The 57671-nt window shown below is 45.4% G+C and carries 49 protein-coding genes and 6 tRNA genes; 14 read left to right on the top strand and 41 right to left on the bottom strand.

Going from position 1 to position 57671, the window contains the following annotated elements; genetic code table 11:
- The first annotated feature begins 362 nt into the window (after positions 1 to 362).
- Positions 363 to 1253, top strand: a complete 891-nt coding sequence (rarD, locus tag BMZ28_RS15550) for an EamA family transporter RarD (RefSeq protein WP_047782361.1) — start codon at positions 363 to 365, stop codon at positions 1251 to 1253.
- Here the strand turns inward: rarD and BMZ28_RS15545 are convergent.
- The 9 genes from BMZ28_RS15545 to lptM form a co-directional block, all read right to left on the bottom strand.
- Positions 1245 to 2312, bottom strand: a complete 1068-nt coding sequence (locus BMZ28_RS15545; RefSeq protein ID WP_074824610.1) for an AbrB family transcriptional regulator — start codon at positions 2310 to 2312, stop codon at positions 1245 to 1247. The genes rarD and BMZ28_RS15545 overlap by 9 nt on opposite strands.
- A gap of 147 nt (positions 2313 to 2459) precedes the next feature.
- A complete protein-coding gene (gene corA, locus BMZ28_RS15540; protein ID WP_047782363.1) occupies positions 2460 to 3410 on the bottom strand; it encodes a magnesium/cobalt transporter CorA in 951 nt (316 codons plus the stop codon).
- 519 nt (positions 3411 to 3929) lie between these two features.
- Positions 3930 to 6092: a DNA helicase II gene (gene uvrD, locus BMZ28_RS15535; RefSeq protein ID WP_047782364.1), complete on the bottom strand. Its 2163-nt coding sequence runs from the start codon at positions 6090 to 6092 to the stop codon at positions 3930 to 3932.
- Positions 6093 to 6135: 43 nt separating this feature from the next.
- Positions 6136 to 6852 (bottom strand): 5-amino-6-(5-phospho-D-ribitylamino)uracil phosphatase YigB, encoded by a 717-nt coding sequence (gene yigB / locus BMZ28_RS15530; protein ID WP_074824607.1) that lies wholly within the window; start codon positions 6850 to 6852, stop codon positions 6136 to 6138.
- A complete protein-coding gene (gene xerC, locus BMZ28_RS15525; RefSeq protein ID WP_074824603.1) occupies positions 6852 to 7778 on the bottom strand; it encodes a tyrosine recombinase XerC in 927 nt (308 codons plus the stop codon). Before xerC ends, yigB begins: the two co-directional genes overlap by 1 nt.
- Positions 7775 to 8494, bottom strand: a complete 720-nt coding sequence (locus tag BMZ28_RS15520) for a DUF484 domain-containing protein (RefSeq protein ID WP_074824600.1) — start codon at positions 8492 to 8494, stop codon at positions 7775 to 7777. The genes xerC and BMZ28_RS15520 overlap by 4 nt, the downstream gene beginning before the upstream one ends.
- Entirely contained in the window at positions 8491 to 9315 is an 825-nt protein-coding gene (dapF, locus tag BMZ28_RS15515; RefSeq protein ID WP_074824595.1) for a diaminopimelate epimerase, read from the bottom strand. Before dapF ends, BMZ28_RS15520 begins: the two co-directional genes overlap by 4 nt.
- A 116-nt stretch (positions 9316 to 9431) precedes the next feature.
- Positions 9432 to 10682: a diaminopimelate decarboxylase gene (lysA, locus tag BMZ28_RS15510; protein WP_047782369.1), complete on the bottom strand. Its 1251-nt coding sequence runs from the start codon at positions 10680 to 10682 to the stop codon at positions 9432 to 9434.
- A 113-nt stretch (positions 10683 to 10795) separates the two neighbouring features.
- On the bottom strand, positions 10796 to 10984 hold the full coding sequence (gene lptM, locus BMZ28_RS15505; protein ID WP_074824592.1) for an LPS translocon maturation chaperone LptM: 189 nt from the start codon (positions 10982 to 10984) through the stop codon (positions 10796 to 10798).
- A gap of 78 nt (positions 10985 to 11062) precedes the next feature.
- On the opposite strand from lptM, the gene cyaY reads away from it, so the two are divergent.
- The gene (cyaY, locus tag BMZ28_RS15500; RefSeq protein WP_047782370.1) at positions 11063 to 11386 is read left to right on the top strand and encodes an iron donor protein CyaY; all 324 of its coding nucleotides are present in this window, start codon (positions 11063 to 11065) and stop codon (positions 11384 to 11386) included.
- 56 nt (positions 11387 to 11442) lie between these two features.
- Here the strand turns inward: cyaY and BMZ28_RS15495 are convergent, their stop codons facing one another.
- The gene (locus tag BMZ28_RS15495; RefSeq protein ID WP_074824589.1) at positions 11443 to 13998 is read right to left on the bottom strand and encodes a class I adenylate cyclase; all 2556 of its coding nucleotides are present in this window, start codon (positions 13996 to 13998) and stop codon (positions 11443 to 11445) included.
- A 351-nt stretch (positions 13999 to 14349) separates the two neighbouring features.
- Here BMZ28_RS15495 and hemC point away from each other — a divergent pair, with 351 nt between their 5' ends.
- The 5 genes from hemC to BMZ28_RS15470 all read left to right on the top strand — a co-directional run bounded on the left by hemC (position 14350) and on the right by BMZ28_RS15470 (position 19392).
- Positions 14350 to 15291 carry a hydroxymethylbilane synthase gene (gene hemC / locus BMZ28_RS15490; protein WP_074824586.1) on the top strand — a complete coding sequence of 314 codons (942 nt, stop codon included), beginning with the start codon at positions 14350 to 14352 and terminating at the stop codon, positions 15289 to 15291.
- Positions 15288 to 16031, top strand: a complete 744-nt coding sequence (gene hemD, locus BMZ28_RS15485) for a uroporphyrinogen-III synthase (protein WP_074824583.1) — start codon at positions 15288 to 15290, stop codon at positions 16029 to 16031. Before hemC ends, hemD begins: the two co-directional genes overlap by 4 nt.
- 17 nt (positions 16032 to 16048) lie before the next feature.
- Positions 16049 to 17242, top strand: a complete 1194-nt coding sequence (gene hemX, locus BMZ28_RS15480; protein WP_047782374.1) for a uroporphyrinogen-III C-methyltransferase — start codon at positions 16049 to 16051, stop codon at positions 17240 to 17242.
- 2 nt (positions 17243 to 17244) lie between these two features.
- Complete coding sequence (gene hemY / locus BMZ28_RS15475; protein ID WP_074824577.1) at positions 17245 to 18426, top strand: protoheme IX biogenesis protein HemY; 1182 nt, start codon at positions 17245 to 17247, stop codon at positions 18424 to 18426.
- Between the two features lie 585 nt (positions 18427 to 19011).
- On the top strand, positions 19012 to 19392 hold the full coding sequence (locus BMZ28_RS15470; protein ID WP_074824574.1) for a DUF1294 domain-containing protein: 381 nt from the start codon (positions 19012 to 19014) through the stop codon (positions 19390 to 19392).
- A gap of 360 nt (positions 19393 to 19752) precedes the next feature.
- On the opposite strand, the gene BMZ28_RS15465 is transcribed toward BMZ28_RS15470, so the two are convergent.
- The 4 genes from BMZ28_RS15465 to BMZ28_RS15450 form a co-directional block, all read right to left on the bottom strand.
- A tRNA-Pro gene (locus tag BMZ28_RS15465) sits at positions 19753 to 19829 on the bottom strand.
- Positions 19830 to 19869: 40 nt separating this feature from the next.
- Positions 19870 to 19955: transfer RNA gene (locus BMZ28_RS15460), tRNA-Leu, on the bottom strand.
- Between the two features lie 33 nt (positions 19956 to 19988).
- A tRNA-His gene (locus BMZ28_RS15455) sits at positions 19989 to 20064 on the bottom strand.
- Between the two features lie 65 nt (positions 20065 to 20129).
- Positions 20130 to 20206 (bottom strand) — tRNA-Arg (locus BMZ28_RS15450).
- A gap of 362 nt (positions 20207 to 20568) precedes the next feature.
- On the opposite strand from BMZ28_RS15450, the gene sstT reads away from it, so the two are divergent.
- Positions 20569 to 21831 carry a serine/threonine transporter SstT gene (gene sstT, locus BMZ28_RS15445; RefSeq protein WP_047782377.1) on the top strand — a complete coding sequence of 421 codons (1263 nt, stop codon included), beginning with the start codon at positions 20569 to 20571 and terminating at the stop codon, positions 21829 to 21831.
- Between the two features lie 353 nt (positions 21832 to 22184).
- On the opposite strand, the gene wecG is transcribed toward sstT, so the two are convergent.
- From wecG to trxA, 14 genes are all read right to left on the bottom strand, one after another.
- Complete coding sequence (gene wecG / locus BMZ28_RS15440; protein ID WP_074824572.1) at positions 22185 to 22913, bottom strand: lipopolysaccharide N-acetylmannosaminouronosyltransferase; 729 nt, start codon at positions 22911 to 22913, stop codon at positions 22185 to 22187.
- A 9-nt stretch (positions 22914 to 22922) separates the two neighbouring features.
- Positions 22923 to 24293, bottom strand: coding sequence for an ECA oligosaccharide polymerase (wzyE, locus tag BMZ28_RS15435; RefSeq protein WP_047782379.1), 1371 nt, complete (start codon positions 24291 to 24293; stop codon positions 22923 to 22925).
- Positions 24293 to 25381: a TDP-N-acetylfucosamine:lipid II N-acetylfucosaminyltransferase gene (locus BMZ28_RS15430; protein WP_074824569.1), complete on the bottom strand. Its 1089-nt coding sequence runs from the start codon at positions 25379 to 25381 to the stop codon at positions 24293 to 24295. Before BMZ28_RS15430 ends, wzyE begins: the two co-directional genes overlap by 1 nt.
- Entirely contained in the window at positions 25378 to 26628 is a 1251-nt protein-coding gene (wzxE, locus tag BMZ28_RS15425; RefSeq protein WP_074824566.1) for a lipid III flippase WzxE, read from the bottom strand. The genes BMZ28_RS15430 and wzxE overlap by 4 nt, the downstream gene beginning before the upstream one ends.
- Position 26629: 1 nt before the next feature.
- Complete coding sequence (gene rffA / locus BMZ28_RS15420) at positions 26630 to 27760, bottom strand: dTDP-4-amino-4,6-dideoxygalactose transaminase (RefSeq protein ID WP_047782382.1); 1131 nt, start codon at positions 27758 to 27760, stop codon at positions 26630 to 26632.
- A gap of 10 nt (positions 27761 to 27770) precedes the next feature.
- A complete protein-coding gene (gene rffC, locus BMZ28_RS15415; RefSeq protein ID WP_074824564.1) occupies positions 27771 to 28484 on the bottom strand; it encodes a dTDP-4-amino-4,6-dideoxy-D-galactose acyltransferase in 714 nt (237 codons plus the stop codon).
- The gene (rfbA, locus tag BMZ28_RS15410) at positions 28462 to 29343 is read right to left on the bottom strand and encodes a glucose-1-phosphate thymidylyltransferase RfbA (RefSeq protein ID WP_047782384.1); all 882 of its coding nucleotides are present in this window, start codon (positions 29341 to 29343) and stop codon (positions 28462 to 28464) included. Before rfbA ends, rffC begins: the two co-directional genes overlap by 23 nt.
- Positions 29344 to 29456: 113 nt before the next feature.
- Positions 29457 to 30536 carry a dTDP-glucose 4,6-dehydratase gene (gene rffG / locus BMZ28_RS15405; RefSeq protein ID WP_074824559.1) on the bottom strand — a complete coding sequence of 360 codons (1080 nt, stop codon included), beginning with the start codon at positions 30534 to 30536 and terminating at the stop codon, positions 29457 to 29459.
- Positions 30527 to 31789 (bottom strand): UDP-N-acetyl-D-mannosamine dehydrogenase, encoded by a 1263-nt coding sequence (wecC, locus tag BMZ28_RS15400; RefSeq protein ID WP_047782386.1) that lies wholly within the window; start codon positions 31787 to 31789, stop codon positions 30527 to 30529. Before wecC ends, rffG begins: the two co-directional genes overlap by 10 nt.
- A 12-nt stretch (positions 31790 to 31801) precedes the next feature.
- Entirely contained in the window at positions 31802 to 32917 is a 1116-nt protein-coding gene (wecB, locus tag BMZ28_RS15395) for a non-hydrolyzing UDP-N-acetylglucosamine 2-epimerase (RefSeq protein ID WP_074824556.1), read from the bottom strand.
- A 67-nt stretch (positions 32918 to 32984) separates the two neighbouring features.
- Positions 32985 to 34025, bottom strand: coding sequence for an ECA polysaccharide chain length modulation protein (gene wzzE, locus BMZ28_RS15390; RefSeq protein ID WP_047782388.1), 1041 nt, complete (start codon positions 34023 to 34025; stop codon positions 32985 to 32987).
- A 21-nt stretch (positions 34026 to 34046) separates the two neighbouring features.
- On the bottom strand, positions 34047 to 35144 hold the full coding sequence (wecA, locus tag BMZ28_RS15385; protein WP_047782389.1) for a UDP-N-acetylglucosamine--undecaprenyl-phosphate N-acetylglucosaminephosphotransferase: 1098 nt from the start codon (positions 35142 to 35144) through the stop codon (positions 34047 to 34049).
- Positions 35145 to 35215: 71 nt separating this feature from the next.
- Positions 35216 to 36475 (bottom strand): transcription termination factor Rho, encoded by a 1260-nt coding sequence (gene rho, locus BMZ28_RS15380; protein ID WP_047782390.1) that lies wholly within the window; start codon positions 36473 to 36475, stop codon positions 35216 to 35218.
- 498 nt (positions 36476 to 36973) lie between these two features.
- A complete protein-coding gene (gene trxA / locus BMZ28_RS15375; protein ID WP_047782391.1) occupies positions 36974 to 37300 on the bottom strand; it encodes a thioredoxin TrxA in 327 nt (108 codons plus the stop codon).
- Positions 37301 to 37446: 146 nt separating this feature from the next.
- Here trxA and rhlB point away from each other — a divergent pair, with 146 nt between their 5' ends.
- The 3 genes from rhlB (at position 37447) to BMZ28_RS15360 (ending at position 41529) form a co-directional block, all read left to right on the top strand.
- Positions 37447 to 38730, top strand: a complete 1284-nt coding sequence (gene rhlB / locus BMZ28_RS15370; RefSeq protein WP_047782392.1) for an ATP-dependent RNA helicase RhlB — start codon at positions 37447 to 37449, stop codon at positions 38728 to 38730.
- Between the two features lie 36 nt (positions 38731 to 38766).
- Entirely contained in the window at positions 38767 to 40266 is a 1500-nt protein-coding gene (gppA, locus tag BMZ28_RS15365; RefSeq protein ID WP_074824554.1) for a guanosine-5'-triphosphate,3'-diphosphate diphosphatase, read from the top strand.
- Positions 40267 to 40368: 102 nt separating this feature from the next.
- Positions 40369 to 41529, top strand: coding sequence for a DUF3829 domain-containing protein (locus tag BMZ28_RS15360; protein WP_047782394.1), 1161 nt, complete (start codon positions 40369 to 40371; stop codon positions 41527 to 41529).
- Between the two features lie 87 nt (positions 41530 to 41616).
- Here BMZ28_RS15360 and rep read toward each other — a convergent pair whose 3' ends face one another.
- From rep to ilvC, 3 genes are all read right to left on the bottom strand, one after another.
- Complete coding sequence (gene rep / locus BMZ28_RS15355; RefSeq protein ID WP_074824553.1) at positions 41617 to 43644, bottom strand: DNA helicase Rep; 2028 nt, start codon at positions 43642 to 43644, stop codon at positions 41617 to 41619.
- A 140-nt stretch (positions 43645 to 43784) separates the two neighbouring features.
- A complete protein-coding gene (locus BMZ28_RS15350; RefSeq protein ID WP_047782396.1) occupies positions 43785 to 44147 on the bottom strand; it encodes a DUF805 domain-containing protein in 363 nt (120 codons plus the stop codon).
- A gap of 183 nt (positions 44148 to 44330) precedes the next feature.
- Positions 44331 to 45809 carry a ketol-acid reductoisomerase gene (gene ilvC / locus BMZ28_RS15345; RefSeq protein ID WP_047782397.1) on the bottom strand — a complete coding sequence of 493 codons (1479 nt, stop codon included), beginning with the start codon at positions 45807 to 45809 and terminating at the stop codon, positions 44331 to 44333.
- A gap of 165 nt (positions 45810 to 45974) precedes the next feature.
- Here ilvC and ilvY point away from each other — a divergent pair, with 165 nt between their 5' ends.
- Complete coding sequence (gene ilvY / locus BMZ28_RS15340) at positions 45975 to 46856, top strand: HTH-type transcriptional activator IlvY (RefSeq protein WP_074824551.1); 882 nt, start codon at positions 45975 to 45977, stop codon at positions 46854 to 46856.
- Between the two features lie 13 nt (positions 46857 to 46869).
- On the opposite strand, the gene BMZ28_RS15335 is transcribed toward ilvY, so the two are convergent.
- The 7 genes from BMZ28_RS15335 to ilvL form a co-directional block, all read right to left on the bottom strand.
- Positions 46870 to 47562 carry a DUF2461 domain-containing protein gene (locus BMZ28_RS15335; protein ID WP_074824547.1) on the bottom strand — a complete coding sequence of 231 codons (693 nt, stop codon included), beginning with the start codon at positions 47560 to 47562 and terminating at the stop codon, positions 46870 to 46872.
- A gap of 82 nt (positions 47563 to 47644) precedes the next feature.
- Positions 47645 to 49189, bottom strand: coding sequence for a threonine ammonia-lyase, biosynthetic (gene ilvA, locus BMZ28_RS15330; protein ID WP_047782400.1), 1545 nt, complete (start codon positions 49187 to 49189; stop codon positions 47645 to 47647).
- A gap of 5 nt (positions 49190 to 49194) precedes the next feature.
- Positions 49195 to 51045, bottom strand: coding sequence for a dihydroxy-acid dehydratase (ilvD, locus tag BMZ28_RS15325; RefSeq protein WP_074824544.1), 1851 nt, complete (start codon positions 51043 to 51045; stop codon positions 49195 to 49197).
- Positions 51046 to 51126: 81 nt separating this feature from the next.
- A complete protein-coding gene (locus BMZ28_RS15320) occupies positions 51127 to 52056 on the bottom strand; it encodes a branched-chain amino acid transaminase (RefSeq protein ID WP_047782402.1) in 930 nt (309 codons plus the stop codon).
- A gap of 20 nt (positions 52057 to 52076) precedes the next feature.
- Positions 52077 to 52334 (bottom strand): acetolactate synthase 2 small subunit, encoded by a 258-nt coding sequence (gene ilvM / locus BMZ28_RS15315; protein ID WP_047782403.1) that lies wholly within the window; start codon positions 52332 to 52334, stop codon positions 52077 to 52079.
- Positions 52331 to 53980, bottom strand: coding sequence for an acetolactate synthase 2 catalytic subunit (ilvG, locus tag BMZ28_RS15310; protein ID WP_074824638.1), 1650 nt, complete (start codon positions 53978 to 53980; stop codon positions 52331 to 52333). The genes ilvM and ilvG overlap by 4 nt, the downstream gene beginning before the upstream one ends.
- Before the next feature lie 149 nt (positions 53981 to 54129).
- Entirely contained in the window at positions 54130 to 54228 is a 99-nt protein-coding gene (ilvL, locus tag BMZ28_RS15305) for an ilv operon leader peptide (protein ID WP_071845532.1), read from the bottom strand.
- A gap of 328 nt (positions 54229 to 54556) precedes the next feature.
- Here ilvL and BMZ28_RS15300 point away from each other — a divergent pair, with 328 nt between their 5' ends.
- Positions 54557 to 56083, top strand: coding sequence for a YifB family Mg chelatase-like AAA ATPase (locus tag BMZ28_RS15300; RefSeq protein ID WP_047782404.1), 1527 nt, complete (start codon positions 54557 to 54559; stop codon positions 56081 to 56083).
- Positions 56084 to 56109: 26 nt separating this feature from the next.
- Here the strand turns inward: BMZ28_RS15300 and BMZ28_RS15295 are convergent, their stop codons facing one another.
- Entirely contained in the window at positions 56110 to 56448 is a 339-nt protein-coding gene (locus tag BMZ28_RS15295) for a MaoP family protein (protein ID WP_047782405.1), read from the bottom strand.
- Positions 56449 to 56564: 116 nt separating this feature from the next.
- On the opposite strand from BMZ28_RS15295, the gene hdfR reads away from it, so the two are divergent.
- Positions 56565 to 57395, top strand: a complete 831-nt coding sequence (gene hdfR, locus BMZ28_RS15290; RefSeq protein WP_074824541.1) for an HTH-type transcriptional regulator HdfR — start codon at positions 56565 to 56567, stop codon at positions 57393 to 57395.
- Between the two features lie 99 nt (positions 57396 to 57494).
- Here the strand turns inward: hdfR and BMZ28_RS15285 are convergent.
- Positions 57495 to 57570: transfer RNA gene (locus BMZ28_RS15285), tRNA-Trp, on the bottom strand.
- Positions 57571 to 57577: 7 nt separating this feature from the next.
- A tRNA-Asp gene (locus tag BMZ28_RS15280) sits at positions 57578 to 57654 on the bottom strand.
- Between the last annotated feature and the right edge of the window lie 17 nt (positions 57655 to 57671).

The raw sequence follows: 57671 nt of genomic DNA, 5'->3' as shown, positions 1-57671 counted from the left end.
CCCCTGTTACTGGTAATGGGGGGTATTTTAGGCTGATTCGCGGCGTTTGTCGTCCCTAATGGAAAGTAAAAAAATAAAAAGCAACGTACGCCGCAATATTCAGACAAAAAATATCACCGCCATACTTAAAAAGAGGGAACTAACCTGCAATTAACATGCTTATACATAAAGGATTTTAATCAACAAGTGATAAGCAGCATCGCCATACTGCGCTCAACAGATATCAGACGATATTTATAAAAATTTTCGCCATATCTCTACTCATTTATCCTATAACTCACCCAAATTTCAGTCATAAAAAAATAGGAAAAATAGGGTACACTAGCAAATTCTACTCTCTGTATATGCAAACAAGGTATTTCATGGAATCGCAACAAACTCGCCAAGGCATACTATTCGCTTTAGCCGCTTATTTTATTTGGGGAATCGCCCCCGTTTACTTTAAGTTGATTGAGAATGTTCCCGCCAATGAAATACTCACCCACCGTATTATCTGGTCATTTTTCTTTATGTTGCTGCTTATCACTTTCGGACGACAGTGGGGATCAGTTCAGCAGCTATGGTTAAACCATAAAAAGAAAATATTAATGCTGGCCATCAGCGCTGTGGTGATTGGCTGCAACTGGCTAACCTATATTTGGGCGGTGAATAACCATCATATGCTGGAGGCCAGTATGGGATACTTTATTAATCCGCTGGTCAGTATGCTGCTGGGTATGATATTTCTTAAAGAGCGATTTCGACGCATGCAGTGGGTCGCCGTAGCGCTGGCTTTTACCGGCGTTGCCATTCAGCTTTGGCAATTTGGCTCAATTCCCTATATCAGTCTGATATTGGCTTTTTCCTTTGGTTTTTATGCATTGATTCGGAAAAAAATTGCCGTGGACTCGCAAACCGGTATGTTGTTTGAAACGCTGTGGTTGCTTCCCGTCGCCATTATCTATTTGTTCTTTATTGCCGATACGCCAACCAGTCACTTAAGCCAAAATACCTGGTCACTGAATACATTGCTGGTTTCTGCTGGGGTGATAACCACCATTCCACTGTTGTTCTTTACCGCAGCAGCCACCAAATTACGCCTGTCGACGCTAGGGTTCTTTCAGTATATGGCACCAACAATGGTGTTCTTTCTGGCGATTGTTTTTTACGGTGAAACCATTGGCGCGGAAAAACTAATTACCTTCGGCTTTATTTGGGCGGCTCTGGCCATATTCGTACTGGATGCGTTGTACCATCAAAGAAGATTACGCTAATGGATCGGGCCGTCTCTGCGCGTGGCGGGAAATAAACTTCGCCATCGCCGGGCCGGTCATCAAAATACTAAACAAGCGTAGCGTCTGCATCGCCATCACAAAAGACATATCAGCCCCACTACCGGCAGCAATAATCGCCACGGTATCCAGCCCACCTGGGCTAGTCGCCAGATAAGCGGTCAAGAAATCCATATCCAATACTTTGGTCAACGCCAGCGCCATCAGGGCACATAACGACATCAGCCCTAATATTGATATGACGATTTGCGGCAGCGTTCTCAACGCCAGCAAAAAAACCGCGCGGTTAAAGCGCAACCCTACGCTCCAACCAATAAAAGCGTAAGCCATTGCCAGTAACCATTCCGGTAACTGTATCGTTAAAACATCACCGGCATGCAACCCCGCCCCAATAAGCATCGGAAACAGCATCGTTCCGGAAGGAAAACGCAACCGACGTCCCAACCACCCGGCGATTCCTGCCAATGCCAGCGTCGCAGCGAAGTCCCAGCTTAAAGGAGGAAACCAAACTAACTCCTGCACAATCTCCTGAGCGTTTCCCCCCATTGAGATACGCACCACCAACGCCGCAGAACCCGCCACAAACAACACTCTCAGGTATTGCATAAAGGCAACCAGACGCACGTCAGCGCCGTAATCCTCAGACATGGCGACCATAGCCGCAGCGCCACCCGGTGATGAACCCCACGCGCCGGTGGTGCCCGGTAAATGGCTAAAACGTACTAACAGCCAGCCAGACAAGCCGCTGGCGAACAACGTTGCCAACAAAATAAATAAAACAATCGGCCAATTAGCAGCGAGGGAGACCAGAATAGAGGAGGAAAGGTTTTGAGCAATCATGCAGCCAATAATGGCTTGGGAAGAGATAAAAAATCGATTATCGATACGCACCGTTGCGCCACAGAGGCTCATTGTCACCGCGACCACCATTGGCCCAAGCAGCATCGCGGCCGGTATATGAAACCGCAGCATAACCAATGATAGTGATAACGAAAGGACAAACAGAATAACCCATTGAAAAACGGACGAGCGCTTTGCCACGGTTACAAATCCCAATAACTAACGAACACGACGGTTATAACGTCAGCGGTATTACCAAAATAAAATTACCGCCGATCAATATCAAGCTGTTTTATACAAACCAACTTTAATACTCATCGTACGGTAATTCTTTGACAAAACAGGGTATCAGAGCCAATTACGACTTTTAAAATAAAGATAAGGTGCAAGTGCCGCAGCAACCATTAAGCCAATCGCCGCCGGATAACCAAATGACCAGTCCAGCTCTGGCATAAACTTAAAGTTCATCCCGTAGCTTGAAGCCACTAACGTTGGTGGCAGGAACACCACCGATACCACCGAGAATATTTTAATAATGCGGCTTTGTTCGATATTAATAAAGCCCATTGCCGCCTGCATCAAGAAGTTAACTTTCTGGAACAGAGATTCATTATGCGGCAGCAGCGATTCGATATCTCGCAACACTTCACGCGCCTGATCAAGCTGATTTCCCGGTAACCGCGCTTTACGCACCAGGAAGTTTAGCGCCCGCTGGCTATCCATCAGACACAAGCGAACTTTCCAACCGGTATCTTCAAGTTCAGCCAAGGTAGAGAGCGCTTCATCGTAACCCTCACCCGGATGGCCTTCCATAATCACCCGACTCAGAGACTCCAGATCGCTGTAAATATTTTCGATTTCATCCGCCAGCTGTTCAATTTTCGTTTCAAACAGATCGAGTAATAGCTCATAAGCATTACCGTCAACCATCGCCCGATTACGGGCGCGCATACGGTAAAGACGAAATGCCGGCAGATCCCGCTCACGCAAAGTAAACAGGCGACCATCGCGGATGGTAAATGCCACCGTGGCGTTACCGCCGCGATCTTCAGCATCTTCATAGTAAAAGAAGGAGTGGATATGCAGACCGTCTTCGTCTTCAAAGAAACGTGCCGATGCTTCGATATCGTCCAGTTCTGGCCGCGTAGCCAGAGACTGGCCAAGCTCATTCTGAACCCGTTCCCGTTCTTCATCCTCGGGTTCCACCAGATCGACCCATACGGAATCGGTCAGCTTGTCACCTTCGTCCAGTTCTAAACGGGATAAATAGCACTTATTTAATTGAAATGCGCTTAACATCGCGTCATCCCTCTTTTGCAGTGGTGAAATGGACTACGCACATTGAACAATCTGAAGTGACGGCAATAACCGAGTCAATCAGACCTAGACTACATCTAGCTCACTAGCGACGGGATAATATTAGAGGTCGCTGACAACCACGAAGGCTATCAGCAAAAAGGGATAGCCTTAGAAGTTGAACTTAATTAAAAAATCATTGAGCCAGTATCGACTGGGAATGTCCAAAGCTGTTGCCCCTATAGGAAAATAGTGCGCGCATGTTACGCCTTCCGGAAAAACTCTGTCAACTACCGAACAACTTTTCTTGTACATTCATGCACCAAACTCAGTATATATCATAACCAGATAATATAATTTATCCATCAACTAATTAATTTATAAAGAATTTGCAGTGTAAATCACTGATACACATTAAATAGAATAAAAATAGGTGTGATTACGCTGAAGCTCGGGTATGAAAAAATCGAGAGAGGAAAGAAAACAGCGTTCGGCGCCGTACCACGACGCCGAACGCCAAAACTACAGCACTTCCAGTCGGGCGTATGACGCCACCAGCCACTTAATGCCTTCACCCTGAAAAGCAATTTGCAGACGAGCATGTTCACCGCTGCCTTCCAGATTAATAATTGTGCCTTCACCAAATTTAGGATGGTTAACCCGCTGCCCTAGCTTATAGCCACTATCATTCTGGCTGATTGGTGTGCCCATTCTGCTATGGCTAACCGGACGCGACACACTGGCACGCAGACGGACTTCTTCAATACAGTCTTCCGGCAGTTCACCAACAAAGCGCGATGGGCGGTGATAAACCTCTTTCCCGTACAGACGGCGAGTTTCCGCGTAAGTCAGCGTTAGCTTCTGCATTGCCCGGGTTACCCCAACATAGGCCAGACGGCGTTCCTCTTCCAGTCGGCCGCCTTCATCCAGCGACATCTGACTTGGGAACATCCCCTCTTCCATACCGACAATAAACACCTGTAGAAACTCCAGCCCTTTAGCCGAGTGTAATGTCATGAGCTGAACCGCATCCTGATAGGCATCCGCCTGACCTTCTCCTGCTTCCAGCGCAGCATGGGAGAGGAATGCCTGTAACGGCGACAGATCCATATCTTCGTCCTGAAAACTGAACTGACGGGTTGCCGTTACCAGTTCCTCCAGGTTTTCGACCCGAGTTTGGCCTTTCTCGCCCTTCTCCTGCTCATACATCTGACGCAGACCAGAATCTCGAATCACTCGATCGGTCTGAACATGCAGAGGCAGTTCACCAGTTTCATTAGTTAACGCTTCAATCAGTTCAATAAATCGCTGAATTGCCCCGGCAGCCCGGCCCGCAAACACTTTCTCCTGCAATAATGCAACCGAAGCCTGCCATAGGGTAACCTGACGATCGCGAGCCGCATGACGGATAACGTCAAGAGACCGATCGCCAATGCCGCGGGTTGGCGTATTTACTACGCGCTCAAAAGCCGCATCATCATTGGGATTGGAGATTAAACGTAAATACGCCAGCGAATCTTTGATTTCCTGTCGCTCGAAGAAGCGCATACCGCCATAAATACGATAAGGCGTCGAAGCCTGCAATAACGCTTCTTCCAGCACCCGCGACTGTGCGTTGCTACGGTAGAGGATCGCGCAATCATTTAAAGCACCGCCGCCATCCTGAAAAGTCTTAATTCGATTAACCACAAAACGGGCTTCATCCAACTCATTAAACGCACAGTACAAAGAAATAGGTTCGCCCTGCTCACCGTCAGTCCAGAGTTCTTTCCCTAATCGACCGTCATTATTGGCTATTAGCGCGTTAGCCGCCTTCAGTATATTACTGGTTGAACGGTAGTTCTGTTCCAAACGGACGGTAACAGCACCGGGAAAATCATCCAGAAAACGCTGAATATTCTCTACCTGAGCACCGCGCCAGCCATAAATTGACTGATCGTCATCACCTACGATCATCACTTTGGAAGTGTCTCCGGCTAACATGCGGATCCAGGCATATTGGATGCGGTTAGTATCCTGGAATTCGTCCACCAGAATATTGGTGAAACGCTCCCGATAATGGTTGAGTATCTGAGGTTTATGCAGCCACAGTTCATGGGCTCGCAGCAGTAATTCGGCAAAGTCTACCAAACCGGCACGATCGCAGGCTTCCTGATAGGCCTGATAAATGCGTAACCAAGTACCTTCCGTCGGGTTGCCGTAAGTATCAATGTGCTGAGGTCGCAGGCCATCGTCTTTTTTATTGTTGATATACCACATGGCCTGACGAGGAACCCACTGTTTCTCGTCCAGATTCAGCGCCCGAACGATACGCTTAAGCAAGCGGTGCTGATCTTCACTGTCCAGAATCTGAAAATCCTGCGGTAGATTGGCATCAAGATGATGAGCCCGCAGCAAGCGATGAGCCAGACCATGGAACGTCCCAATCCACATTCCCCCTTGGCTGGTACCAATCAGCTGTTCAATACGATGACGCATCTCCGCAGCGGCCTTATTGGTAAACGTCACCGCCATAATGGAATAAGGAGAACAGTGCTCAACCGATAGCAGCCAGGCAATACGATGTACTAATACTCGAGTTTTCCCACTGCCCGCACCGGCAAGCACCAGCATATTGGTACGGGAAGCCGCAACGGCTTCGCGCTGTTTGTCATTTAAACTGTCTAGCAGGTAGGAAACGTCCATTATTAGGCCATATACTGGTAATTTATACAGATGAATGGATAGATTATATCAACCGACACAATGAATCCAACCGAGAAATTTCAATATGCGGTAATAAACAGCCGGTGGATTCATGCATCAGGTTACGATTTCGGTCATTAATCCAGCATGCCTGAAGGCCGTGGCGAATCGCACCGGCCACATCGGTGATTAAATCATCCCCAACGTGAAGTAAATATTCTGGTGCCAGCTTTAGCTGACGAGCGGCGTTTAAATACATATCACCAAAAGGCTTAGCGCGACCATCCGGACCGGCCCGCAGCACTAATTGGAAATAGTCTCCCAGACCAAACAGCGCAGGGTTAGCATTGCCGTTAGTGACTGCCACCAACGGATAACGCGTTGCCAATAGGCTTAAGGTGGTATGGGTAGAGGGCGGTACTTCAATGCGGCTACGCCAGTAACTGAAGTGATCCATCGTCAACGCCGCGCCGTCAGCCGCATCGCTATCGCTGTAACCGTAAAGCCGTAAAGTAACCTCAAAGGAACGTCGCCGCCATTCGCTAACGTCATGATAAATATCCGGTTCCTGCTCCAGTAGCTGTGCACGGATTTTGCTAAATCCTGCACGATCCATATCGGCCAGTTGGGGAAACTGCTGCCGCAGAAAGTTAATCACTTCTACTTCAGTACGTTCAATAACCGGACGGTTGTCGTAAAGCGTATCATCAAGATCGAAGGTTAAGGCCTTAATCGGCCCCAAAGGCCGGTAAAAATGCATCAGGGCTTCCCTCTTTTAGCTCGCGGATGAGCAGCATCGTAAACCTTAGTTAAGTGCTGAAAATCCAAATGGGTATAGATTTGAGTAGTTGTCAGGTTCGCATGTCCCAACAATTCTTGTACTGCGCGCAGGTCACCGCTGGATTCCAGCATATGAGTAGCAAATGAGTGTCTGAGTTTATGTGGGTGAACGTGACTACTTATGCCCTGCTTAACGCCCCATTCCGCAAAGCGCTTTTCAACATTACGGGCGGAGATGCGGTTGCCATGTTTAGAAACAAACAGCGCATCATCGTCGGGAGCATAAAATTCACGCATCGGCAGCCAACGGTTTAGCCAGGTAACCGCCATTCGTCCAATCGGCAGCTTGCGTTCTTTACTGCCTTTACCCACCACTCGAATTTCACCCGCATCCAGATTAACCTGACGGCAGTCCAGTCCAATCAACTCTGACAGTCGCAGTCCGGCACCATACATCAACTCCAGCATGGTGCGATCGCGCACCGCTAATGGGTCATTAAGGTCAATATCCAGCAAATGATTAACTTCATCAACATCCATATTCTTGGGTAAGTGCCGGCCTTTACGCGGGGTAGAAATACCTTTAGCCGGATTAGCGCCGATTATCCCCTGACCAACTAGCCAGTCTAAAAAGCTACGCAGGGCTGATAGCCTGAGCGCCAGGCTGGCTGACTCCAAACCTGAACGCTTACTCCGTGTTACCAGCATACGCACACCTGCCGCATCCAACTTAGTCCAATCGGTGAGACCAATATTCACCAGTAGGTCAATAAGTGCCGCCAACTGTCGCTGATAGCTTTTTAATGTGTAGGGGCTAAGCTGGCGTTCAACCCTGAGATAACGCAGAAAGTTATCGACGGGCTGTTGTAAAGAGGGGCAGGTTAATGGTTCAGTTCGTTCACTCATGTCGGCTCTATCCAACGGGACAGCAAGCCGGGCAAAAAAAGACTCAACTGATCGAGAATCAGTGTTCCCATACCTTGCTGATAGTGCTGAGGATCGCGGCTGGTAAATATCACCATTCCCTGAGAGCCCCACTTACCCAACAAAGACAGCGCGACAGAGCCCACCATTTTAGCTTCTGGCATTAACAGTAGGATTTCCGGGCCATTAAGCTGCCCCAGATATTGATTGCGATTGCCGAGCCGCTGAATTCTCATGGGCTCAAATGCCTGCTGAGAAATCGCCAAATGAGTAAAGTCGGAAGGAGCGCCCAATTTCCATTTATCACTGAACAAACGGATAGTCGCATCCGCCAGACCGAGTGAACGCGCCCAATACTGTAGGCGATAGAGCAAGTTTTGCAGGCTGTCTGCCTGTACTAATTCACTCTGTAAATTGATCAGACGAGTAAACAAAATTTCATTAGCACTCGCCTGCTCCATCAACAGCGTAATCTCTTCTTCCAACTGCTGAATATGATTGCGTTGGCGGCTTAGTTGCCATTCAACTAAGGAAACGCTATCTCTGACTGGATGCGGCACCCGCATTTGCTCTACTTGCAAAGCATTGCGGATAAAAAAATCTGGATTATTCAGCAAAAACTGGCTGACCTGCTCATCACTAAGGCAAACCGACTCCGTTCCTGATGCTGTTCCATCTTCTTTTATTCCATTACTCATAAGTGAATAAACCCATCATAAACATGCGTTGCAGGACCAACCATATAAAGCGGATGTCCGGGACCTTTCCAGGCAATCTGTAGGCTGCCCCCAGGAAGTTCAACATTCACTTTATCATCTAACAGCCCTTGGATCATTCCCACCGCCGCCGCTGCACAAGCGCCACTACCGCAGGCTTGCGTCTCTCCGGCACCCCGTTCATACACTCTTAAACGAATGCTGCCGCGATGAAGAACCTGCATAAAACCAATATTTGCGCGTTCAGGAAAACGGTCATGGTTTTCCAACAGTGGGCCAAGCTGCTCGACATTAGCCAGATCCACATTCTCCACCTGCAATACGCAGTGTGGATTCCCCATCGAAACAACACCACCGAATACCGTATGCTCTGCTGCCCGGAGAATATAAGTTTTTTCCATTTTAGCCGCACGGAATGGAATACGAGAGGGCTCAAAGTCAGGCTCCCCCATATTAACGGTTACCAGTTCATCTTCACTGACCGATAACGTCATACGGCCATTTTGGGTGCTAACCCGAATATCCCGTTTATTGGTGAGTCCTTTCAAGCGAACAAAACGAGCAAAACAGCGAGCGCCATTACCGCACTGGGCGACTTCGCCTCCGTCGGGATTAAAAATTCGGTAATGAAAATCCAAATCAGGATCGTAAGGCGCCTCAACAACCAATAACTGGTCAAAGCCGACGCCATAATGGCGATCGGCCAGACGGCGGATTAGCTCTGGTGAAAAATAAACGTTTTGCGTCACTGCATCGACAACCATAAAATCGTTGCCTAAGCCATGCATTTTGGAGAATTGCATTTCATACCCCACTTGCGACAACGTTATATCTCACCGATTGTCGCCGATTAAATTCTCGTCTTGCCGGGCCTGCTATCCTTTAGCGCGAAACCAGAAAACGTACTTCTATTTATATATTATTTCACCAAATGCTCACCGCGCCATAAATCTTCAAAGCGTTCGCGCTCGCGCACAAGGTATGCTTGATCGCCATCAACCATAACTTCAGCCGCACGACAGCGGGTGTTGTAGTTTGAACTCATACTGAAACCATAAGCGCCCGCGCTGCGTACCGCCAGTAAGTCTCCCTGATTTAAACTCAACTCACGCTTTTTACCCAAGAAATCACCGGTCTCACAAACTGGACCCACGACATCATAAACCTGACGCTGTCCAGCCCCGTTTTCAATAACCGGAATAATCTTCATCCAAGCCTCATAGAGAGATGGACGAATCAGGTCATTCATTCCGGCGTCCACAATGGCAAAATGATGATCGTCCTGATCTTTCAGATATTCTACTTGAGTCACCATAATGCCAGCATTCGCTGCAATGGCGCGACCAGGTTCAAAACACAGTTCCAGATTTTCACGCCCTTTCAACTTCTCTAGCAGTGCAGTCGCGTACTCCATAGGTTCAGGCGGCGTTTCATCGTCATAGCGTACGCCTAACCCTCCCCCCAGATCCAGATGGTGAATAGTAATACCATCTTCAGCCAGCTGGTCTAATAGCACTAACATGCGATCGGCAGCATCAAGGAAAGGAGAAAGCTCAGTTAATTGTGAACCGATATGACAGTCTACGCCTTGTATATTGATATTTTCCATAGTACTCGCCAAGCGGTAAGCTTCACGAGCCATCTGATAGCTAATACCAAACTTGTTTTCTTTCAGACCGGTGGAAATATACGGGTGAGTTTTGGCATCAACGTCTGGGTTAATCCGCAGAGAAATCGGCGCCTTAAGCCCCATATCACCAGCCACACTATTCAAGCGGTGTAATTCGGGGATCGATTCCACGTTAAAACAGCGAATCCCTACTTCCAGCGCCCGGCGCATTTCCCCTTCGGTTTTTGCCACCCCAGAGAAAATAACTTTCGCGGGATCGCCACCGGCAGCCAGTACTCGCTCCAGCTCGCCCTGAGAAACGATATCGAAACCGGAACCTAAACGAGCCAGAATATTTAAAAAAGCCAGATTACTATTTGCTTTAGTAGCATAACAAATTAGATGTGGGTGGTTAGACAAAGCATTGTCAAATGCATGCCAGTGCCGCTCAATCGTGGCTCTGGAATAAATATAAAGCGGTGTTCCGAAGCGCGCTGCTAATTCAGCTACCGGCATATTTTCAGCGTATAACTGCCCATCTTTGTAATTAAAGTAATCCATAATGCTTTGCCTAATCTGTTTTATACTACGGGTATTACCCGAAATGCTTGTCTGTCGCCCTGTCCGTTAACAACTCCACAAGAATTAACCCATTGCTGATACTTGTTCAGCACTTATTTTGCAGAGGCGTTACCAACCTGAGTGTTATTTTCAGTTTGTTCAGGTTTCGGTTGCTCCGCTTTTAACGGAGATTCTTTTTTAGGCGGCTCATCGGATGGCATATATAACGGCCCCTTTAGACCACATCCGGCAAGCCAAAAGGTTGTTAGTACTACTAATGAGCAACGAAAAAGTGTATTCATTGAAATAAGCCTGTGATTCATTTTGTTTAGCCCTCTATAATCGCAGCTAGATCACGAAAAGCAATAGGAATTCTGAATATGAATGATACTGAGTTTCACCAATTGGCTGAGAAGCTAATGCACAACATCGATGAAGCGATTGATAATATTGACAGCGATGCCGACATTGATTGTGAAATCAATGGCGGGGTTATGTCACTTTCCTTTGATAATGGAAGTAAGATTATCATTAATAAACAAGAGCCTATGCATCAAGTATGGCTGGCAACCAAAAGTGGCGGATACCATTTTGACTATCGTGACGGTCAGTGGTTTTGCGATCGCAGCGGTCAGGAATTTTTCGCCGTACTGTCGGAAGCCTGTACTGAGCAATCTGGAGAAAATGTATTTTTACGCAATTAATCCTGCCACCATTCAGTATGATGACTGCCTGATAACTCAATGAGGTATTGGGCAGATTAAAACGTGTGACTGAGGATGATGTCTTTCTTGGTAACCGGTACCGTTGGCGCACTCAACGGAGAAATTGAGTTACTATTGAAAGGAACAATGCGTGATTCGCCATTTTCCTGCACAATTTGAGAGAATTGCGGCAGGTTAAAGTTGACTGAACCGGAGCCATAAGTAAACCGTTCATGGGAAGAGGCATAGAACCGGCTGACGTCACATACCAACTCTTCAATACATCCCTGACAGTTCAAATACACTTCAACCCGATTTAACTCATCAAGAATATAAATATTGAAGCCTTTCTCCGTATCTTCAAAGAAAAACTGAATAATCCCTTCACTGGCAGAACCATCAATAATTTCAGGTAGATGTTCTTCGCCGGTTTTTAGCTGAATCGGAATACCGTTCAGCTTATTGTTGGAGATAGCACCGTAAAATTCCACTGCATTCTCCAGCTTTTGCACCGATACGCTTAAACGTTCAAAAAACAAACCCCAGGTTTGGCCCGATAACCTTAACGCCTTAAAGCGGTTTGGCTCCTGGCGATTGCTGGATAAACGTAGACTAATACATTCAGAAACCAGCTGCTGTAGGCGAGTCTGAATCAAACCTCTGAGATGCTGGCTGTAGCAGAAAACTTCAACTGATTCTGGCTGTTCGGCATCCTGATGCATTTTACCCAAAATCGTTTTCAGCGCTTCAATCACCGCCTGACTGCCGCTAAAGTGAAGAGTACGAACTTCATTCCATGAGTTACGATACAATAAATCTACACTACCAATCAGGCACTGTTCCTGTTTGCCAAAGCTAAACACATCTAACTTCCCCAGATCGAACGGCTGCGCGTCCTGAAACAGTGATTCAGTCGGATCGTTCTCAAGGTTAACGATTAGCGCTAAATGGCGAATCTCACAGGGGCTATACAACGCCTTAGGCGTGGATGCCGGCACTCTTAATGGGAAATGACGGGCAATATCAGCCACAAAAGCCTGTAGCTTCTCGGTATGACAATATTGGCTATTCTTAACATGTAGTTGGGTCTCTGGCGTTAGCAGGCCGTTAAAGTAGCTCCAGGCCACTAACTTACTTAGATAGCGGTTATATTCCAGAGGTTGGTGACCGATGATTGCATCCACCGTCGGCGCCTGATTATAAAGATACCAGCCCGCCCGATTCGCACGATCGATAGGCACCTGAATAAACGTCAGGTTTTTCTCTGATAAGTCAGGGGATATTTGGGGGTTAACCAAGGTCACTTTACCCGGAAGCGCCTCAAAAGCCGCATACAACTTACGGGTCAGCACACCAATGTCCTGTGGACTTGCGCTCACGCTTAAATTGTTACGGCGGGCAAAGCGAATAAGATTGCGATAGCTTTGCATCAGGGCATCCAGCAGTTCGTTGTTGGCTTCTCGAACCCGCTCTATTTTCCAGTTTTCCCGATTATCCAATATCTCAAGGCATTCGGAACCCCAGCCCCAGTCGTTGGTCAGCTGATTCAAAATTTCCCGCCGCCAGTTACCCTGGACAGGAATCACTGCAACGGGTTCAGACAAACGCTCACACACTTTCAAATAGAAACAACGGCGAACCAGATCCAGACGAACATCATCACCAATCGCCTGCAAATAGGTAGTCACCCGCTCCAGCATCATGTAGTAAGCATCCAGACTAAACGAGTCCAGCTCACCATTGTGCAATCTTCTTTTTATTTCCAGCGCCAGCAATTGAGACTGTGGGTATTCCCATGAATAAGTCTCCAGCAACAGCGTTTTCAATACCGCTTTATAAGGTGAATCAATACTTTTATACAGCTGCCATAAACTGGCACCAAAATACTCTTCGGCGGACAATGCGCCAAGACCACCAAGGTCAATCCACTCATCGCGCTTAAGTGAACCATCGGCAAACAGTTCTGAAACGTACTCTTCGTAGTCCATTTCACGATCGGCGGGAACCACATTCCATAATATCGGCTTACCGGCTAACCGCACCGCACTGCGATAAAACTCATCCAATAACAGGATATGTAATGTTGAACCGCAGTCTTCGCTGTCCAATTTACCACTCAGATTTTGACGGAAGCGATTTTCATCAATCAGGAAAAAGTTAACTTCAATCCCTAAAGAAGCCGCCCACTGCTCAAGCAGTAAACATTTCGCCTGCAAAATAGTTAGTTCATTACTATTTAGCCATGACTGGTGGCAAATCCAGATATCCAAATCGGAAGATTGGCTTTGGCCCACAGAAGAAGTACTGCCCATACTGTAGACGCCAGTAATGGGTAACGCCTGGGTTGAATGGGGAGCCAGAGGAATATCATTCATCCGACAGAAATCTGTCAGATACAGCGCTTGAGCTTCGTTAGGAATATAAGCACAGATACCATGTGGCACGATGCCATCCTGATAGCCAGGCATTTTCGGGTGATGATAATGCAGAAAAATAGGCAGCAGCGTATATACCTGCTGAAAAGCAGACCCCATATTCGCCATAGCACGATCGATACGCAATTGATTTAACGCATCCAACCGCTGTTTTAATAAAGTTATATTAGGGTGCAAGACGGTTTGCCTGATTAATTCCTACGCTGATTAAAGGAACCACATTCTGGTTGCTCATCAAATAGCAAAAACAATCGATCACTGATTGCCAAAAACGTGATCAATTTAACACCTTGTGAGGAAGGCGTAAAGATATTGGCACCTTGCCACATCAATTCCTACGCTATTTTTTGCATAGTTCAATACAACATTAGAGGTAAATTTCATGCCTTCGTGCTGAATAATAAATAGTTTCAGCAAAACTCCCTGATTTCAAAGCGTATGCAAATAGTGATAATTATTTAGGTGCGCTGACACTCCTGACACCAACTGATAGAATAACGCCATAAAATAACAAGGTAACGATAAAGCATGTCTAATAATATTCTCCGCATAGCAACCCGTCAGAGCCCTTTAGCGTTATGGCAGGCACACTACGTCCGGGATCGTTTACTCGCCTGCCATCCTGGTCTTACCGTTGAATTAATCACCATGGTCACCCGTGGCGATATCATTTTGGATACACCGCTGGCTAAGGTTGGCGGCAAAGGGTTATTTGTTAAAGAACTGGAAGTCGCCATATTGGAAGGTCGTGCCGACATCGCCGTTCACTCCATGAAAGACGTTCCTGTTGCTTTTCCTGAAGGGTTGGGCTTAGTCACGATCTGTGAGCGTGAAGATCCACGCGATGCGTTTGTTTCCAACCATTTCAACTCACTGGATGACTTACCTGCAGGCAGCGTAGTTGGAACCTCCAGCCTGCGTCGTCAATGCCAATTACGTGCTCGTCGTCCAGACTTAAAGATAATCGACCTGCGCGGCAACGTAGGTACGCGTCTGAGTAAGCTGGATAATGGCGATTACGATGCCATCATTCTGGCAGCGGCTGGCCTGAAACGCCTGAAGATGGAAGATCGTATCAGCAGCTATATGACGCCAGAAGAATCTCTGCCGGCAGTCGGTCAGGGAGCCGTCGGTATTGAATGCCGCCTGAACGATGAAGTGACCCGTAAACTGCTGGCACCGCTGAATCATGCGATAACGGAAGTACGCGTTATGGCCGAGCGAGCAATGAATGAGCGTCTGGAAGGTGGTTGTCAGGTACCTATCGGCAGTTATGCTGAGCTGGATGGAGACATTCTTTGGCTGAGAGCATTGGTGGGCGATCCTGACGGCAGTAAAGTTATTCGCGGTGAACGTCGCGGACCAGCACTGGATGCCGAAAAAATGGGTATTGCTCTGGCTGAAGAGCTGCTGAGTCAGGGTGCAGATGAAATCCTACAGCGCGTTTATCAGGATAACGCCACGAAATGAGTATATTGATAACTCGCCCTTCACCTATGGGTGAGGCGTTAGTTAAACAACTCATAGAACAAGGGCGAGAGGCTTATCACACGCCGCTGATCACCTTTAGCCCAGGTCGCGAACTGGATAAATTACCTGATTATCTGGCCAATCTCCGTGAAGATGACATTATCATTGCCGCTTCTCAGCATGCGGTGCACTACGCACAGGATTTACTGAAGCATAAACAGCAAAGTTGGCCTGAAAATTGTCGATATTTTGCCATTGGCTATAAAACAGCAACTGAATTACAGCAAGCCACACGCTTCACGGTTCATTGGCCTGAAGGTCGCGAAATCAGTGAGCAACTGCTAGAGTTACCTCAATTACAGCAGGTGGCAGGAAAGAACATCCTGATATTACGCGGGAATGGCGGTCGTCAGCTTTTGGCTGAAACCCTGCAAAAACGCGGGGCGAGCGTAACTTTTTGCGAGTGTTATCAACGTAATCCAATCGCTTATCATGGCGACGATCTTTGTCGATATTGGCAACAGATAAGTATTAACATACTGGTAATTACCAGTGGAGAAATGTTACAACAACTGTACGAACTTGTTCCTACAGGTTATCGTAACTGGTTACTCAATTGCCATTTACTGATCGTCAGTGAACGGCTTGCCGACCAAGCCAAAAATTTAGGCTGGACGCAATGTCACATTGCAGATAATGCAGATAATGATGCGCTGCTTCGCGCACTACAACAAATTTAACTATGGGATGTGCCAAGATGACGGATTCAACGACCCCATCAGCACCAGTTGAGCATAAGAAAGTGTCAACTGAAAAAGAAACGAGCACCAAAACACCTCCAGCTAAGCAGGGTAGCCGCTCAGGTGTTGCATTAGGCGCGATTGCTATAGCGTTGGTTATTGCGCTCGGCGGTGGACTCTACTATCACGGGCATCAACAGGCCATATCCCAACGAGCAACTATTCAGCAATTACAGGCTCAAATCGATGCTCTGAAATCAGGACAATCGCAAGAAGACAGCCGTCTGGTGACTGCACAAAATGAACTGACTCAACAATTAAAAGATACCGAGCAGAAATTAGCCACTCAGACCGGCCAACTCACTGCCCAGTCTTCAGTTCTGCAAGAATTACAAAACAAAGTCAGCGCAATTGCCGCCAGTGATGCCAAAATATGGCATTTATCGGAAGCGGATTTTCTGGTCAAAATGGCAGCCCGTAAATTATGGATTGATCAAGATATCGCCACCGCGGCTAATATGCTGAAAAGCGCGGATAAGTCGCTGGCAGAGATGAATGATCCTAGCCTGAATGAAATACGTCAGGCAATTATTCAGGATATCAACGCCATTTCTAACGTTAGTCAGATTGATTTTGATGGTATTGCTTTAACGCTGAACGAACTATCCGATCAGATTATGAACCTGCCATCTGCCAGCACCGACTGGGATAATACCCCACTGGAGCAAGGTGCAACTCAGGTTAGTGAGAATATTAAAGACTGGCGCCAAAATCTGAAGCACAGTTGGAATAACTTCATGTCCGAATTTATTACCATTCGTGCCCGTAATGTGCCGGATAACGAGCTGACCAGCCCGCTATTAACTCCGGATCAGGACACCTATTTAAGAGAAAACCTACGCTTAAAGCTGCTGATTGCCGCCCGCGCAGTTTCTCGTCATCAGGGTGAAATTTATAAGCAATCCCTGGAAAGCGTATCGACTTGGGTTCGCGCCTATTTTGAGCCAGATCATCCATCTACCAAAGCATTTTTGAGCCAGCTTGATGAGCTTAGCCAACAATCAGTGAATTTGGATTTACCTAAAGAATTAAAGAGCCTAAGGCTACTGGATACGGCAACCAGAAATCGTACCCGCGATATTTCCCCTGCCGCTCCGGCACCAGAGCCAGCAGCAGCAACTCCTGCTCCAGCCAGTAATCAGGAGGGTTAAGCATGTTGCGACTACTCTTTTTACTGTTAATACTGGTTGCAGGCATAGCGTTGGGCCCCATGTTGGCCGGACATCAGGGCTCGGTACTGATTCAAACCGATAACTACGATATTAAAATGAGCGTCACCGGTCTGGCTATTCTCATTGCGATACTGTTTATTGCTCTGTTTTGTCTGGAATGGGTTTTACGCCGCGTATTCCACACCAGTTCACGCACTAAAGGCTGGTTTATTGGCCGTAAAAGCACTCGGGCCCGTAAACAAACTCGTGCAGCGATGTTAAAACTCACTGAAGGTGACTTTAATCAAGTAGAGAAGTTGCTGACGCGCAACGCCGATCATGCAGAACAGCCAGTGGTTAACTATCTGTTAGCGGCAGAGGCTGCTCAGCAAAACGGTGATACCAAACGAATTAATGATTACCTGACCCGCGCAGCAGAACTGGCCGATACTGACCAGTTACCGGTCGATATCACCCGCGTACGCATTCAGCTGGCGCAGGGGGAATACCATGCCGCACGCCATGGTGTCGATCAGCTCTTAAACGATGCCCCACGCCATCCTGAAGTTCTGCGTCTTGCTCAACAGGCCTATCTGAAAACCGGTGGCTACGCTTCCCTATTGGAGATTATTCCCTCCATTGAGAAAGCCAAGCTTTACGATGAAGATACGTTGGAAACATTACGCCTTGATGCTTATATCGGTTTAATGAACCAAGCGATATCTGAAGGGGGCAGCGAAGGTCTAAAACAGTGGTGGAAAGATCAGCCTCGTAAAGTCCGCAATAACCGAACCTTACAGGTTGAACTTGCCTCGCACTTTATTGATTGCGATGACAATGAACAAGCCCAAAAAATCATTCTGGACGGTCTGAAACATCAATATGATGAAAAACTGGTACTGTTAATTCAGAAGCTGCACACGGGTAACCCTGAGCCATTAGAGAAAGAGCTCAGAATGCAGATTAAAGAACATGGTGCCACACCATTATTAAACAGCACGCTGGGGCGGTTACTAATCCAGCATGGCGAATGGCAGCAGGCTAATCAAGCGTTGAAACAGGCTATTGAACAACAGCCAAATGCTAAAGATTTCGCCTTACTGGCTGATACCTTCGATAAGCTTAATCATCCCCAAGAAGCCGCTCAAATGCGTCGACAGGGGCTAGCGTTAACGGTTAAATAAAACACCAGAGCGGGCTATTCAGCCCGCTTTTACTTTTCTGCCTTCCTCTAAAATTTCCCCATCAATCTGATAAAAATCACAGTGTTGCTGAATTTCAGGCAAAAAAAACACTTGCCTATTTAGGCAAGTGTGAGAAAAAAATCAGGTCAAAGGACAACATGGCGGTGTCTCACTCAACGTTATGTCTAATGTTTGATGACAATGTCATCATAAGGCTAGACGATAGACACCATTACTCGGCTCTGCATCATTCGATAGGCTTATGAAGCGATCCTTAAATCGACTATCATAAAAAGGTGAATGAGCATCTACAAACTAGATATTGCATGGTTCGTGCCAGTTTTCTCATTATTTATAATTTTCCCTGAAAAAATCATATAACAAATTGATTAATAATGATTAATTCTTTATCTTCATCCAAGAAGAAATTATGGTGTTTGTCATACCATACTATCGGAAGAATAAATAAGTCGTCTCCGTTTAGAGACAGCGTATAACCATTATATATTTTTCATTTATAATCAATACGTTAAATGTCTTTAACCGGCGACAATTCAAAATAAAAAGCATAAGGATCAACGACACATGAGTAAACCGACTCACCCATCCTTCGATAAAGGAATAATGCTTTTTGTTGCTGTCTTTGCCCTTGTTATCGCGGTAAGTTTCTGGCTTGGCAAAATTCCTGTCACCCTGCTCTTTTTATATATCCTTTCCAGCCTGCTGGCTTTTATCTTTTATCTCAGAGATAAAATAGCTGCAAAAAACGATGAATGGCGGGTAAAAGAAAGCACGCTACTATGGCTTGGGCTTATTGGTGGATGGCCGGGGGCGCTGATAGCTCAGCAAATATATCGTCATAAAACCAGTAAAACCAAATTCCAACTGCTGTTCTGGCCAACGGTGATTATCAATTGTCTGGCGTTGGCCTGGTGGATAATACAGCAGCCGATGGCGGGATATTAAAGTAGGTTTTCTTGAATTGGTCGGTGGGAGAGGATTCACTCGTATCATCCTGATACTCGCCCTACGGGCGTCACTACGTGACGTGCAAATCCGTTCCCAACGGATTTGTCGACCTCCTTCCGGAGCTTCTCATCCTCTGTAAACTACAGACGTAAAAAAACCTGCTATTAAAGCAGGTTTTCTTGAAATTGGTCGGCGAGAGAGGATTCACTCGTATCATCCTGATACTCGCCCTACGGGCGTCACTACGTGACGTGCAAATCCGTTCCCAACGGATTTGTCGACCTCCTTCCGGAGCTTCTCATCCTCTATAAACGACAGGCGTAAAAAAACCTGCTATTAAAGCAGGTTTCTTAAATTTGGTCGGCGAGAGAGGATTCGAACCTCCGACCCACTGGTCCCAAACCAGTTGCGCTACCAAGCTGCGCTACTCGCCGATTCTGTTACTTCTTTTTCATAAGAATCTAAACATTCGTGTGGTGCGAAGAGAGGGACTTGAACCCTCACGTCCGAAGGACACTAACACCTGAAGCTAGCGCGTCTACCAATTCCGCCACCTTCGCAATAACACAAAAATATCTAACTCTAACAAATAATGGGGTGGCTAATGGGACTTGAACCCACGACAACTGGAATCACAATCCAGGGCTCTACCAACTGAGCTATAGCCACCATAAATTCTTGCTCAACCCGGTATCCAAACCTCGGATATCATCTCAGCCCTGTGCACTGTTTTATGGTGCGCCCGACAGGATTCGAACCTGAGACCTCTGCCTCCGGAGGGCAGCGCTCTATCCAGCTGAGCTACGGGCGCGCAGTGCGCCGTTGCGGTGAGGATAGTACGGATTTCAGAACCATCTGTCTAGCCCTTTTTTCAGGAATTTTATTAATTGCTCACTTCATCAACGATCCGGCCATTTTTTTATCATAAAACAAAGCCAAACCTTCCTTTTTAGATAATTAATTTATCATTATGACTAATTTTACTTCCAGAAAGCGTCAACCTCTTTTAAAGTCTGCCCTAGCGGGTAAAAAAGACCATCCGCATAACTTATAAAAGCAAACACACATTTCCCGTCAGACAATATCACCCTTATGCGGTGCTGAAATGTTATTGACTATAAAATCTGTCGGGAAGTATAGGTTTAGGAAATATATCTTAGGGATCCATCCATAGTGAGTACTTTAAACAAACCATTACGCTTTCTTCGCGGCAGCCTCGTTACCCAAATTCTAATCGGACTACTGGCAGGTATAGCTTTATCGCTGCTATCTCCCTCCACTGCTCAGTCAGTTGGTCTTTTAGGTAGCCTGTTTGTCGGTGCCCTGAAATCCGTAGCCCCCATTCTGGTTTTTATATTAGTGGCGTCCTCCATTGCTAATCATAAGCAAGGACAAAAAACCAATATGAAACCCATTGTCGTTTTATATCTGATTGGTACCTTTTCCGCCGCCCTGATCGCGGTACTGGGCAGCTTTCTGTTTCCATCTACGCTAATTCTGGCCAATACTGAGGCCTCTATCACACCTCCAGGCAGCGTAGTAGAAGTTCTGCATGCAGTCCTGTTCAAAATGGTTGATAACCCGATTAGAGCCCTGCTAGAAGCAAACTATATCGGCTTACTGGTTTGGGGAATCGCTTTAGGCGTCGCACTACGCCATGCCTCCGATTCAACAAAACTGGTGGTCAGCGACCTCTCATACGGCATCACCTTTATTGTCCGTCTGGTTATTCGTTTTGCGCCAATCGGGATTTTTGGTTTGGTTTCAGCGACGCTGTCCGATCCAGATACCGGCTTCTCCGCGTTTCGCGGCTATGCTCATCTGCTAGCTGTACTTATTGGCTGTATGGCAGTGGTTGCCCTGGTGCTAAACCCGCTGATTACTTTTGTCATTACCCGTCAAAATCCTTACCCACTGGTACTAACCTGTCTGCGCGATAGTGGTATTCCGGCATTTTTTACCCGTAGCTCCGCCGCTAATATTCCAGTGAATATGACGTTATGTAAGAAACTGAAGCTAAAAGAAGAAACCTATTCCGTTGCCGTACCACTGGGCACGGCAATTAATATGGCCGGTGCAGCAGTGACTATCACTGTGTTAACCCTGGCAGCAGTTAACACATTGGGCATTGAGGTTGATATTCCAACGGCGCTGTTATTAAGCATCATCGCTTCAATATGTGCCTGTGGCGCATCGGGCGTTGCCGGTGGTTCTCTACTGCTTATCCCAGTCGCCTGTAGCATGTTTGGTATTCCAAACGAAATTGCTATGCAGGTTGTCGCCGTTGGCTTCATTATTGGCGTACTTCAAGACTCTGTAGAAACAGCGATTAACTCATCCACCGATGTGGTATTTATCGCCGCCGTGTGCATAGCTGAAGAACGCAAAGAAGCTGATGCAGCATCCGTGAACTCGGTTGAAGTGAAAGAAAGCTGATTTATTCTGGCAATTCAAATCTGCCGCTCTCTATTCAGTGAGAGCGGCAGGTCTTTCATCTAAACTCCAGCAAATATTCCGCCAAACTTTTATGACCCCAATATCCAAAAAATTAATGACAAACTCCTCATATTCTCAACCTGAGGGAGAGGGTTCTGTTGGGGTCGTAGCAGCTTTAGCTGCCGGAGTGCCCCTAAGAAGCCTAGGCCCGAAGCACTCTGTAGCCGAAATATACACTTAACCGGTCGCTCGTGATGATCATATTTCTCAACATAAGTTACGACCGGAATATTCACTACATCTGATTTAAAAAAAAGGCCCTATGGCCTTTTTTATTATATTTAATAGCAAAATTACAAACGATTGGTGTAGTGATAAACCACATACTTAAGTAGCTTAAACTGACGACGCCAGCGCGTTGGTTGCGACAGCAAACGATAGAGCCACTCCAACCCCATATTCTGCCAGACTTTCGGTGCGCGTTTTACATGGCCAGTAAATACGTCATATGTACCGCCAACGCCCATATATAAAGCATCCGGGTACACTTTGCGGCAGTCTCGCATCCACATCTCTTGTTTTGGCGAGCCCATCGCTACGGTTACAAATTTAGCGCCACTGGCCCAAATTCGCTCAAACAGGGCATCACGATCTTCTGGCTTAAAATACCCATCCTGACTACCAACGATATTCACATTCCATTGGCTTTTTAGCTTCTGTTCGGTTTCTGCCAGTATTTCTGGCTTACCGCCAACCAGAAAAACCGGTATCCCTTTTTGCCCCGCACGCTCCATCAACGCTTCCCAGAGATCGGCGCCGGCAATACGTTGCAGGTTTGCATCCGGGTACTTACGACGGATAGAGCGAACAATACTAATGCCATCGGCGTATTTATATTCTGCAGCATCAATTAACTCACGTAAGGCCTTATCCTGCTCGGCTGTCATGACTTTCTCTGCATTTATCGCCACCAGCGTGCCATTTTTCATATCGCCATCGCTAAACAGATAATCGACAAACTGGGACATATCGCGAAAGCCCGATATAGCAATACCGCGAATACTATACTTAGTGATATTCACACCCTTCTCCTAAACGACTTTCGCCTTATCAATCTTCACCTGTCTGGCATTAACCGATTTACTGACCCGCTGACGAATCATTCCACAGGTATCAAAAGCCCAATACAGCAATTTAGCCAAGATCAAACATAGCCCAAAAATTAATGCAAAAAATACCACCCGTGAGACAAATGAATCCACTCCCTCACGTGTTAAAACAATAATATTAAATACCGCGCCGAAGCAGAAAGCCTGCATGATGGCGCCTTTATAACGGTTTGACTCAGCTTTTCCCTTCTCGTAGACCCAATCAAACCATTTAATAATTAAACCGACTAAAACAGCACCTAAAGGAATAAACCACACGCCGCCCATCACAATCAGTGAGCCAATTAACGTTGGCGATATTGCTAACCCGGAATGATAATCCAGCACTTCCCAAGTAAAATAGTTCGCGGTATTCACCACTAGATTCGGTCTGTCCGGCCATACCCAGCTCGGAATAAACACATAAAAATCACGAACAATCGGTGCTAATCCCTGAAACTCAATCTTGTCGTAATTTTGCAGTAACAGCGCCAAATTCTCCCATGGAGAGAAGGTATCGCGCGTTAAATAAAGGAAAGTATAGAACGCTTCTGCACCGGATACATTCATGCCATAGCGTTTTAACGCCAACCAGAACATACCGACCACACCGGCTACGCCGGCCATAACCAGCATCCATAGGGTAATATGCCCTCGAGCTATGCCAATAAACAAAAATAAAGAGAAGGCTATCAGGATATTGGCTCGGGTGCCTCCCACAACAACATAGGTCAAAACACCAAATGCCACGGTACTGATTAAAAACAGGAACCAACTACGAGTGTTTTCTTTCAGGAAATAAACAATCAGCATCGCTGGAATAAAGAAATAGAAGAAACGCTTTAATGCCACCCCTGAAACATCGCTGGAAAAAATCTGGCTGTATTTTTCTAATTTAAACAGTAAGAAACCGTTTTGCAGGAAGAAAATCCCGACGGTTGAAATTGCCACTAAGGCCAACAATATCCAAGTCAGGTTAGTCTCTACCCGGTTCATGGTGAATAATGCCGGACGAGGTGTTGCGTTAGCTTTTATCAGTCGGGTTTTATAGCAAATATAGTAAATGGCATAAAAACAGGTAGCGGACAGTAGTGCATTAAGTAATGAATCAACTTCAACCACCTGTACATCAAACTGAAAAACCAACAAACAGGTCAACGGAAAACCGAAGTAAAAAGTTAATAAATAAAGCAAAGAAAACAAAACGTTAAAATTGAAACGTACTCGCCGAAACTCTTTATAAGTTAGGGTCAAAATGAATACCAGCGAAATCAGGTAAACAACAAATAAGCCAGCAAACTGTGTGGGTTCCATTATTTACCCTCCCCAGCGGCAATACGCAAAGCCTGCTTCCAACCATCAATATAGTTTGGATTAAAGAAAGCGATCTGACTTTTATTCATAGCAGCCAGCTTTGTTTGTGTCTCGCGTACAACGTCTGTATCCACTTTATCTCCGTAGAACAGGAAAGGAACCTGCTGTTCCTCAAGATCGTGCCAAAATGGGTTTTTACGACTGACAACAAAAGGCACCCCGCTTTGAATCAGTAAACAAAGGGTACCAATACCCTGCTGACGGTTAAAAATGAAATAACCTAAATCGCAGCCGGAAAGAATGGTTAAATACTCATCAAAAGGAATCTGCTCGGTTAATAGAGTAACCTGACCCTGTGGAAATAACGCCTCGGCTTTAGCGCGGATTTCAGCAATATAAACCTGATTATTCGCTGGATAGCCTAGCGGAATAATGATGTTGATATTGTCGGTGCCAAACTTCTCGTAAATTTCCTGCAACGCTTCAATGTGCCGATTAGTACGGTCACCAGAATTCCCCAACAAAATAGTCAACGTTTGCCGAGGGTACCTATCGCTGGTTTCAGGACGATAATTCGCATCCATCCGGGTTGGAAAATAAAGCAGAGTGCATGGGACATTCGCATGCCGCTGTTGATAATGAATCAGATCGCCGCGGGTAGCAAAAACATGCCCCACTTTTCCCTGAGCAAAACGACGTAAGCGGTAAAAAAGGCGAAACTTCCAGTTGGTTGAATCCTCGTACAGATCCGCCCCCCAAACGTGCCAGCTAACGCGCTTGGTATCCATTTGATTAAACAACAGCGCCAGCCACAGCTTAGTATTGAATTGACCATGGAATAAGAAACGTGCTTCGCTATCCGCTTTACTTCGCTCAATGACCGCCTTAGCGAGTGCACTTTTATCGGCATAGCTTTCTATCTTCAACTGATTAAATACATCAAATTGCGCGCTATCCCGTGCGGCTACCATAAAATGTTTCGCAGACTCAGGCTCTGTCTGTGATGACAAAACATCATTAAAAAAACGCAACACCGTCAAATTATGATGGGGGATATCCGAACCTAATATATGAATCAACATTGTTATGATCGTCTACGATAAATAAGGAAAACGCAGCTACAAAGCACAAAATAAATAATATAACTGGCCATATAAGATTGAGCTGCTCCCAAGGCACCATTCTGCGGTATTAGCCAGTGGGAAAAACCGGTCAACAATGCAAACTGACTCACCTCAGTCAAAATATAGAATCTGAGTGATGCCTTCGCGATAACTAAATAGCCAAAAACATAAGAACCGACTTTCAGCACATCGCCAACCAGCTGCCAGGCAAACAAATCACGCATAGCTACAAATTGACTGGAAAACAGCAGCCAGATAGCAAAGTCACGCAGTAGCCAAACGCAGAAACTTACCGCAGCAACCACAGGTAACACAAAACGCAGTGAGCGGAGAATTTCTCGAGACAGCTCCTGCTTGCTGGTTAATCGTGAAAGGGTAGGCAACAAATAAACGGTAAACGATGCGGTAATAAACTGCAGATAAGCATCAGAAATACTGCTTACCCCTTGCCAAATACCCACATCACTCCAACTATAGTGTTCGGCCAGTAAATTACGCATCATCACATAAGCCACCGGTAACGTTACCGATGTAATCAACGCCATAATGGTAAATTTACCCAGATTGCTCGCGATAGTCTTATCCCACATCGGCTTCAAATAAGCCAAAGGCATCGTTTTTCTACGCCAGAGTATCAAGCCAGCGGGAATAACCACCAGAGCAGGTACTAAAGCCAACCCAGCCAAAGCACCTTCATAACCGCCCAAATAGAAGCAAATCAGATAACCCGCAACGCCAAACAAACTCCCGCCAATCACGCCAAGGGCATTACCTACCGCATCACGATAGCCTTTAAGAATAGCCAGAAAGAAGTTGGCATAAGCAATCCCCATTTGAATAAACGCTACCGCACGGACAACGCTCTGATATTCAGTATGATCAAACAGGGCAAGACTTATCTGCTCAGAAAAAAGCAGAAAGACCACCGCCAAGAGCGTTGAGAAGCCCAGAATAATGCTGGCAGAGGTTCCCACCGCTTTACGCAACTGCTGTGGTTCCTGATGATATTGAGAAACATAGCGAGTAATACCGTTAAAAATACCGGCGCCGGATAACACGCCTAAAACGGTAATCAACTGACGAAAGTTACCCGCCAGACCAACACCACTAGGTCCGAAAGAAACAGCGAGCAACTTCACGATCAACAGCCCTACGCCAATCTTAATCAGCGTAGAGCCGGCAGTCCAAATTGATGCTTTGGCTAGAGACATATCAGGCGAAATAGCTCAGGATAGTACTGATAACCGTGCGTTGATTAATATCCGTCATGTTATAAAACAGCGGTAGGCGAACCAGACGATCGCTTTCTTTGGTGGTATAGCGATCTTCACCGTGAAAAACGCCGTATTTCTCTCCAGCAGGACAAGCATGTAGCGGGATATAATGGAATACCGCCATGATTTCAGCCTCTTTCAGATAGCTGATAAAGTTAGTGCGGTCTTCAACGTTTTTTAACTTAACATAGAACATATGCGCATTCTGACGGCAGTTAGCCGGGATAACAGGTAACTCAATACGTCCACTATCCGCTAGTGTCTTAAACGCCTGATAATAGTTATGCCACAGCTCCAGACGGCGCTGATTAATCTGTTCTGCAACTTCCAGCTGGCCCCACAGGTAAGCGGCCTGTAGATCTGCCATCAAATAGCTGGAGCCGATATCGCGCCAGGTATACTTATCAACCTGACCGCGGAAAAATTGACTGCGGTTAGTCCCTTTCTCACGAATAATTTCTGCACGCTCAATCAGAGATGGATCGTTAATTAACGTTGCTCCACCCTCACCGCCAGCAGTGTAGTTTTTAGTCTCGTGGAAGCTAAAGCAACCAATATGACCAATAGTGCCTAACGCTTTACCCTTATAAGTCGACATTACGCCCTGAGCAGCATCTTCCACCACATAGAGGTTATATTTCTTCGCCAGCGCCATAATGGTATCCATTTCACACGCGACACCAGCATAGTGAACAGGGACAATCGCTCTGGTTTTGTCGGTAATGGCGGCTTCAATTTTAGTCTCATCGATATTCATGGTATCCGGACGGACATCAACAAACACCGCTTTAGCACCGCGTAGAACAAAAGCATTGGCGGTGGAAACGAAGGTAAAACTCGGCATGATCACTTCATCGCCAGGTTTGATATCCAACAGCAACGCGGCCATTTCCAACGATGCGGTACAGGATGGTGTTAACAGGACTTTATGACTGCCGAAATGTTGTTCCATCCACTGCTGACAACGGCGAGTAAAGCCACCGTCACCACATAACTTACCGCTACTCATGGCGGCCTGCATATATTCGAGTTCTGTACCTACAACCGGAGGAGCGTTAAACGGAATCATCTTTCTCACCTTACCTGTATAACCAATATGCTGTGCCATGAATTGAGGCACCACTACGAACATAAAGACGTAAAGCCGCCATATTTCCCATCTGGGTTGCCACGTAAAGGCGATTTAGCCCTCGTTCTGCACACCAGCGTTTAGCTGCCTTCATCAACTCAAGACCCACACCTTTATTGCCACATCCCGGCCAGACGGCTAATAAACCAATACGTGCCTGCTGTTCATCAAGATGACGCAATGTTACAAAACCCTGAGGGTTTCCCTGTTCATCTTCCAATATCAAACATTGATGATCAAAGGTGCCCAATACGGCCTTCTCTACCCATAAAGCATAAAAACGACCGCTATCACCAGGCTGATACCAAGGAGCTCTAAACCGGCTTAAACTAAAAACGTCTAACGCCGTATTGCGTAACGCCGGAATATCGCTTTCTGCTGCTAACCGGCAGGAAAACGTCGGCGCTAAAGCATTTTCTATCGCAAGATCGATCGATAAAATAAAATCGACCTCTCCTTCAACTAGTTGAAAACCTGCTCGACTTAAGGCATCAACCACATCCAACCGCTGAGCGGGTACTTTCGCCTGAACCAACTGAAATTGGCCAAGCACGTCTTCATCGGGCAACGTCGTTACCGACTCAACAAAACTCAGCTTAGCCGTAGAGAGAGCAAAAAACTCGCTCTCCCACTCAAGGCAATCAATACTGGCGCGGGCGGACATTCAGTAAATCCTGTAAATACTTACCGTATCCGGTTTTTGACAGTATGTTTGCCGTTTTCAATACGCTGGCATCATCTAACCATCCGTTACGCCAAGCAATCTCTTCCAGACAAGCAACTTTAAAGCCTTGTCTTTTTTCCACCGTTTGTACAAAGGTGCTGGCTTCAATCAGACTATCGTGAGTTCCGGTATCCAACCAAGCGAATCCCCTGCCCAGCAACTCAACGTTCAGCGTACCCTGTTCAAGATACATCTGATTAATACTGGTAATCTCCAGCTCACCACGCGGGGATGGCTTAACCTGTTTTGCCAAATCCACTACTTGGTTATCATAGAAGTAGAGGCCAGTAACCGCCCAGTTTGACTTCGGCTTCGTTGGTTTTTCTTCAATCGATAAGGCTCTAAAATCCTGATCAAACTCAACCACACCAAAACGCTCTGGATCCATTACCTGATAACCAAACACCGTCGCCCCTTGTTCACGCGCAGCAACGCTACGTAACTTAGGACTAAAGCTTTGACCAAAAAAGATATTGTCACCCAAAACTAAACAACAGGCTTCACCGTTAATGAACTCTTCACCAATCAGGAAAGCCTGTGCTAACCCATCAGGGCTAGGTTGAGCGGCATAGCTCAACTTAATACCAAATTCATCACCGGTTCCCAGTAAACGTTGAAAAGCCGGTAGGTCATCAGGGGTGGAAATAATCAGAATATCGCGAATACCCGCCAACATAAGAACGGACAACGGATAATAAATCATAGGCTTATCGTAAATCGGCAGCAGTTGCTTCGAAACACCGCGCGTTATCGGATATAAGCGCGTGCCGGAACCGCCCGCAAGAATAATGCCTTTCATTGACTTCACCATTTTATTTAAGAGTGATGGCTAAATGCCAACGCCCTTAAAGCTAATGTTAATAAAAATAATGTGGGTACATGACATCATCAAGTACCCAGTCTATTGCAGAATTAAAGTGACGACTTAAGCCCAATTCGCTCTCGGGCATAAGAGCCATCCAGAACTCGTTGCCACCAAACCTGATTTGCCAGATACCAAGATACGGTTTTACGCATACCTGACTCGAAGGTTTCCTGCGGTTTCCAGCCCAGTTCACGCTCTATTTTGCCAGCGTCAATGGCATAACGCATATCATGTCCCGGGCGATCGGTGACATAGGTAATTAAATCTTCATATTTTGCTACGCCAGCAGGTTTTGATGGTGCTAACTCTTCCAGCAGTTGGCAAATGGTATGCACAACTTCAATATTTTTGCGCTCATTATGACCGCCAATATTATAGGTTTCACCGATAACACCCTCGGTTACCACCTTATAAAGAGCCTTGGCATGATCTTCAACAAATAACCAATCACGAATTTGCGCACCATTACCATAAACCGGCAGTGGCTTGCCTTCCAGAGCATTAAGAATCATCAATGGAATCAACTTCTCCGGGAAGTGATATGGGCCATAGTTATTGGAACAGTTAGTCACAATGGTCGGGAAACCATAGGTACGTAGCCAGGCACGTACTAAATGATCGCTGGACGCTTTAGACGCTGAATAGGGGCTGCTTGGTGCATAAGGCGTGGTTTCTGTGAATAGATCATCAGTACCATGCAGATCGCCATAAACCTCATCGGTCGAAATATGGTGAAAACGAAATGCCTGCTTGCGCACGGTATCCAATGCCATCCAATAATGTCTGGCCGCTTCAAGCAATGTATAAGTACCAATAATATTGGTCTCAATAAATGCTGACGGACCATCAATGGAACGATCGACGTGACTTTCCGCGGCCAGATGCATCACAAAATCTGGCTGATGCTTGGCAAACACCTCATCCAATGTAGAGCGATTGCAGATATCGACCTGTTCAAAGGCGTAGCGTTCATTGTCCGCAACATCAGATAACGAATCGAGATTTCCCGCATAAGTCAGCTTATCGACGACCACTACGCTATCTTTAGTGTCTTCAATAATATGCCTTACTACCGCAGAACCAATAAAACCTGCGCCGCCGGTAACCAGAATTTTTCTCAACGCCATACTCCTTTCGTATCGACAATCCACTGCTGTTTCACCTGCTCCGGACTCACAACCTTAAACTGACGATGGTCAACCAACATCACAATAATATCTGCGTCGTTAAGGGCATCGGAAACATCCGCTAACACCGCTTTATTCATTAAAACTTTCGGCACTTCATGGATATTAGGTTCAACAACTAATGTTGTTCCTACATGCCAGTCGGCAATCATATGTGTGATTTCTAATGCCGGACTTTCACGTAAATCATCAATATCAGGCTTAAATGCCAGACCAAAGCAGGCGATTTTGACTTCTGCAGCGCGTTTACCGCTCTCTGCCAGACAGTCCGCCACAGCACTCTTCACTTTATCCAGCACCCAATAAGGCTTGCCGTCATTCACTTCTCGGGCAATTTTAATCAGGCGAGCTTCCTGCGGGTTTTGTGCCACAATAAACCATGGGTCAACGGCAATACAGTGCCCACCAACGCCAGGACCAGGTTGCAAAATATTGACCCGCGGATGGCGGTTAGCCAAACGAATCAACTCCCAAACATTGATCCCCTGATGGTCACAAATCAGCGACAGCTCATTGGCAAATGCAATGTTGACATCACGGAAGCTATTCTCGGTTAACTTACACATTTCAGCGGTGCGTGAGTTGGTGATAACACACTCACCGTTTAAGAAAATTTTATATAGTGCGCTGGCACGTTCTGAACAACGAGGGGTCATTCCACCAACCACACGGTCGTTTTGAATCAGTTCAACCATCACTTTACCCGGCAGTACACGCTCAGGGCAGTAAGCAATATTAATGTCCGCAGACTCACCTGCCTGCTGTGGGAATGTCAGATCCGGGCGAGCTGCAGCTAACCATTCAGCCATTTGTTCCGTTGCACCAACCGGAGAAGTCGATTCCAGAATCACCAGATCGCCTTTTTTCAGCACCGGTGCAATGGACTTAGCCGCCGCCTCAACATAAACCATATCGGGTTCATGATCGCCTTTAAACGGGGTCGGTACCGCTATCAGAAACGCATCAGCGGGTAATGGCTTAGTCACAGCCCGTAAACATCCCGCCTCAACGGCATCTTTAACCACTTTGTCCAGATCGGGTTCAACAATGTGAATCGCTCCGCGGTTAATGGTGTCTACCGCATGTTGATTAACATCCACACCAATAACCTGTTTTCTACACGATGCAAATGCTGCCGCCGTAGGTAAACCAATATAGCCCAGACCAATAACTGAAATCGTTTCAAAACTCATAGCTTCACCAGATTATTTTTTCAAAGCATCGAGAATACGCTGACAGGCTTTGCCATCACCGTAAGGATTATGCGACTTGCTCATTAAGTGATATTCGTTTTCATCCGTTAATAAGCGACTCACTTCTTTAATAATTAATGCAACATCTGTGCCAACCAATCTCACCGTACCGGCTGCTAAAGCCTCTGGACGTTCAGTGGTATTACGCATCACCAAGACTGGCTTACCAAGAGAAGGAGCCTCCTCCTGGATACCACCCGAATCGGTTAATATCAAATAGGCGTGATCCATCAGATAGACAAACGGTAGGTAATCCTGAGGTTCTATTAAGGTAACGTTATCAATATGGCTTAAAATGCGCTTAACCGGTTCACGAACGTTAGGATTAAGATGGACCGGATAAATAACCTGAACATCAGGATGAGTACGAGCTATATCCGCCAGCGCACCGCAGATACGCTCGAAACCATCACCAAAACTTTCGCGTCGATGCCCGGTCACTAAAATAATTTTTTTATCTTTTTGTAGGAAAGCGTAACGTTGTTCCATTTCCTGACGCAGTACAGAGTCAGTACGGATCCGATCGCGTACCCAAAACAGCGCGTCAATAACGGTATTACCGGTAACAGTAATCTGTTTGTCGGCTATCGCTTCAGCTAACAAATTTTGTTTTGAGGTTTCCGTTGGAGCAAAATGGTACATCGCCAGATGACCAGTTAACTTCCGGTTCCCCTCTTCTGGCCATGGGGAATAAAGATCGCCAGTGCGCAAGCCTGCTTCAACATGCCCTACCGGAATGCGCTGATAAAAAGCGGCCAGACTGGTTGCCATCGTGGTGGTGGTATCACCATGAACCAAGACTACATCCGGCTTAAACTCTTCCAATACTGGCTTTAGCCCTTCCAATATACGGCAGGTAATTTCGGTTAGCCCTTGCCCTGGACGCATAATATCTAAATCGTAGTCAGGCTTTATATTGAACAAATGCAGTACCTGATCCAGCATCTCCCGATGCTGGGCCGTCACACAAACTTTTGATTCGAAATAATCATCGGCCGCCAATGCATGCACCAGCGGCGCCATTTTAATCGCTTCAGGTCGTGTGCCAAACACAGTTAACACTTTCACAAAGCTATCTCTTCAGTCAATTATCACGACAGTAAACTGCCATTCAGGTACGCGAGAGTACCTGGCCTTAATTATTATTCTGACGTCTACGGGTTAACGCAATACCAGCACCAACCAAGCCACCGATACCACCCCACATAATCAACAAAAACATTCTGCGAGGTTTATCGCGAGTAATTGGATCTTCCGGCGTCCGTAAATAACGGTAAGTTTTAAATTGGGTATCCAGTTTTACACCATCATCCAATGAGGAAAGTACCGCACGATCGTGATCGTAATCGTTATCAAAGTCGGGACCGCTAGCTTGTAAGGTCTCATATCGAGCCTGCAGCATTGGCTTGCCAAGTAAAAATAGCTCTGAGTTGGGTAGCTGATCGACGGGCACGTCAGTCTGTGAACGAGTGATACCTTGCTGCTCTGCAATACTCAGGGCGTGCTGAACACGCTTGAGTTCACGCTGATAAACGGCATTAGCAATCTCTTCCTGACGTTTCAGTTGATTAGCTAAGGTTGTTTTACGCACAAGCCACGTCCCCTCCAGCTCTTCATTCAAGCCAGATACCGCTTTTTGGTTGGTAAAATTAATATATTGACGTAAAAGCTGATTAGCATCGCTTGGTGTTTCAGCCGTCAACTTAATACTGTCATTCATCCCTTTTTTATCATCCTTGGGAGTGAATACAATGTTGTTAATCAATTCATCCAGTAACACGGCATCAGCGCGAGGTTCTCCCTCCTTGCGCTGCTTATAATAATCAGACTGCAACCAGAAATCGCGGCGCGAGTCATAAGAGGAAAGCTGCATAATAAACTCGCCATACACATCCTCAGTAATCGGAGTTTCAGTCGTTACCCCACTACTACTATTATTTCGAGTAAGGCCTCGCAGAAACTGCTCTTGTGAATAATAACCGCCGAGCATGCTCACTGTCGGTTTGTCGGTAATCGCCGTAGTACTCCATTCCTGTTTCACAAGATAGGAATAGGCTAATGCCACCATGGCAAAAAAAGCAGCAATACCAACAATCCATAATTTGCCATACCACAATGAATAGCACAGACCACGGATATCTAATTCATTCTCAACTGACTGCATATCTGGTTTCATGTCTAAGACAAAAGCCTCTGGTTAGGAATTACGCTGGTTATCATGTGACCGCCGCATGCGACGCTTGATACGCTTAATAAAGCGAGCAACGCGCCAGGCATGTTTAATACAGTAGCCATACAATATAAATGCAAGCAAAAATAGTGCCAACATCATCCATTCAGAGACAAATGGAATGTGTTCACCGATAACACCAATAGCCGCCAATATTGCGGCAGCCAAAGTAATTAAAACGAAAGCCTGACGGGAAGTGAATCCGGCCCGCATAATAAGATGATGAATATGTTGCCGATCGGCAGAAAAAGGACTCATACCTTTACGTAAACGACGATACATAATGGCAATCATATCAATCAGAGGAATAGCAATAACCCACAGCGCCGTCACCGGGTTCATTGGATGCCCAACACCTTGGGTACTTTGCAATAAGATCCAGATTACCGTAAAACCAATAAGTGTGCTGCCGGCATCCCCCATAAACACTTTATAGTGTTTACCAAAGGCCCCAAGGTTGAGTAACAGATAGGGAATAATCGCGGCAATAATAGCAAAACACCAGTAGCCCAAAAACGCCTGCCCATCTAAAACCAGCAAAATCCCTAGCGCTCCGAAAGTCACGCAGGCTAAACCGCCAAGCAAACCATCTATGCCATCTACCATATTAAAAGCATTGATAGCTCCCCATACGGCAAACAGAGTGAGCAAATAACCAAAAGGTCCAAGAACTAAATCCCATGGTCCAAAAATATGTCCCAGACTACTTAAATAAAGCCCGGCAAAAAACATCATGGCTATCGCAACAAGAGCCTGAATGGATGCCCGAAATTTAACGCTGATATCAAACCGATCGTCAAAAGCGCCAACAACAACCAAAACGCCAGCGCAAATAAGATAAATGCCGGGTTGCTCCATCTCATTCCAGTTAAGAAAAAGATACAGACAAATCCCGGCATAAACAGAAATACCACCGACTAAAGGAATCAGTCCCTGATGACGTTTCCGATAATTAGGCTTATCAACTAAACCAATTCTTTGGGCTACTTTGCGAATAACAAGCAAGAAGACCAGAGAAAACAAAAAAATGACGATAAGATCGCCACTCATACCGAGGAAATTCACGATTAACGGCTCTCAATAAAATTAATGAGTATCAGGATATTAACCTAATACTCATACTATTTAATCTATTATTACGAACGCTTCATCATATCGAAGAATTCATCATTGGTTTTCGTCATCGCTAACTTATTAATGAGGAACTCCATCGCGTCAATTTCACCCATAGGATGAATAATTCGGCGCAGAATCCACATTTTTTGTAATTCTTCAGACGTTGTCAGCAACTCTTCTTTACGTGTACCTGAACGGTTGTAATCAATGGCTGGGAACACGCGCTTTTCCGCAATTTTACGGGATAAATGCAGTTCCATATTACCGGTACCTTTAAATTCTTCGTAGATAACTTCATCCATCTTAGAACCGGTATCTACCAGCGCAGTAGCAATAATGGTCAGGCTACCGCCCTCTTCCACATTACGTGCAGCACCAAAGAAACGCTTAGGACGATGTAACGCATTAGCATCCACACCACCGGTCAATACTTTACCTGAAGCAGGTACAACCGTGTTATAAGCGCGAGCCAGACGGGTTATTGAATCCAGCAGGATAATAACGTCCTTTTTATGCTCAACCAGACGTTTAGCTTTTTCGATAACCATCTCAGCGACCTGAACGTGGCGAGAAGCTGGCTCATCAAAAGTAGAAGCAACCACTTCACCTTTAACCAAACGCTGCATTTCGGTAACTTCTTCCGGACGTTCATCGATTAACAACACCATCAAAACGCAATCCGGATGATTATAGGCAATACTTTGCGCAATATTTTGCAGCAGCATGGTTTTACCGGCTTTTGGCGGCGCAACGATCAGACCACGCTGGCCACGACCGATAGGTGAGGCTAAATCCAGTACTCGCGCAGTTAAGTCTTCTGTTGAACCATTTCCCCGCTCCATACGCAAACGAGAGTTGGCATGTAACGGCGTTAAGTTTTCAAACAGAATTTTATTACGGGCATTTTCCGGCTTGTCATAGTTAACTTCATTCACTTTCAACAGTGCAAAATAACGCTCACCTTCTTTAGGCGGACGAATCTTGCCAGAAATGGTGTCACCAGTACGTAAGTTAAAGCGGCGGATTTGACTAGGAGAGACGTAAATATCATCGGGACCTGCGAGGTAAGAACTGTCTGCAGAACGGAGGAAACCAAATCCATCCTGTAGAATTTCCAACACGCCATCGCCAAAAATATCCTCTCCACTTTTTGCATGCTGTTTGAGGATTGAAAAGATAATATCTTGCTTGCGCATACGAGCTAGATTCTCTAGCCCCATATTTTCGCCGAGAGTAATTAACTCAGAGACCGGCGTATTTTTTAGTTCGGTAAGATTCATAATGGTGGGTTCTTTAACTTGGGGTCTGTCTCGAAAAGTCTTGATGAATAGCTGACGGTGCACGCCACGCTCGTATTATTAGAATATCCAATTCACTATTTTTATATCAGAAAAGTATCATGACGAAGCCTGACTACATAATCAGAAAACTTAGAAATAGTGCATGGATATACATTCTAAAACCTGTTTTAAAATCATAGCATCTACAGTCTATAAATGATGAGTAAACTGCACAAAGCTCTTTTAAGCTACGATTTTAAAACGAGTACGTATTACGTAATAGATAAGATTGCATGAAGCGAGATTAAAGGTAGCATGCTTTATTACCATAGTCTACGGTTGCACTAACAAAATACCCTATATACCCCTATTTTTTGCGTAAAAAACGCAAATAAAGCGTTCATCCATCTCAATACATTGTTGGGATATCCCTTGTTTATCCATGCAAACCTGATGGATAAACAAAGAGCTATCACCAAAAAATCATTTAACTCTCAATTAAATGCTGTTATCCAAAAACTCTTTCAGCTGAGATTTTGATAACGCGCCCACTTTAGTTGCAGCCACAGCACCGTCTTTAAACAGTAAAAGAGTTGGAATACCACGGATACCATATTGAGGAGCCGTTGCCGGGTTTTGATCAATATTGAGTTTTGCAACCGTCAGTTTACCTTCATATTCAGCCGCTACTTCATCCAGAATAGGGGCAATCATTTTGCATGGACCACACCACTCAGCCCAAAAATCCACCAGCACAGGACCTTCAGCTTTTAGAACATCAATTTCAAAGCTGCTATCGGTTAAGTGAATAATTTTTTCGCTCATGTTTGACTCCACAGGATTAGATATTGTTTCATTGGTGTTATATTAGCCAACGAAACGTTGAATATATGATGACTTTATTTCAACGGATACGCATTCGTAAAGCAATACTTTCGTGAATACTAGGTTAACTGATATTCTACACTACTATGAGCAAAACACACTTAACTGAACAGAAGTTTGCCGACTTCGCACTAGACCCTTCGGTAGTAAAGGCCCTTGAAAATAAAGGTTTTCATTACTGTACACCAATTCAGGCATTGGCGCTTCCTCATACGGTTGCAGGGCATGATGTTGCAGGACAGGCACAAACGGGTACCGGAAAAACATTGGCTTTTCTGGCATCAACCTTTAATTATTTACTAACACATGCACCTGACAGCAACCGCCAGGTCAATCAACCACGCGCCTTAATTATGGCCCCAACCCGCGAACTGGCGGTACAAATTCATAATGACGCTGAAGCATTAGCTCATGAAACAGGTTTAAAGATCGGTCTGGCTTATGGCGGTGACGGTTACGATAAACAACTCAAAGTATTAGAGGCTGGCGTTGATATTCTGATCGGTACCACCGGACGTCTTATCGATTATGCCAAACAAAATCATATCGATCTGGGCGCTATCCAAGTAGTGGTACTTGATGAAGCCGATCGAATGTTCGATCTTGGGTTTATTAAAGACATCCGTTGGATATTTCGTCGCATGCCTGCGACTAACCAACGATTGAATATGCTTTTTTCTGCCACCCTTTCTTATCGGGTACGTGAATTAGCCTTTGAGCATATGAATAACCCACAATATGTTGAAGTTGAGCCAACCCAAAAAACTGGCCATCGAATTAAAGAAGAGCTTTTCTATCCGTCTAATGAAGACAAAATGCGTTTGTTACAAACGTTGATTGAAGAAGAATGGCCCGATCGCTGCATTATTTTCGCTAATACCAAACATACCTGTGAAGATATCTGGGGCCACTTGGCTGCCGACGGTCACCGGGTTGGCTTATTAACCGGTGATGTTGCCCAGAAAAAACGCTTACATATCCTTGATGACTTTACCAAAGGCAATCTGGATATTTTAGTAGCGACCGATGTTGCCGCCCGCGGTTTACACATCCCTGAAGTGACTCATGTATTTAACTACGATTTACCTGATGACTGTGAAGATTACGTTCACCGCATAGGTCGTACCGGACGTGCTGGAGCCAGTGGTCATTCCATTACATTAGCCTGTGAACAGTACGCCTTAAACTTGCCAGCGATTGAAGAGTATATCGAACATTCAATTCCGGTCAGTCGTTATAATTCAGATGCGCTGTTAACCGATTTTCCTGCACCAAAACGCCTTCCGCGTCCACGTAATGCAGGTGGTCCAAGACGCAGTAGTGGCCCACGCCGTAATGGTCCACCACGTAACAGAAAACGCCCTGGATAATATTAATGAAGCCTACACGGGTAACTAATTAACCATATGAATAGACGAACAGGTGAATCGCCTCTCTATGCTGCCATTGACCTTGGTTCAAACAGCTTTCATATGCTGGTTATCCGTGAAACTGCAGGGACGATTCAAATCCTCGATCGCATCAAACGTAAGGTCAGATTGGCTGCCGGACTAAACGATCGAAATGACTTGTCAGAAGAAGCCATGCAGCGTGGCTGGCAGTGCTTAAAATTATTTACCGAGCGTCTGTATGACATTCCGTCAGAGCACGTACGCATTGTTGCAACAGCAGCATTACGTACGGCCAGGAATGCCGATCGATTTATATCCGAAGCAGAAAAAATCCTTAACCTTCCAATTAAAATTATCAGCGGGGAAGAAGAAGCCCAGCTGATCTATCAAGGTGTTTCTCATACTACCGGTGGAGCAAAATCCCGACTAGTTGTCGATATTGGTGGCGCAAGTACCGAGTTAATCACCGGAAATGACGACCAAATATCTCAACTGGTCAGTTTACCAATGGGCTGTGTCACTTGGCTTGAACGTTATTTTAGTGACCGAGTCCTCAGCGCAGATAACTTTTATCAGGCTGAACTCGCCGCCAGAAACCATTTACAGCGCACCGCTGAGACAATGAAGCATCAAGGTTGGCAAATCTGCGTTGGTGCATCAGGCACCGTTCAGGCGCTACAGGAAATTATGGTCACTCAAGGCATGGATGAACAAATCACCCTTGATAAACTTCTACAATTGAAAGCGCAGGCGATTCAATGCGGCAAGCTGGAAGAGCTGGAAATAGAAGGACTGACATTAGAAAGAGCGTTAGTATTTCCCAGCGGCCTTTCTATCCTGATTGCTATTTTTCAAACCTTTGATATTAACAGCATGACTCTGGCCGGTGGCGCCCTTCGCGAAGGGTTAGTCTATAGCATGCTTAATCGCCCGGTTGATAAAAATATTCGTCAGAGAACAGTACAAGCTATTCAGCATCGCTACGCTATCGATAAAAATCAGGCAAATTTGGTCAGCCAACTGGCAAACAACCTTTGCCAACAGTTGAAAGAGAGTTGGCATATCAATGAAGCCATGTCAGATCTATTGCATTGGGCAATCCAACTGCATGAGATTGGACTTAGCATTGATTTTAAGCAATCAGCCCAACATGCATCCTACCTGTTAAGCCATATCGAAATGCCTGGTTTCACACCGGCACAGAGAAAACTTCTGGCCGCTTTGCTCCTGAACCAAACCAATACCATTAACGTATCGGTACTGGCAGAACAAAATGCATTATCGCTACCTCAGGCTCAAAAGTTAGTTCGTTTATTACGCATCGCTATTTTATTTTGTCGAGCCCGTCACTCTGATTTAATACCAGAAATATGTATCAGTAGTGTTGGTGAACAATTAAACATCCAGATAGATAATGCGTGGTTTTCATTGTATCCTCTACAGGCTGAAGCGCTGCAACAAGAGAGCCGTTGGCAAACCAACAGCCACACTCCCCTCTTAATAACGACGATTTAAGCCGTTAAGTTCCAGTCATTCACTAACTCATATATTACAGCCAAGATCTTCAATGGCTGGCGATATATTTAAAACAAATATGCTGATGAAAGGATTCTATGAATGAATAAATTAACGATAACTAAAAGACTACTGTTAGCATCATTAATCGCCGGTTTGCTTGCAGGATGTGATGATAAAGATGCAGCTACCTCTGGTTCCCAGCCACCAAAAGTCGTTGAATCAGTACCGTCAACACCAGCAGAACCTAAAGTTGTTGAATCAGTCCCAGCATCAGCGACTCAGCAGAGCACTAGCGTTGATCAAACAGCGCAAGAAGCTGAAAAAGGTAACCTGTGGCTTGATGTATTCAACAACAAATCTTCCATTGATGTGAAAGGTGCTGATGGAAAAAGAATTGGTGGCTTAATCGCTTTCAATAATCTTTCCCGTATTCCTGATGCTGTTGAAAAGTACATGGAACTCACCGAAAAAAATGGCAAATTTTCACTAAAAAAAATCAGAGCCAAAGAAAATACGCTGGATCCATTCTTTACCATGCGAGCCTTTAGTCCCTTAGGAAAAGTTAGCTCAACTGAACTAGAGAATTACAAAAAAGCAGGCGAAGCCATTAAAAATATGAAGCCAGCGATGCCTGAAATTGATGAAGCTGGTCTTATCTACATCAGTAGCGTTATTGCCATGAGCAAAGCAACAGATACGCTCATCGATTACTACAAAACCAGCGAAGAATTTAAACTGGATGACTTCAAAAAGGCACCAGAACTACATAAAACCATGGCTGAAGCCTACAAAAACTACGAAGCCGCTAAAGATGCCGCTCGCGTAGCCCATAACAATCTGTATGAGCAACTTCATGCAAAAGAGTTAGCGTCGCTAAAAGCCAAAGGCTTCGATACCATGGTGGTGATTTACACCAGTATCGATGATGTTTCTGCTATTTTTGACGGTTTGGTTAACGATTACAACAAAAATGGTAACCTGAAAAAATCAGATAAAGCCGCTTATGAAGCGAAAGCAAAATTGATCGAAACCGCGCTGGATGAACTGAAAAAAGCTCAAGAAAATCCAGCCACGCTGATTAAAGAAAGCTTAAAAGAAAGTAAACTCAGCAGATATATCGAAGCATTAAATGCCTTCAATATTTCAGCCAAAGTTGCTGTACGTGACATGGGTAAAAACAAAGATGAAAATCTTTTAAATGACCTACAAAACAAACAGCTAAGGGTTATTGAGCGTTATAATGATATCGTTCAAGGATAAATAAAAATACACATTTATCCATCCTAAAAATACACTAAATATTAATCCCGATAAGCATTGTTTATCGGGATTATTTTTTAAAGCCTGTCATTTATCTGGCGATTTAGCTTTAGCCAACTGCTCGCGAATATTCGCCAAATGCCCTTTTCCCTTCTCCATACGTTCTTCGGCAGAAACCACTTTGCGCGCACGTTCCCAGGCTAAGTCGTCCTGAGGAAGTTCCAGCAAGAACCGGCTTGGCTCAGGCCGAACTAACTCACCAAACTGACGACGCTCTCGACAAAGGGTAAAGGTCAGCTCTTTCTGTGCCCGAGTGATTCCGACGTAGGCTAAACGACGTTCCTCATCGACATTATCCTCATCAATACTGCTTTGGTGAGGAAGTAGCCCCTCTTCCATACCAACCAGATAAACATAAGGAAATTCAAGCCCTTTGGAAGCGTGTAACGTCATCAATTGAACCTGATCCACATCTTCCTCACTTTCTCCGCGCTCCATCATATCCCGCAGAGTAAAACGGGTAACCACCTGCGTCAGGGTCATCGGTTCATCAAGATCGCTTCCTTCCAACATTTCAGTCATCCAGCCAAATAGCTGATTGACATTTTTCATGCGCATTTCAGCGGCTTTAGCGCTGGGAGAGGTTTCATATAGCCAGCTTTCATAGTCAATGCCGTGAATCAAATCCCTGACGGCGGCAATCGGTTCTCTTTCCGAAGTTGCGGTAACACCAGCCAGCCAGTGAGTGAAACGTTGTAACGACTCTAATCCTCGTCCGGTTAGATGCTGCTCCAGACCCACGTCAAAACTGGCTCGATATAAACTTACCGCCCGCTGATTAGCCCAATTACCTAACTTTTCCAACGTTGCCGGACCAATTTCACGCCTCGGCGTATTAACAATGCGCAAAAATGCACTGTCATCATCCGGATTGGTTAACACCCGCAGATAGGCCATCAAATCTTTAATTTCAGGTCGAGAGAAGAAGGATGTTCCGCCCGAAATACGATAAGGAATACGATTCTGCATCAGCACTTTTTCAAAAATGCGCGACTGATGGTTGCCACGATACAAAATCGCATAATCCTGATAATCAGTTTTATTAATAAAATGATGAGCTATTAGCTCACCAACAACCCGCTCAGCCTCATTATCTTCGTTATTGGCAGTAACAACTTTTAATTCTTCGCCGTATCCCAGCTCAGAAAATAATTTTTTCTCAAACGCATGGGGATTATTAGCAATAAGGATATTAGCGGCTTTTAATATGCGCCCGGATGAACGGTAATTCTGCTCAAGCTTAATCACCTGAAGTGCAGGGAAATCCTGACTTAATAGCACCAGATTCTGAGGCCTGGCACCACGCCATGAATAAATAGACTGATCGTCATCCCCTACCACCGTGAATCGTGCCCGATTGCCAACCAGCAGCTTAACCAGTTCATACTGACTGGTGTTGGTATCCTGATATTCATCCACCAGAAGATAGCGCAATCGGTTTTGCCAGCGCTCACGAACTTCTTCATTACGCTGCAATAATAAAGTCGGCAATAAAATCAGATCGTCAAAATCAAGAATGCTGCACGACTTAAGCTGTTTATCATACAGATCGTAACAGTGGGCAAATAGCTTATCCCGCTCAGACTTGGCTGAAGCTGCGGCTCCAGCAGGGCCAATTAAATCGTTTTTCCAATTGGAAATGGTTGAAACTAACTGTGATAACAGCGTCTTATCATTTTCCAGCCACTTTTCCGTTAGGTCTTTCAGCAACGCCATCTGATCCTGATCGTCAAATAAAGAGAAATTCGACTTCATATTCAGCGCAGCGTGTTCACGCTTAATAATCTCAAGACCCAAGGTGTGAAAGGTAGAAATCATCAATCCGCGCGCTTCCTTACGCCCCAGCGTTTGTGATACCCGCTCTTTCATCTCTCTGGCGGCTTTATTGGTAAAGGTCACCGCTGCAATATGGCGAGCCTGATAACCACACTCACGGATCAAATAAGCTATCTTATTGGTGATAACTCGGGTTTTACCTGAACCTGCTCCGGCTAAAACCAGGCAAGGCCCGGTAACAAATTCAACGGCTTGTTGTTGACTGGGATTTAGACGCATAAACAGGACAATTAACCAATGGAAATAGGGGAAGAGAAGTATAACAAAAACGCGGCTAACCTAACATGCTTGGAAAACGGCAATAAAAAACCCGTACAGTTAAAGGTACGGGTGGATGATTCAGCAATAAGAATCTATATTTATTTTGGTGATGGACCATAAGTATTTGGGCCAGCAGTTCCTTCCAAAATAGTAAACACTAGCAGAACCAGTGAACCAAATGGAATAAATACCAGCAGATACCACCAACCGGTTTTATCAGTATCATGCAGGCGGCGAACCGTAACAGATAAGCTTGGAATAATAATCGCCAAGCTATATACAATCAGTAAAATACCAGTTACTGCACCGTTTGAACCAAATACTGAGTCTAAAATACTACCGACAATCGCTAATACGATAATGGCCAGTAAATTAAAAAGAGTAAACATCCAATACTCTTTACGACGAGCTCGGCCTGAAAAATCTGCGTACTGAGTAAAACACTTTTTATACCATTCCATTGTTTCTATTCCTTGCATATAAAATAATAAAAACGAAAGACGGCAGTATAATAGAACGGGTAATAATTATAAATACGATTTATATAAACAATCGAAAATATTAACTCAATCTAGTTATGCAAAACTTTCAATAAAAAAGCCGGAAATTTCCGGCTTTTAAAACGCTAAACAGATAATAGATAATTAACCGGCAACGGCAATACGCTTCATATCCGTCATATAACCACGAAGTTTCTTACCAACAACTTCAATTGGATGGTTACGGATAGCTTCGTTAACGTCACGCAGCTGAGCATTATCAATTTCAGTTGCTGCAACCACTTTACCTAAATCCCCAGCCTGTAGTGAAGCCATGAACTTCTCACGCAGTAACGGCACTGCAGCATTAGAGAACAGGTAGTTACCATATTCAGCCGTATCTGAGATAACGACGTTCATTTCATACAGACGCTTACGAGCGATAGTATTCGCTATCAACGGAAGTTCATGCAGTGATTCATAGTAAGCTGATTCTTCGATGATGCCTGAAACAACCATCGTTTCAAACGCCAACTCAACGCCGGCTTTCACCATGGCAACCATCAGTACGCCGTGATCAAAATATTCCTGCTCGCTGATTTTACCATCCTGTTGCGGGGCATTTTCAAATGCACTGCGGCCGGTCTCTTCACGCCATCCTAATAGATTTGCATCATTATTCGCCCAGTCAGCCATCATGCCTTCAGAAAAATGACCGGAAATGATGTCATCCATATGCTTTTGGAATAGCGGTGTCATCAGACCTTTCAGCTGTTCAGACAAAGCAAACGCACGCAGTTTAGCCGAATTGGACAGGCGATCCATCATCAGGGTAATTCCGCCTTGCTTCAGCGCTTCTGTAATCGCTTCCCAACCGAATTGAATTAATTTTTCTGCATATGCCGGTGAAGCACCGTCAGCAACCATCTTGTCAAAGCACAGCAGTGAACCCGCCTGTAACATACCGCACAGAATTGTTTGCTCACCCATCAGGTCAGATTTTACTTCTGCAACAAAAGAAGACTGTAGAACGCCAGCACGATGACCGCCAGTTGCCGCTGCCCAAGCTTTAGCAATTGCCATGCCTTCGCCCTTCGGATCGTTTTCCGGGTGAACGGCAATCAGAGTTGGAACACCAAAGCCGCGCTTATATTCTTCACGAACCTCAGTTCCCGGACACTTCGGTGCAACCATCACAACGGTGATATCCGCACGAATTTTTTCACCGACTTCAACAATGTTGAAACCGTGAGAATAACCTAACGCAGCACCTTGCTTCATTAATGGCTGAACCGCCTGAACTACTGAAGAATGCTGTTTGTCTGGCGTCAGGTTAATCACTAAATCTGCCTGTGGAATCAGCTCTTCATAAGTACCGACTTTAAAACCGTTCTCAGTCGCTTTGCGCCATGAAGCACGCTTCTCATCAATCGCTTCTTTACGTAATGCATAAGCGATATCCAAACCAGAATCGCGCATGTTCAGACCTTGGTTAAGACCCTGAGCACCACATCCGACAATAACGATTTTTTTACCTTTCAAAAAACCGGCCTCATCAGCAAACTCATCGCGGCCCATAAAACGACACTGACCTAATTGAGCCAGCTGCTGACGCAGGTTTAACGTATTGAAATAGTTAGCCATTATTATTCTCCATTATGCATTGTTATGCTGTGTTCTGTTATGTTGGTACTTACCGAAAAGCAAGTACGCTTGAGATCCATAATAAGACAAGAACTACATTGCTTAAATTGATATATTAAGAAGATGATATTGCAATTTATGCAACGTAATAATCGGTAACTCAATGTGGATCTACGTGATTTAAAACTGTTTCTTCATCTGGCGGAAAGCCAGCACTTTGGCAAAACCGCTAAAGCGACCTATGTTAGCCCCTCAACCCTATCGCGGCAGATACAAAGAATAGAGGAAGAACTGGGGCAAATCCTTTTTTTACGTGATAACCGTACCGTGCAATTAACCCAAGCCGGCCAGCAATTGAAAGTCTTTGCTCAACAAACCTTGTTACATTACCAACAATTGCGCAATGCCCTGGCACAAAAAGGGGAATCTCTCAGCGGTGAATTACGTATCTTTTGCTCGGTTACCGCAGCCTATAGCCACTTACCCACGATCCTTGACCAATTTCGAGCGCTGCATCCTAATGTAGAAATTAAACTCACTACCGGTGATGCTGCCGATGCCGTCGACAAAATTCAGTCCAATGATGCTGATTTAGCCATTGCCGGGCGACCAGAAAATTTACCTTCTACGATCGATTTCACAAAAATAGGTGAAGTGCCTCTGGTGCTGATTACACCAGCGTTACCCTGCCCGGTGCACACGCAAATGTCGGAACATAAACCAGACTGGGCCAATATTCCTTTTATTCTGCCAGAGCATGGCCCTACCAGAAGGCGTATCGATCAGTGGTTTCGACGTCATCACATCAGTAACCCGCAAATTTACGCCACCGTTGCTGGTCATGAAGCCATTGTTTCAATGGTGGCTTTGGGATGTGGCGTCGCATTAATCCCGAGTGTCGTATTGGATAACAGCCCGGAAACGATACGCAGCCGAATTACCGTTGCCAACAATGTTACGCTCACTTCAGCGTTTGACCTCGGGGTTTGCGTACAGAAAAAACGGCTCGGTGAACCATTAATTCACGCTTTCTGGCAGTTAATATAACCGCCAGATAAGGTTATTCATCCGGATTCCGCTTCATCACTTCAACGCGCATCAAATAGTGATAAAGCGGTGCCAGTTGCTGAAAACCTTTCTCCAAATGGGAAACCAGCCCGTCAGTGAACACCGTTTCCATATTCTGGCTGGTACACATAACGGCAAAACTTTTGCGATTATACCAATCGGCAATTTGGGCATCTTGCTCTTTCACCAGCGGGCGTTTATAGCTTTCACCCACCAGCTCAAACGGTGTTTTACAACGCTTGGCTACGGCTAAAAATGCTTTGGGTTCGGTACGCATCAGCAAACGCAGTAAATCCATGGTTTGTCTGCTGGCGCTGTAATAACCAAGTCCGTAACGATAAAAATCGGGGGCAATCTCAAAAAAGTAAACCGGTGCATCTTTCCAGTCTTTACTCGCACGTTTAAACGTCAGCCACATCTGACTGCGATAGCGGGATTTATCATGACTGAAGCGAGTATCGCGATGAATTCTGGACAAGGTTTTGCCAATGGCCGGGCGAGTTTCAAATTCAGGATCAATCAGCACCATACTTTGGCTGAGATCGTCCACCAGATGACGAAATGGGGTAACAATCTGCTGGTCGTAAATGTGTCGATGTTCGTCAAACCAATCTTTACTGTTGTGGATTCTGACATCCTGTAAAAAGGTTAAGCCCTGCTGAGTAAACCCGTTGAATTGCGCCATGTCATCTTCCACCCATAAGCTATTATCTGAACAATAAAAGCCGCTGAATGACGTATTCAGCGGCTTTCAGACACCGTTATGATTATCCAGCAAGGAAAAAACGGAATGCCGGATTGTCTGTCTCATCGTGGTAATCGTATCCCAGCTGTTTAAGATGCTGTTCAAATTCAGCATCATGCCCGGCCAGCTCAAATGCGGCTAAAACGCGGCCATAGTCAGTACCGTGGCTACGATAATGGAATAGAGAAATATTCCAGAACGTCCCTAACGTTTGTAAAAACTTCAGTAACGCTCCCCCTGACTCAGGAAACTCAAAACTGTATAGTTTTTCACTAAGCGGCTTGGCCGGTCGACCACCGACCATATAACGCACATGCAGCTTAGCCATTTCATCATCAGATAAATCGACAACCTGATAACCGCCATTTTGCAGCTCACTGATGATATCTTGTCGTTCAGACTGCTCACCGGTTAATCGGACACCAACAAAAATACAGGCGTTTTTATCGCTGGCATAACGATAGTTAAACTCGGTAACGGAACGTCCACCTAATAACTGACAGAACTTCAGAAAACTGCCTTTCTGTTCCGGAATAGTGACGGCAAGCAGTGCTTCTCTCTTCTCACCTAATTCACAACGCTCGGAAACATAGCGTAAACCATGGAAGTTCAGATTAGCTCCGGACAGAACACAGGCTAAGCGTTCCCCTTGCAGATTATGCTGCTGCACATATTTTTTCAGGCCAGCCAGCGCCAAAGCGCCGGAAGGCTCAGCAATAGCACGCACATCTTCAAATAAATCTTTTACTGCTGCACAAATGGCATCGCTATCAACCGTGATAACATCATCCAGATATTCGCGACATAAGCGGAAGGTTTCATCACCGATACGTTTTACTGCAACGCCATCAGCAAACAGCCCCACGCGATCAAGATCAACCGGTTGACCTGCCTTTAATGCAGCAACCAGACACGCGGAATCTTCAGTCTCAACGCCAATCACTTTGATCTCTGGCATCAGTTGCTTAATCAGTACGGCCACACCAGCAGCCAGACCGCCACCGCCAACCGGAACAAAAATGCGATCGATATGTGCATCTTGCTGAATCAGCTCTATACCAATAGTGCCTTGTCCGGCAATCACCGCCGGATGGTCAAACGGCGGAATGAAGGTATAGCCTTGCTGTTGAGAAAGCTCAATGGCTTTAGCTTTGGCTTCATCAAAATTAGCGCCATGCAACAGCACTTCACCGCCAAAGCCACGCACCGCATCAATTTTGATGTCCGGTGTCGTCATAGGCATCACAATTAAAGAGCGGATACCCAGCCCTGAAGCTGAAAGTGCGACACCCTGCGCATGATTACCCGCTGAAGCGGCAATAACGCCATTTGCTTTCTGTTGTTCGTTAAGCCCGGCAATCATGGCGTGTGCACCACGCAGCTTAAAGCTATGTACTGGTTGTCTGTCTTCCCGTTTAACTAATACGGTATTTTTCAGACGCGCTGAAAGTTTATTCATTTCCTGTAACGGTGTGACCTGAGCGACATCATACACAGGCGAACAAAGCACAGCGCGTAGATACTCTGCACCCGTAGGTGCAGAAGAGAGCGGCGATGGAACAGCCATAATATTTAGCCTCCCAGCTTACTTTTATCCCGTACAGCACCTTTATCGGCACTGGTTGCCAAACTGGCGTAGGCGCGTAATGCAAATGAAACCTGACGGTCGCGGGCTACTGGTGTCCACGCTTTATCACCACGAGCAACTTCTGCCTGCTGACGGCTAGCCAGTTCATTATCTGCAACGTCCAATACAATGCTGCGTTTAGGAATATCGATATCGATCATATCGCCATCACGCACTAATCCAATCAAACCGCCGTTAGCCGCTTCCGGAGAAATATGGCCAATCGATAATCCCGATGTTCCACCGGAGAAACGGCCGTCGGTAATCAACGCACAATCCTTACCTAATCCCATCGATTTCAGGAATGTGGTCGGATAGAGCATTTCCTGCATACCCGGTCCACCTTTTGGACCCTCATAGCGGATAACGACCACATCACCCGCAACCACTCTGCCACCAAGAATTGCATCAACGGCATCTTCCTGGCTTTCATAAACTTTTGCCGGACCACGGAACACTAAGTGCTCATCATCAACGCCCGCTGTTTTCACAATGCAGCCATCAATCGCCAGATTACCGTTCAGAACAGCCAAACCACCTTCCTGGCTATAAGCATGTTCTTTACTGCGAATACAGCCTTCAGCGCGATCGTTGTCCAGCGAATCCCAACGACAGTCCTGAGAGAAAGCTTCGGTGGTACGGATACCGGCCGGACCTGCGCGGAACATGGTTTTAACCGCTTCATCGTTGGTCTGCATAATATCGAACTTAGCCAACGTATCCGTCAGGTTCAGTCCCAGAATATTGTTAGTATTACGGTTTAACAGCCCTGCACGATCCAGTTCACCCAGAATACCGATCACGCCACCTGCGCGGTGCACGTCTTCCATATGATATTTCTGCGTACTTGGCGCAACCTTGCATAACTGAGGAACTTGACGCGACAGGCGATCGATATCGGTCATCGTGAAATCAACTTCGCCTTCCTGAGCCGTAGCCAGAAGGTGTAATACTGTATTAGTTGAACCGCCCATGGCGATATCCATGGTCATGGCATTTTCAAATGCGGCTTTATTAGCAATAGATCGAGGCAGAACGCTTTCATCATCTTGCTCATAATAACGTTTGGTTAATGACACAATTTCTTTACCAGCGTTCAGGAAAAGCTGTTTACGATCTTTATGCGTCGCCAACAAGGAACCATTTCCCGGCAGCGCTAAGCCCAACGCCTCAGCCAAGCAGTTCATTGAGTTAGCAGTAAACATACCAGAACAAGAACCGCAGGTTGGACAGGCCGAGCGTTCAATTTGTGCGCTGTCTTCATCACTCACGTTTGGATTCGCGCCCTGAATCATGGCATCGATCAAATCAAGCTTAATAATTTTATCCGATAGCTTGGTTTTTCCAGCCTCCATCGGACCACCTGACACAAAAATCACCGGGATATTCAGGCGTAAAGAAGCCATTAACATGCCCGGAGTGATTTTGTCACAGTTGGAGATACACACCATGGCATCAGCACAGTGGGCATTCACCATATATTCCACGGAATCAGCAATCAGCTCACGTGAAGGAAGAGAATACAGCATGCCGCCGTGACCCATTGCGATACCATCATCCACTGCAATGGTGTTAAATTCTTTCGCCACACCGCCTGACGCCTGAATTTGATCGGCAACTAATTTACCTAAGTCACGTAAATGGACATGGCCCGGAACGAACTGAGTAAATGAGTTCACCACGGCAATAATCGGCTTGCCAAAATCGGCATCGGTCATACCGGTAGCACGCCATAAAGCACGGGCTCCTGCCATATTCCGACCATGTGTAGTTGTAGCTGAACGATACTTAGGCATGCTTTATTCACTCCCGTTGTCTAATTGCGGGCGGAATGGAATCCGCCCGTTATTGCATTATGTTTGCTTTTTTGTTTTTAGTTATTGGTTTACCAGATCTAACCAGCCGTACTTGTCTTCAGTCTGACCATTGAACAGTCCAAAGAAACTTTGCTGAATTTTCTTGGTGACCGGACCACAACGACCAATACCCACCTGAATACCATCAACGCTGCGTACTGGTGTAATTTCGGCGGCGGTACCAGTCATAAAGACTTCATCGGCTAAATAGAGAGATTCGCGAGACAGAACCTGTTCACGCACTTCAATACCGAGATCTTTAGTAAGCTTCAGAATGGCATCACGCGTAATGCCTGGTAAGGCAGCTGAGGTCAAGGTTGGGGTAAATACCACACCGTCTTTAACCAAGAAGATATTCTCACCGGCACCTTCAGAAACATAACCGTGAACATCCAAAGCGATACCTTCGCTATAACCATGACGGCGAGCTTCACTACCCACCAACAATGAAGAAAGATAGTTACCACCGGCTTTAGCTGCGGTTGGAATGGTATTTGGCGCAGAACGGTTCCATGAAGAAACCATGGCATCGATACCCTGATCCAACGCTTCTTCACCTAAATAAGCACCCCATGGGAAAGCGGCAATGATCACGTCAGTGTTGTAACCTGCAGGTGGATTAACGCCCATACCCACATCACCAATAAAGACTAACGGACGAATATAAGCGCTTGCCAGATTATTTTTACTTAATGTTTCACGGCAGGCGGCCATCAATTCATCAACAGAATAGGAAACCGGCATACGATAAATTTTCGCAGAATCACGTAAACGCTGCATATGTTCGCGATGACGAAAAACAGCCGGGCCTTTATGGGTATCATAGCAGCGCACACCTTCAAATACCGATGTACCATAGTGCAATGCGTGTGACATAACGTGAACTTTGGCATCAGCCCATGGAATCATGTCACCATTGAACCATATATAATCTGCTTTTTTCGTGCTCATTGTTTCTGTTCCTTGTCGCGCTATGCGCGTATTTGTTGTGATGTTTGATTGAGGATCTCAACGCTGCTGACATCCGCAAGTTTCTTTAACTGGGAAAATAGTAAGTTTACCGGTCTCTCACTGGAAACGGTTAAATAAATGCTTATGTTATCCCCATTAGCCATTTGATTCATGTCCATTTTGCATACCCGAAAACCTCGGTGGCGAACAACGCGCAGTAAACGTTCCAAAACTTCTGAGCGGAATCGGGTCTGAATGAAAAGTTGATGTTCTGTCATGATACTTCCTCCAGCATTGTTTCGTTACCGGCGCCCGGTGGAACCAGAGGCCAAACATTTTCTAATTCATCGATAGAAACGTGAAGCAAATAAGGTCCTTCACTGGTAAGTAAGGTATTAAGTGCATCATCAACCTGATCTTTGCGGGAAATACTCTGCCCCGGAATACCGAATGCCTGAGCCAGCATTAAAAAATCGGGATTGTCCGATAAATTGGTTTCGCTATAGCGAGAGTCAAAAAACAGCTGTTGCCACTGTCTGACCATTCCCAAACGCTGATTATCGATTAAGACGATTTTCACCGGTAACTTTTTACGTTTTATGGTGCCCAGTTCCTGCACATTCATCATAAAAGAGCCATCGCCGGAAACACAGATTACCATATCGTCAGGGCGGGCCATTTGTGCACCCACTGCAGCAGGAATACCAAATCCCATGGTACCCAGCCCGCTTGAAGTAATGAAGTTTTCCGGGCGGCCAAATGTCATATGCTGCGCACTCCACATCTGATGTTGACCAACGTCAGTGGTAATGACCGTATTTTCAGGTTTTCTTTCAGAAAGTTGCTTTAACAACAGCGGGGCAAAAATAGGTTGTCCGGGATGATCGTAACGAGCGGCATAATCAGTTTTCATTGCTATTACCGTGTTACGCCAATTATTGATATCCATTGGCTGCTGCAGAGCAGGTAATATCTTGTTTAAATCTCCCTGTAACGCAACGTGAGGCGTTCGTAATTTGCCTAACTCCGCCGGATCGATATCCATATGAATAACTTTTGCGTGAGGTGCAAAGGTATTCAATTTTCCTGTAACCCGATCGTCAAAACGCACCCCGATAGCCACCAGTAAATCACAGTCCTGAACTGCCAGATTACCAGCTTTGGAGCCGTGCATACCCAGCAAGCCCAAATAACACGAGTCATCTACCTCAGCGGCACCGAGTCCTTTTAACGTTGAAACGCATGGCATGCCAGTGACTTTGGTGAATGTCCGTAGCGCCTCAACCGCGTTAGCCATACCCACACCACCACCAACGTATAACATTGGTTTATGAGATTCAGCGATCATTTCTCTGGCTGCTTGCAAATCCTCATTGGCAACCTGAGCCATTTCTTCGACCGGTAATAACCCTGGCTTTAAATGCTCTCCGGCCGCTAACTGGATATCTTTAGGAATATCAACCAAAACAGGACCAGGACGGCCGCTACAGGCAGTAGCAAATGCCTGAGCAATAATGGAGGGCAACTCTTCTAATGATTCCACCAGATAACTGTGCTTAGTACAGGCTAATGATAATCCTAATACGTCAATTTCCTGAAAAGCATCAGTACCTATCAGCGGGGAAGCAACCTGACCAGTAATAGCAACAACGGGAACAGAATCTAACAGCGCATCAGCCAACCCGGTGATAAGATTCGTTGCTCCTGGGCCAGAGGTGGCGATACAAACGCCAACTTTACCGGTTGCTCGAGCGTAGCCTAAAGCGGCAATAGCGGCACCCTGTTCATTACGACACAGCAGATGCTCAACGCCACCATCATATAGCGCATCATAAACCGGCATAATTGCACCGCCAGGATAACCAAAAACAGTGTCAACTCCCTGTTCGCGTAACGTATGTACTACCCACTGCGCCCCATTCATCATTCTTACCCCGTCGTATTGTGCTCTTAGCCGATGCTTATAGCCGTATGCTTTGTTGTGTTTATTATTTGATATTGATTAAATTTTTATCATCCATAAAAAAACCCCCGACTTCTCAGTGCGGGGGTTCTTGAATTTGGGACCTCTAATCAGGTCTTTCTTTGTCCAAGTGCTGCCCCGCACGGTGGGAGAATAATCACCACCACACTAATAATCACGAGGCTAATCACTTGGCTTACAGACTTCATAGTTTCAAAGAAAATTCTTTATCAGTCGAACGAATGTATACAGAGTTATCATAGTTTTATATTAAGTGACAACTTATTTTTTCTTTCCGTTTTCTTTATCAAAACAAAATTCATTAAAAACGCCATATTTATCATATAAATGAAAAACACTGACTGACTTGAAAATATTTTAATTAGATGTACCCCACATAAAATCGCCTATATAGACTGCAAAACAGGCAAAAAATTGGAATATATCTCTATGTTTTAAGCAAAATACAAAAAATAGATAAATTGATATGCACTGACTCTGACAGGATTATCTAAAAATAAAGATGGGTAACTTGGCATGTCACTAGCAATTATTTATACCCGAGCTTCAATAGGTGTACAGGCTCCATTAGTCAGTGTTGAAGTACATATCAGCAACGGAATGCCTAACTTTACGCTGGTTGGCTTACCGGAAACAACCGTAAAAGAAGCAAAAGATCGCGTGCGCAGCGCATTGATAAACAGTGGCTTTACTTTTCCACCGAAAAAAATCACGGTTAGCCTGGCCCCCGCAGACCTGCCAAAAGAAGGTGGTAGGTTCGATCTACCCATTGCACTGGCTATTTTAGCGGCATCAGAACAGATAGCCGTTGATAAACTTGAGTATCATGAATTCTTGGGTGAATTGGCCTTATCCGGAGCAATAAAAAACGTTAATGGTGCAATACCCGCGGCTCTGGCTGCATCAAACAACCATCGTTCTCTGATTCTATCTATAGATAATGCCAGTGAAGTTGCACTCATTAAACAAAGCCAACATCTGGTAGCCGATACGCTACTTGATGTCTGTAAATTTTTAGCCGGTGAAGAAAACTCACTATCTGCGCCACAGCAAGCTGCCAGCCTTGACCACCAAGAGTCATTACCAGATCTAAAAGAAATTATCGGCCAAGAGCAAGCTAAAAGAGCACTCGAAATATCCGCTGCCGGCGGGCATAACTTACTCCTGCTCGGCCCGCCAGGGACAGGTAAAACCATGCTGGCTACTCGTCTGAATGCATTATTGCCGCCTCTGAGCGATCAGGAGGCACTGGAAAGTGCTGCTATAGCAAGTCTGGTTCATACGCCACAAAATGCGTCAAACTGGCGTAAACGGCCTTTCAGAGCACCTCATCACAGCGCATCAATGGCTGCTCTGGTTGGTGGAGGCTCAATCCCTCGCCCCGGAGAAATATCTCTGGCACATAACGGCGTACTTTTTCTTGATGAATTACCTGAGTTTGAAAGAAAAGTACTGGATGCTTTACGTGAACCGCTGGAATCCGGTGAAATTGTTATTTCACGCGCCAGCGCCAAAGTTTGCTTTCCGGCCAAAGTACAGCTCATTGCTGCAATGAATCCCAGCCCAACAGGGCACTATCAGGGAATTCAAAGCCGTTCAAATCCACAACAGGTTATGCGCTATTTAAACCGACTATCCGGACCATTTCTCGATCGATTCGATTTATCTATCGAAGTTCCTTTACTACCGCAAGGCATATTAAGCCAGCGCAGGGAAGAGAGTGAATCCAGTCAATCAGTACGCTTAAGAGTATTTAATGCCAGACAAGAACAAATAAAACGCAACGGAAAGGTTAATGCGCAACTAACCAGCAAAGAAGTAGAGAAAATTTGTAAGCTGGAAATTAACGATGCTCTATTTCTTGAGCAGGCTCTGACCAAACTGGGTTTATCCGTTCGGGGATGGCACCGGATTTTAAAAGTATCGAGAACAATCGCTGATTTATCAGGCAATAAAAATATAAAAAGGGAACATATTGCCGAAGCGTTAAGCTATAGAAGTATGGATAGACTGTTACTACAACTTTATAAAGCCGTTGGATAAAAAAACGGGGCCTAAGGCCCCGTTAATCAATCGTCAGAGTCATTAAAGTCTTCAACGATATCTACCTGAGGTTTACCACCAGATAAGGTGTGAAAGCGTTTAGGTCGACGAATACGGTTGAGGTATTTAGCCCATACTTTTTCAGACTCTGTCGCTGGCTCGCGTTCACCTTTACAAACAGCAACAAATAGTTTCTCTTCGTCCGTTGTTGGTTCACGCTTACCTAAATCAAGCTCATTAAAGGCATAGCCTAAACGCTCTAGTAATTGCGCTTCTTTAATGGTGAAATCCCCATGACGGGAAAAACCGCGAGGGTAATTTTTATTGTCAAAAAAACGATGCGTCGTGGAGAAGCTTTCCGCCATCTGACATACTCCTAAGTATCTAAATTAATGCCGTTATGGCGCGGAGTATTAGTGAGGCTAAGCGGCGTGTAAAACAAAAAATTTGAATCGTAACGATAGATTTATTTGGAGATTGAGTGGATACCGAATTACTAAAAACATTTTTAGAAGTCAGTAAAACCCGTCATTTTGGTCGAGCGGCTGAATCACTCTATCTTACACAATCAGCGGTTAGCTCACGGATAAGACTGTTAGAAAGCCAGCTAGGAGTTAATCTTTTCACCCGACACCGTAATAATATTCGGCTCACATCTGCCGGAGAACAGCTTTTACCTTATGCTGAAAATATGATCGCCACCTGGCATCAGGCTCGAAATTCGATAGTTAAAAACAGTCAAAAGAAAAATATGTTATCTATCGGAGCACTATCTCTGATCTGGGAAAGCTATCTAACTGACTGGCTTGAATTACTATATTCACAACATAAAAATTTACAGTTTGATACCCGCATAGCAACACGAAATTTGTTGGTTCAACAGCTACATGAAAGGCAATTAGACCTGTTGATTGCCACAGAACCCTCTAAAATGGATGAGTTGATTAGTCAGCAGATAGGCGTCATACCGCTCCGTTTATTTACCGCCGAGCGAAAAATTAATGATAAAAAACGGACTTATATCTCTTTAGATTGGGGAGTGGAGTTCGTACAACAAGAAAAGACCATCATTTCGCAGGAAAGTATTATCTCTCTTACCGGTTCTTCAGCTCTAATGGCCAAACAGTTACTAAAAAATACCGATGGCTGCGCATTTTTACCTGAATCATGGAAAAAACAGTATCCAGACCTAAAGCTTATTCCATCATCGCCAACAATAGATATTCCTGTTTATGCTATCTGGCTGCAAAACAGTGAATATGAACAGTTAATCCATAAATACCTTGCAACCTCTGCCACAGAGAAAGAATAAGCTTAAATTAATCTACAGAACGGTTAACAGATATAAGATGAAATACTAAATTTTAGATAACAAAAAACCCTTTGCTTTCACAAAGGGTTTTCTATTTTATGGCAGGGGCGGAGAGACTCGAACTCCCAACACCCGGTTTTGGAGACCGGTGCTCTACCAATTGAACTACGCCCCTAAAAGGGTGGCGGAACGGACGGGACTCGAACCCGCGACCCCCTGCGTGACAGGCAGGTATTCTAACCAACTGAACTACCGCTCCACCGATTCTGTATCGTT

The sequence above is a fragment of the Pragia fontium DSM 5563 = ATCC 49100 genome (assembly GCF_900112475.1).
GTDB lineage: Bacteria > Pseudomonadota > Gammaproteobacteria > Enterobacterales > Enterobacteriaceae > Pragia > Pragia fontium.
Note: the sequence above shows the minus strand (reverse complement) of the source record. Positions and strands in the feature narration are given on the sequence as shown.

What these genes read in the sequence shown, in the direction of transcription:
- rarD (WP_047782361.1), top strand. Translation starts at nt 363, where the DNA reads ATGGAATCGCAACAAACTCGCCAAGGCATACTATTCGCTTTAGCCGCT.
- corA (WP_047782363.1), bottom strand. Translation starts at nt 3,410, where the DNA reads ATGTTAAGCGCATTTCAATTAAATAAGTGCTATTTATCCCGTTTAGAA.
- uvrD (WP_047782364.1), bottom strand. Translation starts at nt 6,092, where the DNA reads ATGGACGTTTCCTACCTGCTAGACAGTTTAAATGACAAACAGCGCGAA.
- yigB (WP_074824607.1), bottom strand. Translation starts at nt 6,852, where the DNA reads ATGCATTTTTACCGGCCTTTGGGGCCGATTAAGGCCTTAACCTTCGAT.
- xerC (WP_074824603.1), bottom strand. Translation starts at nt 7,778, where the DNA reads ATGAGTGAACGAACTGAACCATTAACCTGCCCCTCTTTACAACAGCCC.
- BMZ28_RS15520 (WP_074824600.1), bottom strand. Translation starts at nt 8,494, where the DNA reads ATGAGTAATGGAATAAAAGAAGATGGAACAGCATCAGGAACGGAGTCG.
- dapF (WP_074824595.1), bottom strand. Translation starts at nt 9,315, where the DNA reads ATGCAATTCTCCAAAATGCATGGCTTAGGCAACGATTTTATGGTTGTC.
- lysA (WP_047782369.1), bottom strand. Translation starts at nt 10,682, where the DNA reads ATGGATTACTTTAATTACAAAGATGGGCAGTTATACGCTGAAAATATG.
- lptM (WP_074824592.1), bottom strand. Translation starts at nt 10,984, where the DNA reads ATGAATACACTTTTTCGTTGCTCATTAGTAGTACTAACAACCTTTTGG.
- cyaY (WP_047782370.1), top strand. Translation starts at nt 11,063, where the DNA reads ATGAATGATACTGAGTTTCACCAATTGGCTGAGAAGCTAATGCACAAC.
- hemC (WP_074824586.1), top strand. Translation starts at nt 14,350, where the DNA reads ATGTCTAATAATATTCTCCGCATAGCAACCCGTCAGAGCCCTTTAGCG.
- hemD (WP_074824583.1), top strand. Translation starts at nt 15,288, where the DNA reads ATGAGTATATTGATAACTCGCCCTTCACCTATGGGTGAGGCGTTAGTT.
- hemX (WP_047782374.1), top strand. Translation starts at nt 16,049, where the DNA reads ATGACGGATTCAACGACCCCATCAGCACCAGTTGAGCATAAGAAAGTG.
- hemY (WP_074824577.1), top strand. Translation starts at nt 17,245, where the DNA reads ATGTTGCGACTACTCTTTTTACTGTTAATACTGGTTGCAGGCATAGCG.
- BMZ28_RS15470 (WP_074824574.1), top strand. Translation starts at nt 19,012, where the DNA reads ATGAGTAAACCGACTCACCCATCCTTCGATAAAGGAATAATGCTTTTT.
- wzyE (WP_047782379.1), bottom strand. Translation starts at nt 24,293, where the DNA reads ATGGAACCCACACAGTTTGCTGGCTTATTTGTTGTTTACCTGATTTCG.
- wzxE (WP_074824566.1), bottom strand. Translation starts at nt 26,628, where the DNA reads ATGTCTCTAGCCAAAGCATCAATTTGGACTGCCGGCTCTACGCTGATT.
- rffA (WP_047782382.1), bottom strand. Translation starts at nt 27,760, where the DNA reads ATGATTCCGTTTAACGCTCCTCCGGTTGTAGGTACAGAACTCGAATAT.
- rffC (WP_074824564.1), bottom strand. Translation starts at nt 28,484, where the DNA reads ATGTCCGCCCGCGCCAGTATTGATTGCCTTGAGTGGGAGAGCGAGTTT.
- rfbA (WP_047782384.1), bottom strand. Translation starts at nt 29,343, where the DNA reads ATGAAAGGCATTATTCTTGCGGGCGGTTCCGGCACGCGCTTATATCCG.
- rffG (WP_074824559.1), bottom strand. Translation starts at nt 30,536, where the DNA reads ATGGCGTTGAGAAAAATTCTGGTTACCGGCGGCGCAGGTTTTATTGGT.
- wecC (WP_047782386.1), bottom strand. Translation starts at nt 31,789, where the DNA reads ATGAGTTTTGAAACGATTTCAGTTATTGGTCTGGGCTATATTGGTTTA.
- wzzE (WP_047782388.1), bottom strand. Translation starts at nt 34,025, where the DNA reads ATGAAACCAGATATGCAGTCAGTTGAGAATGAATTAGATATCCGTGGT.
- rho (WP_047782390.1), bottom strand. Translation starts at nt 36,475, where the DNA reads ATGAATCTTACCGAACTAAAAAATACGCCGGTCTCTGAGTTAATTACT.
- trxA (WP_047782391.1), bottom strand. Translation starts at nt 37,300, where the DNA reads ATGAGCGAAAAAATTATTCACTTAACCGATAGCAGCTTTGAAATTGAT.
- rhlB (WP_047782392.1), top strand. Translation starts at nt 37,447, where the DNA reads ATGAGCAAAACACACTTAACTGAACAGAAGTTTGCCGACTTCGCACTA.
- gppA (WP_074824554.1), top strand. Translation starts at nt 38,767, where the DNA reads ATGAATAGACGAACAGGTGAATCGCCTCTCTATGCTGCCATTGACCTT.
- BMZ28_RS15360 (WP_047782394.1), top strand. Translation starts at nt 40,369, where the DNA reads ATGAATAAATTAACGATAACTAAAAGACTACTGTTAGCATCATTAATC.
- rep (WP_074824553.1), bottom strand. Translation starts at nt 43,644, where the DNA reads ATGCGTCTAAATCCCAGTCAACAACAAGCCGTTGAATTTGTTACCGGG.
- BMZ28_RS15350 (WP_047782396.1), bottom strand. Translation starts at nt 44,147, where the DNA reads ATGGAATGGTATAAAAAGTGTTTTACTCAGTACGCAGATTTTTCAGGC.
- ilvC (WP_047782397.1), bottom strand. Translation starts at nt 45,809, where the DNA reads ATGGCTAACTATTTCAATACGTTAAACCTGCGTCAGCAGCTGGCTCAA.
- BMZ28_RS15335 (WP_074824547.1), bottom strand. Translation starts at nt 47,562, where the DNA reads ATGGCGCAATTCAACGGGTTTACTCAGCAGGGCTTAACCTTTTTACAG.
- ilvA (WP_047782400.1), bottom strand. Translation starts at nt 49,189, where the DNA reads ATGGCTGTTCCATCGCCGCTCTCTTCTGCACCTACGGGTGCAGAGTAT.
- ilvD (WP_074824544.1), bottom strand. Translation starts at nt 51,045, where the DNA reads ATGCCTAAGTATCGTTCAGCTACAACTACACATGGTCGGAATATGGCA.
- BMZ28_RS15320 (WP_047782402.1), bottom strand. Translation starts at nt 52,056, where the DNA reads ATGAGCACGAAAAAAGCAGATTATATATGGTTCAATGGTGACATGATT.
- ilvM (WP_047782403.1), bottom strand. Translation starts at nt 52,334, where the DNA reads ATGACAGAACATCAACTTTTCATTCAGACCCGATTCCGCTCAGAAGTT.
- ilvG (WP_074824638.1), bottom strand. Translation starts at nt 53,980, where the DNA reads ATGAATGGGGCGCAGTGGGTAGTACATACGTTACGCGAACAGGGAGTT.
- ilvL (WP_071845532.1), bottom strand. Translation starts at nt 54,228, where the DNA reads ATGAAGTCTGTAAGCCAAGTGATTAGCCTCGTGATTATTAGTGTGGTG.
- BMZ28_RS15300 (WP_047782404.1), top strand. Translation starts at nt 54,557, where the DNA reads ATGTCACTAGCAATTATTTATACCCGAGCTTCAATAGGTGTACAGGCT.
- BMZ28_RS15295 (WP_047782405.1), bottom strand. Translation starts at nt 56,448, where the DNA reads ATGGCGGAAAGCTTCTCCACGACGCATCGTTTTTTTGACAATAAAAAT.